This window comes from Arthrobacter sp. TJ-236 (genome assembly GCF_058269235.1).
Map to the genome: position 1 here is coordinate 55,350 of NZ_JBZCNI010000003.1, position 57,671 is coordinate 113,020.

Genomic DNA, 57,671 nt, shown 5'->3' on the forward strand with positions numbered 1-57,671 from the left:
CGAACAGTCCCGGGTCGTTGCAGTCCGCGAACCCGAGGGTGGGCAGACCCACCGCCGCTGCGTGGCCGGCCCAGCCGTGGTCCGCGACCACGAGGTCCGGCAGTGCCTGCCCGTCCGCGACGAGCGAGTCGAGGCTGAGGCGCATCGGCTCGGGGAAGTGCGTGTGCATGAGGCCGCCGTGCTGATGCCAGACCAGTACCCCGAAGATCTGCCGGATGTCCCCCTCGCGGAAGCGGCGTCCCTCCGGCACGCGGACCGCCTTCGCGCCCACCTGCGTCACCGACCGCGCGAAGGCGGCGCGGACGGGCAGCAGGCCGGCGGGATGACCGGTGGCGAAGAGGATGCGCTCCTGACGGTGCGCGGAGGCACCGAGGCGGTCGGCGAAGCGGTCGAGTGCCGCAACGCAGGTGGCCGCATCGATGGTGTCCTGGCCCTCCACGTGGTCGCGGTCGGGGCTGGTCCCCACGCGCTCGTGCATGAGGTCGAAGACGTCGTCGTACGTCCACGCGCGCGTGAGCTCCACGCCGAACTCGAGGTTCTCGTTGCCCTCGAGGAACTGCCGCATGTGCTGGAGGTTGTTCTCCCGCGGCGTCGCCACCTCACCGGTGATGTGGACGGAATCGAGGTACGCGGCGAGCTCGGTGGGGGTCACGCCTCCATCCTAGGCGGGGCGCCGTGCCGCCTCAGTGTGCAGCGGCCGTGGGAAAACGGTCGACGGCGGTCCGATAGCTCTGGGCGGTGAGCAGCGCGGTGCGCTGCCACCCGAAGGCGAGCGCGTGCGTCGCAGCGCCACGCCCCAGGGTGTTCCGAAGCAGGGTGTCGTCATGCAGCCGTTCCAGGGCCGACGCCCACGCCGCCGCTGTATGGCCCTCGACCAGGAGGCCGCTGCGTCCGTCGCTGATGGCCTGCGGGAGACCGCCGACGTTCGCCGCCAGGACGGGGGTTCCGCACGCCTGGGCCTCGAGGGCCACCAGTCCGAAGGATTCGCTGAAGGACGGCATGACGACGACGTCGGCCGCCCTGAACCAGTGCGCCAGGTGCGCCGGGGTGACCGGCGGGTACAGGCGGATCTCGTCGCACAGCCCCGCTTCCTCGATGAGCGGCTGGAGCGCGAGGGCCTTCGAGCCGCTGCCGGACCCGAGGATGCTCACGGCCAGCGGGATGTCGGGGCGGCGCCGCTTGAGTTCCGCCGCGGCGGCGACCAGCACCTGGGGGCCCTTGAGCTTCTGGATGCGCCCGGCGAAGACGACGTGGAACTGTCGGGGCGCCACGCCCAGCGCGGTGCGGGCGGCGCCCCGGTCTCCGGGGTTGAAGGTGGCGAGGTCCACGCCGGGCGCGACGACGTCGACCCGGTTGGGCTCGGCACCGTAGTGCGTCACGAGCTCGGACGCCTCGGTGCTCGTGTTCGCGATGAAGCGCGACGCACCGCGGACGATCTCCTGTTCGCCGATGACGCGCTCCTCCGGCTCGGGCGTCGTGATGGCTTTCATCCGGAGGTTCTTGACCCTCGCCATGGTGTGCATCGAGTGCACGAGCGGCAGGTTCATCTCACGGCTCAGCGTCAGGCCCACGGTCCCGGAGACCCAGTAGTGGGAGTGGAGCACGTCGAAGTGCCCGTTCGCGAGGAGATCGGCCACATCGGTGATCGCGTCGGTCAGCGTCTCCCGCAGGCCCGGGAGCGCTTCCTTCGGGATGGGGCGTGGCGGGCCGGCGTCGAGGTGGTGCACCACCACGCCGTCCGCGAGCACCTCGCGGTCCGGCCGGCCTGCGCCCGCCTCCCGCGTGAAGATCTCGACGTCGATCCCGACGCGCGCGAGCTCGAGGGCCGTGCTCCTGATGTAGACGTTCATGCCGCCGGCGTCGCCGGCTCCCGGCTGCTCGAGCGGGGAGGTGTGCAGGGACAGCATGGCCACGCGCTTGACGCCGGACACACTCGCTCCCTTCCGACCGGCTGCGGGGTGGGCCGGTCGAGTGACCACACGACCCTATAACGTGGCGCTCCCACGCCTCATTCCTCGGTGCCGCCTCCGCGATCGGCGGCGGACCGGCATCGAGGCACCGGCCCCGGAACGGCGGAAGCCCGCGCCGGGCGGCGCGGGCTTCGCACGGGGTGTCCTCAGGGACATCACGTCCTCCTGATGCAGGGCGGTCCGGACGTACCGGATGACCGTCGTCGCCGGGATCGCTGATCTGATCGCCGGTCTCGGGCAGCCGTGTGCGCTCGGGTGGTCACTTGATCTGGAGGGTGTGCTGCGGCAGCCTGAGGTCGGCCGGACGGCCGTCGCGCTGGGCCTCGGCCCTGGACAGGACGAGCCCCCAGAGGGCGACGCTCCGGCGCCACCTCGCGAGCATCCGCTGCACCTCCTTCCGATGCTGGAAGCCGGGCATGGGGCCGGCCGCAGGGTCGCGCAGCTCGTCCACGGCGCCCACGGGAGTGAGATTCCCACTCATGATGAATTCGCCGGTGGCGCGGAGATCGGGCGGCTGTGATTGGTCAGGAGGATTGATCTCCTGAAGGGGGGCGGAATTGACGTGCGAAGCGGGCATGACGAATCTTTCGAATGACGCGCGAAGAGGCGCAGAGAACAAGAAGCCGCTGAACGGCGGGAAAGGAGAAGGAAGTCGCGTAGGGGCGCGGGATGAGCGAGGAGCTAGCCGGCCGGTGCCGGTGCGCGGACTTCCTAGTGCGTACGGATGATGAAGGCGGGATTGGCGCCGCGGGCAAAGGCTCCGCTGAGCATGGTATTCACAATCTCCACCTCCAATTCATCGGGAACTCGCATAGTCCTGCGTGCCGGCGTCGACCTCATGTTGGGAAGCCCCAATGGCACAAGAACAAAGCTACCCCAGGAACGGGCGGTGCGTACACCCCTGCGCGGCCGAATTCCGGAATTGTTTCGGCGTCATTCGACGATTCTCGAAAAGAAGGCGTGTCAAAGATTCCAGTGGACGATCGCGGGAGTCCGCTTGTCCCACCCCAGGGCACAGACGGCCGCCGTGCCGAGCACGAACCTGCGACCCTCGATCCCACCGAACTGCAGCCACCGCGCTGCGACGATGCGGAGGAAGTGACCGTGGGCCACCAGCAGTGCGTTCTGCACGGGAGCGGCACCGGGGTCGCGGTCCTCGGGGGTGCCACAGCCCGCCTGCACCCGGGCGATCACGCGATCGGCCCGCTCCGACACCTGGCCGAGGGTCTCGCCGTTCGGCGCGCCGTCGTTCCAGATCAGGTACCCGGGATTGTCACGGCGTACGGCCGCGCTCTCCAGCCCTTCGTTGTCGCCGTAGTCCCACTCGTGGGCGAAGGGCAGCACCTCGGCCTCCGGGAAGCCCGCGAGTTCCGCCGTCCGCACGGCGCGCTGCAACGGCGAGGTGAGCACCAGGTCGAACGGCACGCCCGCGAGATGCTCCCGCGCGGCGAGCGCCTGCTCCTCGCCGTGCGGCGTCAGCGGCAGGTCGGTCAGGCCCGTGTAGCGGCCGTCCCTGGACCATTCGGTCTCGCCGTGCCTGAGGAGCCACAGCTTGGGCAGCGGAGTGCCCGCAGGGGTGGTGTCTGGCGCCGCGGCGCCGGTCATGGGTCTCATGGGGTCTCCTGCGCTTCGGGCTGCTCGGTCCACCATCGGCGGAGTTTCGCCTCCGCCTCGTCCGGTTCGTGTGGGCCGTGCTCCATGCGCTCCTCCAGCAGGAACCGGTAGGCGCGGCCCACGGCCGGGCCTGGGCGGATCCCGAGGAGCGCCATGATCTGCTCACCGTCGAGGTCCGGGCGGATCGACGCGAGTTCCTCCTGCTCCGCGAGCGCGGCGATCCGCTCCTCGAGGTCGTCGTACGCGAAGGCGAGGCGCTCGGCCTTCCGCCGGTTCCTCGTGGTGACGTCGGAGCGTGTCAGGCGGTGGAGCCGCTCGAGGAGGGGGCCGGCGTCGCTGACGTACCTGCGCACGGCGGAATCGGTCCACCCGGCCTCGCCGTACCCGTAGAACCGCATGTGCAGCTCCACGAGCCGGGCCACGGCCTTGATGGTGTCGTTGTCGAAACGTAGGGAGCGCAGGCGCTTGGTGGTGAGCTTCGCGCCCACCGCGTCATGGTGCCGGAAGCTGACGGCTCCGCCGGGCTCGAACCGGCGTGTGGCGGGCTTGCCGATGTCGTGCAGGAGGGCGGCGAGCCGCAGCACCACGTCGGGGCCCGGCACGGCGCCGTCGCCCCTCGTCTCCAGCGCGCAGGCCTGGCGCAGCACGGTGAGGGAATGCTGGTAGACGTCCTTGTGGCGGTGGTGCTCGTCGGACTCGAGCCGTAGGGCGGAGACCTCGGGCAGCACGTGGTCGGCGAGGCCCGTGGCGACCATCACGTCGATCCCGGCGTCGGGCGCCGCGCCCTCGATGAGCTTCACCAGCTCGTCCCGCACCCGCTCCGCCGAGATGATGCTGATCCGCTCGGCCATCGCCGTCATCGCCTCCGACACCTCGGGCGCCACCTCCACGCCCAGCTGCGAGACGAAACGCGCGGCGCGCATCATGCGCAGGGGGTCGTCGGAGAAGGACGACGACGGCGTACCGGGCGTGCGCAGCACACCCGCGTGCAGGTCGCGCACACCTCCGAACAGGTCCACGAGCTCCAGTGAGGGCAGGCGCAGCGCCATCGCGTTGATGGTGAAGTCGCGGCGGAGGAGGTCGTCCTCGAGGTTCGTGCCGAAGGAGACGGCGGGCTTCCGGGACTCCGGATCGTACGCCTCGGCTCGGTACGTCGTGATCTCGATCTGGTGCTCGCCCTTGCGCAGCCCGATGGTCCCGAAGGCCCTGCCGATCTCCCAGTGCGCGTCCGCCCACCCCTTGATCACGGCGAGCGTGCGGTCGGGGTCGGCGTCCGTGGTGAAGTCCAGATCCGGTGACACCCGGCCGAGGAAGAGGTCCCTCACGGGCCCGCCCACGAGGGACAGCTCGTGACCCGCCGCGGCGAAGAGCTGACCCACCTCGAGGACCACGGGGGGTAGGGGTGCGGTGAGGGTGGAGGTGTCCAGCAGGTGCGCCATAGTCCTCCAAGGGTGCCAGATCGGGCCCTGTTTCCCACACCGGACGTGTGCCCGGAGCGGGCCGTACAAGGCGTTGCGGGAGTGCCGTTCCGGGGTTCCGTACCGTTAAGGCGTCCCGGGAAAGATCGTTAGAGTGGTCTGCATGGACCGACCCGTTCCAAGTGCACCGAAACGCACCCCGTTGACAGTGTCAATGGGAACCACGGGTATGCCTGCCGTGCACCACCAGTTACCCACGGTGGAGGAGGTGTCGGCCGGCGGGATCGTCGTGGACACCGCCCGGGACACGCTCGACGTCGCCATCATCGCCCGGCTGAACCGTGGCGGTCGCCTCGAGTGGTGCCTCCCCAAGGGCCACCCGGAGGGCTCGGAGAACAGCGAGCAGGCGGCCGTCCGCGAGATCGCCGAGGAGACCGGCATCGAGGGCAGGATCGTCACCGCCCTCGGCAGCATCGACTACTGGTTCACGGTGAGTGGCCACCGCGTGCACAAGACGGTCCACCATTTCCTGCTCATCAGCACCGGCGGGTTCCTCACCATCGAGAACGATCCCGATCACGAGGCCGTGGACGTCGCCTGGGTGCCGCTGCACGAGCTCGGCCGCCGGTTGTCCTTCCCCAACGAGCGGCGTATCGCCGACCTCGCGCGCGAGGTCCTGCCCGAACACCTCTAGGCAGCGCGTCGGGGCGGTGTGTGCGGGCCCGGCTCGCGCCGTCGTCGCCCGCCGGGTGAGACGATGGGAACGATGTCTGACACGAACACCGCCTCCATCCCCTCGCAGGACGCCGGACGAGCCGCACCCTCACCGGCGGCATCCGCACCCGGTCCGACGACGAGCGGATCGACCGCACGCTCGAGTGCGATCATGGCCGCGGGCACGCTGGTCTCACGCATCCTCGGTCTCGTCCGCGTCGCCCTCCTCGCGACGGCCATCGGTGCCTCCGGGCAGGTGTCGGACCTCTTCACCTCGGCGAACACCCTGCCGAACTTCATCTACCTGATGCTCGCGGGCGGCGTGTTCAACGCCGTGCTCGTGCCGCAGATCATCAGGGCCAGCAGGCAGCAGGACCGCGGGGCGGACTACGTCAGCCGGCTGCTCACGCTCGCTGCCGCGGCCCTCCTCGTCCTCACCGTGCTCGCGACACTCGCCGCCCCGGTGATCGTGTCCCTGACGACGGGTTTCACGGGCGCCAACCTCACCTTGACCACGGTCTTCGCCTACTGGTGCCTCCCGCAGATCTTCTTCTACGGCATCTACGCCGTGATCGGACAGATCCTCAACGCCAACGGCTCCTTCGGTCCCTACATGTGGGCACCCGTGGTCAACAACATCGTGTCGATCGCCTTCCTGGTGCTCTTCATCGTGCTCATCGGGGGCGAGCAGGCGGAAAGGCACAGCCCGGACACCTGGACCCTGACCCAGACCCTGCTGCTGGCCGGTGGCACCACGCTCGGCATCGTGATGCAGGCGCTCGTCCTGATCGTCCCGCTCAAGCGCCTGAAGCTGGGCCTGCGCCCGAGATTCGGTGTGCGCGGAACGGGCCTCGGCCGGACGGGCCGACTCGCCTCGGTCACGATCGTCACCATGCTGATCGGCAACGGTCTCTACCTCGTGAACCTGCGTGTCGCCACCAGTGCCGCGGATGCGCGCCAGAGGTTCCTCGCACAGGACCCGCCCGTGGAGATCGCAGGATGGACCAACCTCGAGATCGGGGCGATGGTGTACCAACTGCCGCACGCCGTGATCGCCCTGTCCCTGGCCACGGTGATGTTCAACCAGCTCTCCTCCGCGCACGCGGACGGCGACCTGGCCGCCGTCCGGGCCACGCTCTCCGAGGGCCTGCGCATCATCGGCGTCGCCACCGTGTTCGGCGCGGCGGCCCTGCTCACGTTCGCGGGCCCCCTCGGCATGCTGTTCAGCGAGTCTCCCGAGATCGCGGCCATCAATGGTGTGGTCATCGCGATCCTCGCCGTGGGAGCGCCGTTCCTCAGCGCCAACTTCTTCCTCAATCGCGTCTTCTACGCCAGTGAGGACGTGAGGACGCCGCTGAAGATCCAGCTCATCCTGTCCGTCGTCGGCGTGGTGCTCGCACTGATCGCGGGCATGTTCGACCCCCGCCTGATCGTGCCGCTGCTCGCTGTCGCCTACTCCGTCGGGAATGCGATCGCCGTCGTCGTCAGTCATGTCTTCCTCACGCGCTCCATCGGTTCCTACGGCGCCGGGCACGTCTTCGACGTCCATGTGAAGCTGGCTCTCGCAGGGATCGTCGCCGCGATCGCGGGGAGCGCGCTGTGCTGGTCCTTCGGCGGGTACGAGATCGAGGGCTTCCTGTGGGAGTCGAAACTGAACGCCGTCGTCGTCCTCGCCCTCGGCGGAGTGGTCATGATGCTGGTGTACCTCCTGATGCTGAAGCTGCTCCGCGTGACCGAACTGGGCGAGTTCCTGCGGCCCTTCACCGCGAGATTCCGCCGGAGTGGCGCCTGACGCAGGCGCCCGGCATTGCGCCGACCGACCGGTAGCATGGGGAGAAATCAGCCAGGTGTCGCCGGGGAGGAACACGTGCCAGAAGCAGTAGACGTCGGTTCGGTGCTGGGCGGCCGTTACAAGGTGACCGCCTACGTGCTGGCATCTGCTGAGAAGGATCTCGTGCTCGACGGCGTGGATCAGGTGCTCAACCGGCCCGTCAGCATCCTCGTCGCGGCCGCCGGCAATGCCTCGCAAGTCGCCACGAGCGCGCGGGAGCTCGCCACGGGTGACCGCGACAGCAGAATCCAGGTCCTCGATCTCGGCATCACCGATAGCGGAACCTACCTCGTCACCAATCGCGCTCCCGCGGTGGACATGCTGGACCTCATCGTCCAGCAGGAGGCCCGCCGTGAGGATGCGCCGTACATCGAGCCGTTCTTCACCGACACCCTCGGCTCCGAGATCTTCGGCCGCCCGCGGTCCTCGGAGCCCGAGACGTACGACGACGACGAGGAGTACGAGGACCACGAGCGCCCCCGGCGGTCGCGCCTCGGTGGTCTCTCACGCCGGTTCGGGCGGCACTCGTCCTCGGCGGACGGGCGGGACGACGACCTGCAGGACGACGACACCTCGGGGCTGCCGCCGGTCGTCGCCGGTCCCGTGCCCCGATCTTCCTCCCACACGGTCCCACCGCCGCCCGCGCACAGGCCCGGCGGAGCGTCCGCAGCAGCGCCCGGCGGCGGGTCACCTGACGACCGGCAGAACCACGAGCGCCGCCGGCACGACGACGGTGACCGCCGCAGCGCTGCCGCCGTCGGTGCCGCCGGCGTCGCGGGTGCCGCGGCTGCCGCTTCGCACCAGCCCGAACGCGCCGCCGCCCGCTTCCCGCTCTCGGGCGGACGCGACAACGACACCCATCGCACGCCCGACGATGCCGACGTGTACGACGGCGACGAGTACGACGACAACGACAACCCGTCAGGGGGTCGCACGTTCACCCGTGTGCTCGTGGGGGTCGTCATGGCCATCGTGCTCGTCGTGGCCGTGTTCGCTGCGGCAACGCAACTGAGCACCATCTCCGGCGGCACACAGGTGGCCGATGGCGGGGGGGCCACCGAGCAGGTCACCACCGAAGCGCCCGAGGACACCGCTCCGCCCGCCGCGCCCACGGCCAGCGCTGAGCCGACCCCCGAGGCAGTCACACCCGTGGTCACAGGTATCTCGCGGCTCGTGCCGCAGAACCCCGGGCTCGATGCCGCCAATGACACCACACTGCCCCTGATCATCGACGGCAACCCGTCCACCTTCTGGGGTAATCAGGTCTATGCCAGTGAGACCTTCGGTGGACTCGCGACGAATCTCGCTCTCGTCCTGCAGCTCGAGGAGGAGTCCACCGTCTCATCGGTGAGCATCGCCCAGCTCAACGGATCCGGCGGCTCGTTCTCCGTGCTGGTCAATGACCAGCCGACGCTCGAGGGCGCAGAGCAGATCGCCCAGGGCGGCTTCACGGCGCCCACGGTCACCCTGCCCATCCCTGACGGCGCGGACGGGCCCCGGACGGGTCGGTACGTGATCGTCAACTTCACGCAGCTCCCACGCCTGTCCAACATCCAGGCGCAGTATCCCTTCGGCCTACGGATCGCGGAGATCACCGTCGAGTGATGCGGACACGCACCTCCGGGCAACCCTTGCCTTGAGGAGATGCAGGCGGAATAAGCATCTGCACGGCACCGTTGTGGGGAGTGTTCGCGGCTCCGCCCAGCATGGGCTGCGCAGCGTATGACAAGACAGAAAGGTCTTTCGAGAACGTGACAACGAACACCGAAGTCCCAGTCGAGGTCCCCACGACCGACGGGCCCGATGCCGGGACCACGATCCACGACGTGATCATCGTGGGTTCCGGTCCGTCCGGCTACACCGCAGCCGTGTACACGGCGCGCGCGAATCTGAAGCCCGTGATGATCGCCAGCTCGGTCAAGGCGGGCGGTGAGCTGATGAACACCACCGACGTCGAGAACTACCCGGGCTTCCCCGAGGGCGTACTCGGCCCCGATCTGATGGATCAGTTCGAGAAGCAGGCGCGGCGCTTCGGCACGGAGATCCTCTACGAGGACGTCGTCTCCGCGGACCTGTCCGGCGACATCAAGAAGCTGACCATCGCCACGGGCGAGGTGTTCCTGGCCCGCTCCGTGATCATCTCCACCGGCTCCGAGTACCGCGAGATCGGGCTCGACGACGAGAAGCGTCTATCAGGTCACGGTGTGAGCTGGTGTGCCACGTGCGACGGCTTCTTCTTCCGGGATCAGGACATCGCCGTGGTCGGCGGCGGCGATTCCGCGATGGAGGAGGCACTCTTCCTCACGAAGTTCGCGCGCTCCGTCACCGTCATCCACCGACGGGACTCCCTGCGCGCCTCGAAGATCATGCAGGACCGCGCATTCGCCCACGAGAAGATCCGATTCCTGTGGAACGCGGAGGTCGTGGGTATCCACGGCGCCGAGAAGGTCACCGGACTGACCGTGGCGAGCACCGTGGACGGCACCACGAGTGACATAGCGGTGACAGGCATTTTCGTTGCTATAGGCAACGATCCTCGCGTCGATCTCGTGAAGGACCAGCTCGAACTGACCAGTGAGGGCACGATCGCCGTTCAGGGGCGTACGTCGAAGACCTCGATTCCCGGCGTGTTCGCCGCGGGCGACGTCATCGACCCGACCTACCGGCAGGCGATCACCGCGTCGGGGAGCGGCTGTGTCGCAGCCCTCGACGTGGAGCACTACCTGGCTGACACCGTGCCCTCGTCCGAGACAGCTGCGCGCGTCCCCACCCCGCCCGCAGAAGCAGTCTCCGAAATAGCTTCCCTCTGATTCAGCAACCGCAAGGAGTAATGCCATGAGCAACGCAAAAGATGTGACCGACGCGTCCTTCGACGCCGATGTCCTGCAGGCACAGAAGCCGGTCATCGTCGATTTCTGGGCGGAGTGGTGTGGCCCCTGCCGCATGCTGTCCCCGATCCTCGATGACATCGCAGCCGAGCACGCGGAGAAGATCGACGTCGTGAAGGTCAACGTCGACGACAACCCCGCCATCGCCGCGAAGTACGGAATCACCTCGATTCCTGCGGTGTACGTCTTCAAGGGCGGCGAGGTCGCGGCGAAGTCCATCGGTGCCAAGCCCAAGCAGGTCCTCGAGCAGGAGTTCGCAGCCTTCATCGCTTGATTCAAACAGCTCGACCTGCGCGCGGGTCCCAGGAAGAGCCCGTCGGCCATGCCGACGGGCTCTTCCTGTAAGCCGAACCGCATGCATGATCGGCGTCGACGAGTGAGTCGACGCCTGAGAACGGCCGTGAGGTGAAGGCGCGGACGCCCCGCGTCGGGTCCGCGGCGGAACTAGCGCGATGGTTCGACCAGCGCGTCGGTTTCACGTGGAACAGCTCTGCGCCCAATCAAAACATTGCTCTCCCGCCGGTCACCGGAACCAAGCGCCATACAGTGGTCGTGTAGGGCACACCCCCAGAGCCCACTCGTGTTGAGAGACGCATCACGGAAAGCACGCCTAGCCGGACCACCGGTGAAGAGATCGTGACTCTGGGGGCGACCATAGAACAGCAGAAGCGACAAAGCCGGGCAAAGCCAGGAAATCTGCAAGGAATCTCCTGACTACGAGGGTTGCCGCTGGTATGACGTGCGCATCCGAGCTGGTACGTGGTGGGCATCCGACGAGTACAGAAGTCGGCTGCCGCTCTGAGGACGGAGCAAGCCGACCAACGAAACGGCCGGATCGCCGCCGCCAGAGAGACCGCATATCTGTCGCTACCTGCCACCCGCAAGAATTCGAAGGGCCGGTCCAATAATTGCCTTTACGCCTTCCTCTGCAGGACTGCACGGCATTGACGATGCCTCTCCGCTGACGGGCGCTGGCATCGTTCTCGCCAGAAGTACAGGACAACCGAAAAATAGTCGCCAGCGTACGGAGCAGTTTCACGTGAAACACAGCCCATGGCCAGCCGGTCATCAGCGTACGGCGACCTACCAGGACCGCGTAGCTGAGGAACACTCCTAGTTACCCAACTGCGTCCAGCCGGCGCGTGGGTAATCAGCAGGGCGAGACCACACCTACGCTCCTTGCTCATTTCACTCTTGGGACGTTCTAGTCGTGGTTTCCGTTCTCGTACTGATCTTCGTTCTCGCTCTGGTTCTCGTTCAGGTTCCGGATTCCGGTGACGACATGCAGCTCGGAAGGCCGCACCGATGAAGCCGTGCAACAGAGAATCGACCCCTTTACCGCCGTCAATGTGTTCAAGCCTGCACCCGACGTCCTTGACCCGCTGCCAGGCGGCATCTCCCGCCGCTAGTAAGGACGATCTGACAACATATGCATAGCAAGTTTCACGTGAAACCGTACGACGCTGCACGTGGTAGGCGAAACGGTCACTGACAAAAAAATGTCGCCCGCCGCCAGGATTAGACGTGGCGCGAGACGTGGCGCGCTACGTGACGGCGGACGATTCGGGTGCCTCCTCTGGCAAGCACCGGCGCTCATCACAGCTCGTCCGGCGCGCGACGGGAACCTCAACTCGCTCAACCGTTTAGATCTTTAGTGCCTACAACGGCCGCAGCGGGCCACGTCTAGCGCTCGCACCACGTGAGAAACTTCCAATCGGTGATCCGCCGCCGTCCGAGGAGTAGCAATCAGGGGTTTCACGTGAAACGGGAAGAAGGATCAACGCGTTCCTACGAGGCGCTGTGCGAAGGTGCCGTCGACAACTCAGCCAAGCTGGAACAATCTCAAGCCAGAACGTTGCCTGTACGTCCGGGCTCATTGAACGATCACCAGTTCAGTCTGAATCGCCGGCTGAACGCTGCGCTCAATCGATCCGTGATCTGCGCATCGTCCTCGCAGCTCCCTGTGGATCTACCACCACATTCGAGAAGCTCGGGTGCTCGCACGATTCGCCGCCGCACCCGTCTATCTCGCTCGCGGGCGAGAGTTGCGACCACTAAACTTCTGCGATGGCGCCGTGTTTCACGTGAAACCTCCTGACACGCTGGCTACAACTCTCGAGTGACCGGTCAGCCAAACCCTTCGGCTTCACTCGCTTGGAATTCTGACCTCAGGAGGCTGCCGCACCCTCTAATCACGCCGGTATCGTCGCCAATGGTAGGCGAGGGGTGCCAGCGGCGGTGCGAGTGCAACCAGTCGGCCGACGAAGCGTCCAACAGCTCCTCGGGATAGGCACCGGAAACCGGTCATAATTTGATCGGAGGCAACTAGGAAAGGTAGGAGTCGGTCGTCCCACCGGCTGCCGTGCACTTCTGAGCGCCTTCGAACGCCGGGCAATTACCCCGACCGCCGAAGACTAACACCTTGGCGACGACCTTCTCGCGTCAGAAAGGATGTTCGACCGGCCTGCCCTGTGGGAGGCATCTGTGCTTGTTTCACGTGACACAGATCGATTGTGTGCAGTTCTGTGGTGCATAACGGCCGCTCAGCAGGCCTTCACCGTCGATCCGAGGTCGACCCCGCAGCGCCACAGGAGTGGGCCCAAGGCATCCGCCCACTCGATCTGCCAACGGTTCCACGCGATCACGACAGCGCGATGTGGGGCACACCCGCGGTACCGGTGTACCAGCCACCAGCACCGATTGGGGTCCCATAGAACAGGGCGCTCCACGCTGACACTCATCGCTATGGCCCTCGATCGCGTCTCCGACTCGCAGATCCCTCCGACAGGGCGCACAACGTTCCACGTGAAACGGGGATCAATGCCAGTAAGACTCCAGACGTGCGCATCGACAAGCCGCGCGGTACAGAGCCCCCGGCGCGGGTCAGCTGTACCGTTGCGCACTGAGGGCGCAACCCGTTCAAGCTCTATTGATCGGGCGAAGGGGCGAGGACACCGACGATCCGGTTGAGGTCATCGACGCTTGCGAATTCGATACTGACCCGACCTTTTTTGGCGCCGAGAGTAATCTTGACGTTGGTATCAAGGCGGTCCGAGAGCGACGTGGCGAGATAATCCAACCTCTCGTGCCTGGCCCCATCACGCGGTGCGTTTGCCCTGGTCGCTCTCCGCAATCCGCCGCTCAGCGCAACGATCTCCTCGGTGGAGCGAACGGACAACCCCTCAGCGACGATTCGCTGGGCAAGCTTCTCCATCTCCGCCGCGCCCTCCAGACCGAGCAGGGCCCTGGCATGACCGGCTGAGAGTATGCCCGCGGCAAGCCGCCGCTGTACGAGCGGGGGGAGTTTCATGAGGCGCAGCGTGTTCGAGATCTGGGGGCGAGAGCGACCGAGCCGTCCTGCGAGCTCATCATGGGAGCACCCGAAATCATCGAGGAGCTGTTGGTAGGCAGCAGCCTCTTCGAGTGGATTCAGAGCGCTACGGTGGAGGTTCTCGAGAAGCGCATCGCGCAGGAGGTCGTCATCGAGCGTCGACCGGATGATCGCGGGAACGGTCTCCTTCCGGGCTTCACGCGATGCCCGCCACCGACGCTCACCCATGACCAGTTCATATGTTGCGTCGCCGCCTTCTTGGGAGGGTCGAACGACGATCGGCTGCAGGACACCGATCTCCCTGATGGAATGCACCAGTTCGGCGAGCTCATCCTCATCGAATTCCACTCGGGGCTGCTTGCGGTTCGGGTGGATGTCATCCAGGCGCAGATCGGCGAAGGTGACACCGGGTACCTCCACCAAACCCTCGTCGCTGCGTGACTGTACAGGATCGAGCACTTCCCCGGACGGCGCAAGGCCCTGATCGGCGGTTTCACGTGAAACGGTCCGGCCAAATTCCGCCGCTGCGACCTCTTCGCCGCTCTCCGTCCCGGCCGCTGATGACAGAGTCGAGTCGGCCGTCATCGAGCTCTCGGGCGATGAAGCACCTTCTGCACCGGACGTGACGACAGACGTCGACGCGTCGCTCTCACGATACTCACCATCGAGAGACACCGACGCTGATCGAGGGTGCTCGGTCGCCGACGAGTGGTCCTGCCGCTCGGCACCGCCCAACGTCGTCGACCCCGCAGCTGGTGCGACTTCCTCTGTCGTTTCCCGCCCTACCGACGGTCGCGAGGCCGTCGTCTTCCTACCCGATGTCTTCGCAACCCTTTTGGTTTGCGCGTCGAGGACGTTCTTGTTGATCCCACTCCGCAGGGCCGATGAATAGGACCGTGGCTGGTCGACCACATCCTCCTCCGTCACGCGCTCGAAGAAGAGGTCGGCCGGACGTCCCGACTGCTTCTTCTGAGTCGCGGATTCGCGTCCCGACGGGCGGTCGTCACGCCTGGGCGAAGCCTCCTCAACGGGTACTGCAGGCGCGGGGGCCTCGTGAGCAGCCTCCGCCGGTCCGCTGGGAATGAGAGCTCCCAGTCCCCGTCCGAGACCGCGTCGCTTCTCTACCATGTTGTTCCTTCCGGGGGCGGAACCCTGCTCCGTCCCTCTACTACTCTTCGCCCGGCTGACCGGATACGACGTTGGCCTAGGAGCGGGATGCGATTTCTGCGGCGGCTTCCTGGTAGGAGAGCGCCCCGCTCGACGACGGATCGTACGTCATCACGGTCTGCTGGTAACTGGGAGCCTCGGAGATCCTCACAGAACGGGGAACCACCGCCTTGAGCACCTGCTTCGGGAAGTGCTCGCGCACCTCCGCGGCAACCTGGGCCGCGAGGTTGGTCCTGCCGTCGTACATCGTCAGGAGGATCGTGGACACCGAGAGGTCGGCATTCAGATGCTTCTGGATCATCTCGATGTTCTTGAGGAGCTGGCTCAGGCCTTCCAGGGCGTAGTACTCGCACTGGATGGGTATGAGTACCTCTTGAGCAGCAACGAAAGCGTTGACGGTGAGGAGCCCGAGACTGGGTGGGCAGTCGATGAACACGTAATCGAGCCTCTGTTCGCCCCGCTGCTCCCTCTCCTTGGCGTAGACGTCGATCGCCCTGCGGAGTCGCTGTTCCCGAGCCACGAGGGACACGAGTTCGATCTCCGCGCCTGCGAGATGGATGGTGGCCGGCGCAACGATGAGGTTCGGCACATCGGGGCATGGGGCGACGACGTCGGCGAGGGGAACGTCGTCGATCAGCACGTCGTAGATCGAATCGACGTCGGCGTGGTGATCGATGTTGAGAGCCGTGGACGCGTTGCCCTGTGGGTCGATGTCGATGACCAGGACCTGCAGACCGGCCGTTGCCAGGGCGGCGGCGATGTTGACGGTGGTCGTCGTCTTCCCGACGCCACCCTTCTGGTTGCTGATCGTCATGATCCGGGTGTGCTGTGGCCTCGGTAGCTGCTTGCCCTGCAGCTTCTCACGGCGTCTGGTCTCGCTGGCGAGCTCCCTACCGAGGGGTGAGGATTCGTCCATCGCCTCCATGACGCTCTTTCCCTTGTTCGCGGGCCGCGCCACGGGTGTCTCAACTGCCACTACCCGTACCTCCGGCGCTGTGACGCCTGTATTGGCCGGATCGGTGAACACTCCGGGCTGAATCTCGCGAAGGCCGACGGCCAGTGAAGCAGCGTTACTCAGCCTCGAGCCGGCCGCCACGACGGATCCGTCCTTGATGGTCACTGTCGGAACTCACTCTCACATGCTGGTCGACGTTCGTCCTAAGCCTAGCCGCAGGACGTCGGGTCCTCGATCGCCGAACGGCCGAGCCGAACTGTCAGACACGACCGATCATCGTGCCCGGAGGGGGATACGGACCACCGTGGTCGGCTCCTCGAGAAGTGCGCCGCCGACCTGAAGGATCTCAGGCGTACCTCCACCGAGCTTCCTGATCTGCTTGCGAGCCTTCTCCACCTCGTCGGCCGCGCTCCGACCCTTGATTGCGAGTACCTCGCCGCCGGCCGTCGCGAGGGGAAGAGTCCATCCCGCGAGTGTCGAGAGAGCGGAAACGGCCCGAGCCGTCACGTACCGGCCGCTCACGGTACCGATGACCTGCTCTGCACGTGCACGATGCACGGTGACGTTCACCAACCCGAGCTCGGCGACCACCTCGTTCAACCAGGTCACCCGCCGCTCCAGGGGCTCCACGAGATGCAGTTCCAGATCAGGTCGCGCAATCGCGATGGCGAGCCCCGGGAGCCCGGCTCCACTCCCTACATCGACCACAGAGGAGTGCTGATCCATCAGCTCTCCGACGACGGCACAATTGAGCACGTGCCGCCCCCACAGACGCGGCACCTCGCGCGGACCGAGCAGCCCTCGCTCGATCCCGCTCGTGGCAAGGTGCTCGACGAAGCCATGGGCCAGTCCGACACGTTCGCCGAACACCGATGCCGCTGCATCGGTTTCGGACGCTGTCAGCGGGGGTACGACGACGTCAGGGCGCGTGACGTCGTCAGTCATCGCCCGGGGAGACGACGATGTGCCGGGCTTGACCCTCACCCTCGGACTCGCTGACGAATCCGAGATCAGCGACGACGTCGTGGACGATCTTCCGCTCGTAGGCGGACATCGGGGGAAGGGCGATCTCCTCGCCCGTCTCCTTGACCTTCGCGACGGCGTCCTCGGCCACCTTCGTCAATTCCTTGCCGCGCTGGTTCCGGTACCCGTCGACGTCGAGCACGAGCCGGGACCGCGTCTCCGTCGCCGTCAGGACACTCAGCCGTGTCAGTTCCTGCAGTGCCTCGAGGACTTCGCCGTCCTCTCCGACGAGGGCGTCGAGGCCTGTGTCGGGCCTACCCTCCGAGACGATGGAGATGTACGTCCGGCCGCTGCGCACCTCGATGTCGATGTCACCGTCGATGTCCGCGATGTCGAGGAGCTCCTCGAGGTAGTCGGCCGCGACGTCGCCCTCCTCATCCAGACGGGCAGCCTTGCCACTCCCGGTCGACTCCTGATCCGATGCGCCGCCCTCGGCGTCGTCGAGTAAGCCTTCGGGCGCATCGTCAGGTCCGCCGACCGTGGGCTCGACCTCGGTGTCGGGCGCCTCGGAAACCTGCTCTTCGTTGTCCACGGTCATCGCTTCTTCCTCTTCTTCCGCTGGGGCTGTACGCGCTGCACCCTGGGCTCGGGCACGGTCTCGACCACGGGCTCCGGCTTCCGCTCACCGAGCAGGGGCACCATGGGCAGTCCCTTCTTGGCGCGACGCTCGGCGAGGGCCTTCGCGGCGGGCGAACCCGGCGTGGGCATCCGACGGATCACGTAGAACTGCTGCACCATCGTCCAGACGTTCGTCGTCGTCCAGTACACGAGCACGCCGATCGGGAAGTTGATGCCACCGATGCCGAAAACCAGCGGGAGGATGTAGAGCATGATCTTCTGCTGACGCATGAAGGGGCTCTGCATGGCCTCCTCGGACATGTTCTTCGCCATGATCTGCTTCTGCGTGATGAACTGCGAAGCGGTCATGGCGATGATCATCACGACCGAGAGGATGATCACGCTGATGTTGCCGTTGGCGCCGAAGCTGCCGAGGAACGTCGAGGAGAGCGGGGCGCCGAAGATCGTGGCGGCATCGAACTGGCGCACCGACTCCGGCGAGAGCGCACCGATCTCGGTGCCCTCCTCGCTGGCCCGGGAGATCCCGTTGAGCACGGTGAAGAGCGCGAAGAAGAACGGCATCTGGATCAGGATGGGAAGGCACGCGGCGAAGGGGTTGGTCCCGTGCTTCTTGTACAGGGCCATTTGCTCCTGCGTCATGGCCTGGCGCGAGAGCTGGTCCGTCTTGCCCTTGTACTTCTGCTGCAGCTTCCGCAGATCCGGCTGCAGGGCCTGCATGCCGCGCTGCGCCTTGATCTGCTTGACGAAGACGGGGATCAGGGCGGCACGGATGACCACGACGAGACCGACGATCGACAGCACCCAGGTCCACCCCGATGCCGGATCCATGCCGAGGAAGGTGAACCCCTCGTGGAACATGAACATGATCCACGACACGAGCCACCTGAACGGCGCCAGGATCGTCTCAAAAAAACCCATAATCAGTTAGCTCCTCAAGCCGCCGGGCGGCTCTCGTCATCGGCGGGGATCACCGGGTGGTTCAACACAACAATCGACGGGACCTTCCCCTCCGGGAAGGTCCTGGAACCGGGCGGTACGTGATCCACGCCGCCGTCGTTCCAGGGGTGGCAGCGAGCCACCCTGCGCGAAGCCAGCCAGCTCCCGCGCGCGAAACCGTGCACGGTCACCGCCTCGAGGGCGTAGGCGGAGCAGCTCGGGTAGAACCGGCACACCTGCCCGTAGAGCGGCGAGACGACCTTCCGATACGAGACCAGGAGACCGATCACGAGGAGGCGAGGCAACCCGACAAGGAACATCAGCGCGCCCACGACCACCCTCCTCACGATACTCTGCCCGGTTGCTGGGGAGCGGGCGCCCGCTCGAGCTTCCGCAGGACCGCTTCGGCTCCCGCACCGACATCGCGGTGGAGCGCCTCGTAGTCACTGTCCGCCGCTGCCGGCAGAGCCCGCACGACGACGTCGAACCCGGTGGGGTGGGCCGCGACCCATTCGGCGGCGATATGACGCAGCCTCCGTTTAACGAGGTTCCGCATCACCGCGTTCCCCACGTTCTTCCCCACGATGAACCCGACGCGTGAGGCGCCCGGCCCCGAGGTCCTGACCCCGTATAGCACGACGTTCCGGCGCCCAGACCGGGCACCGGAACGTACGGTTCGTGCAAACTCCGCTGCTGTCCGTACCCGATGATCCTTGGGGAGCACGATCACTCACCGTCGATTCATGAGGGGGACCCGGGGCCACCGCGTGGCTGCACGGAGCGGTGGAGGGGATTACGCCGAGAGTTCGGTGCGGCCCTTGCCCCGTCGCGCTGACAGGATGGCACGGCCGGCACGGGTGCGCATGCGAAGACGGAAACCGTGCTTCTTAGCGCGACGGCGGTTATTCGGCTGAAAAGTCCGCTTGCTCACTGTAGTTACTCCAGAACGATCTTGAGATGCGTCCGGCCCATTGCAACAAGGGGGAAGAACAGACTGACGCGATGAAGGTGTACATCCGACATTCGCTGAAGTAGCTGTCACCTCCCGAGGCCTCTTAGTACCCGGGAAACCAGTGATGGCATGCGAAATGCAGACATGTTGGACTACATCACGTTAGGGGACACAGCCGAGGAGCGTCAAACCAGCCGTCGACGCGAGCGGCGCGCCGTGCTGTCTACAGCCTGTGGACAACTCGTCCAGCAGACACAGTACAGGTACCCCGGAACGCTGTTCCCGAACACTCCGATCGGCGCCTCGGAGGCGCGCCAGCGCGGTATCTTCTGCCATCTGCATCCTCTACTCTTGGCTCTGGTCCGCTTATCCACGACATGTGTACAAGTCTGTGGATGGTGGGCCTTTTCCGAGTGCGGCCTGAACGGCAAAAGGGGTTTTCGTGGGAACAGATGAGGTCAACGACGTCGGGAGCTCCTGGCGCAAGGTCATCAGGACCCTCGAACAGGACGAACGCGTGACGCCGCGGCAGCGGGGCTTCATGGTCCTCGCGCAGGCCCAGGGACTGATCGGCACCACCATGCTCATCGCGGTACCCAACGAGCTCACGCGTGAGGTACTGCAGACACAGTTGAAAGGTGTGCTCGACGAGGCGTTGAGGGACGTCTTCCGCCAGGACATCCAGTGTGCCTTCGTCATCGATCCGGATCTGACGCCGGTCGTCGAGGAGGTTCCGGACCAGGAACCGATCGCGGTGGTGACCGAGCCGAGGGGTGAGACGAAACCCTCACCCACGCCTCCGAGCAACTCCCACGAGTTCGGGCGCCTCAATCCGAAGTACATCTTCGACACCTTCGTCATCGGCTCCTCGAACCGCTTCGCCCACGCGGCCGCCGTCGCCGTCGCCGAGGCCCCCGCGAAGGCCTACAACCCCCTCTTCATCTACGGCGACTCCGGTCTCGGCAAGACGCACCTCCTCCACGCCATCGGACACTATGCACGGCACCTCTACACGGGTATCCGGGTGCGCTACGTGAACTCCGAGGAGTTCACCAACGACTTCATCAACTCGATCCGCGACGACGAGGGGTCGAGCTTCAAGCAGACCTACCGCAACGTCGACATCCTGCTGATCGACGACATCCAGTTCCTCTCCGGCAAGGACAGGACGATGGAGGAGTTCTTCCACACCTTCAACGCGCTGCACAACCACAACAAGCAGGTGGTCATCACCTCCGACATGCCGCCCAAGCAGCTCATCGGGTTCGAGGAGCGGATGCGGTCGCGCTTCGAGTGGGGTCTGCTGACGGACATCCAGCCCCCGGAGCTCGAGACGCGCATCGCGATCCTCCGGAAGAAGGCGATCAGCGACAGCCTGAGCGCTCCCGACGACGTCCTCGAGTACATCGCCTCGAAGATCGCCACCAACATCCGCGAGCTCGAGGGCGCCCTCATCCGCGTGACCGCCTTCGCGAGCCTCAACCGGCAGACGGTCGACGTGAACCTGGCCGAGATCGTCCTGAAGGACCTCATCTCCGACGACGGCGCACAGGAGATCACCTCGACCGTGATCATGGCGCAGACCGCCGACTACTTCCAGATCAGCATGGAGGAGCTCTGCAGCAAGTCACGCACGCGCACGCTCGTGACGGCTCGTCAGATCGCCATGTACCTCTGCCGGGAACTGACGGACATGTCGCTGCCGAAGATCGGACAGGAACTGGGAGGTCGCGACCACACCACGGTGATCCACGCGGACCGGAAGATCCGGGAGCTGATGGCGGAGCGCAGGGCGATCTTCAACCAGGTGACGGAACTGACCAACCGCATCAAACACAAGCAGCGCGAAGGCTGAACCGGACCGTGACCGCCGGACGCCCCTGGAGTTCAATTAACAGGTGTGGACAGAGGTGTGGATAACCAGGGCCCCTAGGCGGGTCAACCTGAGGACAACTACCCATCGGGCTGTGGATCCCCGGAATCACAAGGATTTGATGCACAGGACGGTCCGTCGGCCGGTCGTCCGGACCCACACCTTCTCCACAGGGCAGATCGCCGTCGATCCGTGAACGAGGAGGGTTATCCACAGAATCCACAGGGGTTATTAACACTACGAACCTTAAATTCAAAAGGTTCTTCACATAACACTTCGCGTTCCGTTCGACCCTCGCCCGGCGCCCTCCAGGCCCTCCGGCCCTCGCGCTACCGGGCCGGGCCAGCACCCAGTAGGGTGGGAGCTCCCGGGGCCTGTGAGCCTCTTGACCCCACGCACCGAATCATCCGCCGGCCTCTCGTCGGTGGCTGTTTTTTTGAAAGGCGGCACTCTTCCGTGAAATTCAGAGTCGAACGGGATGTCCTGGCCGAGGCTGTCTCCTGGACTGCTCGGTCACTGTCGCCGCGTCCGCCGGTGCCGGTTCTCGCGGGACTGCTCATCAAGGCCGAGGCAGGGATGCTGAGTCTCGCGAGTTTCGACTACGAGATCTCCGCACGTCTCGAGATCGCCGCCGATGTCGCCGAGGAAGGCACCATCCTCGTCTCGGGGCGTCTGCTCGCCGACATCTGCAGGAGCCTCCCGTCCGCACCCGTCGAGGTGGTCACCGACGGCTCGAAGGTCACACTCACCTGCCGCAACAGCCGCTTCAACCTCGCCACGATGCCCGAGGGCGAGTACCCGGAGTTGCCGAAGCTTCCCGCTGTCAGTGGAGTCGTCGACGGTGACGCCTTCGCCCAGGCGGTCTCGCAGGTGATCATCGCCGCCAGCAGGGACGACACCCTCCCGATCCTCACGGGCGTGCGGATGGAGATCGAGGACGATCTCATCACCCTCCTCGCGACGGACCGGTACCGGCTCGCGCTCCGCGAGGTCAGCTGGAAGCCCACGACGCCGGGGATCTCCACCAGTGCACTCGTCAAGGCCAAGACCCTCAACGAGGTCGCCAAGACCCTCGGCGGCGCAGGGGACCTGAACATCGCGTTCTCCGACGATTCGGAACTGATCGGCTTCGAATCGGGTGGACGTCGCACCACGTCGTTGCTCGTCGACGGCGACTACCCCAAGATCCGGTCCCTGTTCCCCGAGAAGACCCCGATCCACGCGACGGTGCAGACGAGCACCCTCGTGGAAGCCGTGCGGCGTGTGTCCCTGGTCGCGGAGCGGAACACCCCCGTGCGGCTGGCATTCGCCGAGGGGCAGTTGACCCTCGACGCCGGTACCGGCGAGGACGCACAGGCCTCCGAGGCCATCGAGGCCACGCTCGACGGCGACGACATCACGGTCGCCTTCAACCCGCACTACCTCAGCGAGGGCCTCGGCGCCTTCAGCAGCCCGTTCGTGCGCTTCTCGTTCACGTCCCCGCCGAAGCCCGCCGTCATGTCCGCGCAGCAGGAAGCGGCCGGCGAGGATTCCGAGGACTACCGGTACCTGCTGATGCCGGTCCGGCTGCCAAACCAGTAATCGCCCAGCACCACCCACGCAGTACCCGGTACACCGCCCACGACGTCAGGAAGAAGATCCCCATGCACATCGGCCTCATCGGACTCGGCAAGATGGGTTTCAACATGAGGGAACGGCTCCGGGAAAGCGGCATCGAGGTCACGGGCTTCGATCGCAATCCGGAGCGGACGGACGTCCCCGACCTCGCAGGGCTCGTGGCAGCACTTCCCGCCCCGCGCATCATCTGGGTCATGGTGCCTGCCGGGCAGGTCACCGATGCCGTGATCAAGGATCTCGCCGGGTTGCTCACGGAGGGCGACCTCGTGATCGACGGTGGTAATTCTAAGTTCACGGACGACCAGATCCACGCGACCCTGCTGGCACAGAAGGGCGTCCGGTTCCTCGACTGCGGCGTCTCGGGTGGCGTGTGGGGGCTCGAGAACGGCTACGGGTTGATGGCTGGCGGGAGCGCGGAGGACGTGGAACGCGCCATGCCGATCTTCGACGCCCTGCGTCCGGAGGGCGAGCGCGCCGAGAGCTTCGTCCACGTGGGCGACATCGGTGCCGGTCACTACGCCAAGATGGTCCACAACGGCATCGAGTACGGACTCATGCAGTCCTACGCGGAAGGCTACGAGCTCCTCGAGGCGAAGGACATCGTCAAGGACGTCCATGGGACGTTCGCCGCCTGGCAGAAGGGCACGGTGGTGCGGTCCTGGCTGCTCGACCTCCTCGTGAAGGCACTCCAGGAGGATCCCGGCCTGTCGAAGATCGCCGGATACGTCGAGGACTCCGGTGAAGGCCGGTGGACCGTCGAGGAAGCGATCGCCAACAGCGTCCCGGCACCGGCGATCACCGCAGCGCTCTTCGCCCGGTTCACATCGCGCCAGGACGATGCGCCTGCCATGAAGATGGTCGCCGCCCTTCGCAACCAGTTCGGTGGGCACGCGGTCAAGCCGGCCCAGTCGGCACCGCCGACGCCGGAGTGAGTGGGGTGTCGTGTACGTCGAACACCTGTCCCTGACGGGGTTCAGGAGCTACGGACACCTCGACACCGAGCTGCACCCCGGCATCACGGTCTTCATCGGCCCCAACGGTGTGGGGAAGACCAACATCGTCGAGGCCATCGGCTACCTGGCCACGTTGACCTCCCACCGTGTGTCCACGGACCGCCCGCTCATCTCCTTCGACGCCGAAACGGCAATCATCAGGGGAAAGTTGGTGCGCGGCACCCAGCGCACGAGCGTCGAGGTGGAGATCAACGCCGACGCCGCGAACCGCGCCAGGATCAATCGGGCGAACCCGGTACGAGCCCGCGACGCCGCGGGCATCCTGAAGACGGTGCTCTTCGCGCCCGAGGACCTCGCGCTGGTCAAGGGTGATCCCTCCGGGCGCCGCCGCTACCTCGACGACGTCCTCGTGTCACTGCTGCCCCACCAGTCGGCGCTCCGTGCCGACTACGAACGCGTTCTGAAGCAGCGCAACGCCCTCCTGAAGTCGGCGCGCGCAGCAGGACGATTCTCGACGGCGCACGAGGCGACGCTCGACGTCTGGGATCAGCATTTGGCCGAGGCCGGCTCGCGCCTGCTGTTCGCGCGGCTCGAGCTCGTGGACCACCTCAGCCCGCTGGTGGCTCGCGCGTACGCGGAGCTGACCGACGGATCCAAGAAGGCGGGGCTCACCTACGTCTCCTCGGTCTCCGCCGGTGTGGACCCGTCAGCGGAGGACGACGGCGTGGTCAACAGCATGGTCGGTTCGACGGTCGCGACCCAGGATGTCCTCCGCGGAGCGGACGTCGGGGCCCTCACCGAGCTGTTCCTGCAGGCGCTGCTGCGCCACCGCAAGAAGGAGCTGGAACGCGGGATCTCCCTCGTGGGGCCCCACCGCGACGAACTCGCACTCCTGCTCGGGCAGGCTCCCGCCAAGGGCTACGCCTCCCACGGTGAGACGTGGTCCATGGCGCTGGCCCTCCGCCTCGCCTCGTACTACCTGCTCGTGGAGGAGGACCGCACACCCGGTGGGGATCCCGTGCTGATCCTCGACGACGTGTTCGCCGAGCTCGACACGCAGCGCCGCGCGCGGCTGGCAGGGATCGTGGCCTCGGCAGAGCAGGTGCTGGTCACCGCGGCCGTCGCGGACGACATCCCTGCTGCGCTCCAGGGGCGACACCTGCGTGTGGTCCCCGGAGGGATCGAGGTGTCGTCGGAGGCCGCCGACGGTACGGTGCCGCTTCCTGTCGTCGAGGATGCGCATGGCTGACCGGCAGGGCGGGGACATACCGCGGCCGGACGGCCGGAAGGAGACGTTCGAGACCGGCGTTGTGGACGGGACAGGTGAAACGGAGGCGGACGGTGAGCCCGACGAGCCGGAGCGGGACGGGCCACAGGCGCTCCTGAACCGTCTGCGCAGCGCGTCCCAGGCGAGGGGGACGCCGCGCGAGAAGGGGCCGAAGCGGCCCTCCGGCCCGGCACGACGACGGCACACCCCCGACCCCGTGTACGGCGGGCGCGATCCCGAGGGTGTGGGGAACGTCTTCACACGGATGCTCGCGGAGCGCGGGTGGAAGTCGCCGGTGGCCATCGGGTCGGTGCTGACGCGCTGGCACGAGATCGTCGGGGCCGACATCGCGGCGCACTGCGTCCCGGAGAGCTTCGACGCCGACACCGTTCTGGTGCGCTGCGACTCGACGGCCTGGGCCACGCAGCTGCGGCTCATTGCGCCTCAGGTGCTGCAGCGTTTCGAGGCGGAACTGGGTCCGGGCGTCGTGAAGAAGCTGTCCGTGATCGGTCCCGCAGCGCCCAGCTGGCGGAAGGGTGGCCGAACAGTGAAAGGGCGCGGCCCGCGCGACACCTACGGGTGAGCCGAGGCCCGGTCCCAAGACCGGGGGACGGACCGCGGCGGGATCACCGCTGCAGCCGAGGACCGATCGCCGCTGGGAGCCCGTCAGCGCCGTCGAGGGGTAGCTCGGCGTATCGGTCCCTATGGGAGGACCCTCCATGGGCTCAGGAGGCGCATTCTTGGCGAATGAGGGGCTGTCAGTGCGTTTATGTGGGCCTCCACGGGGTAGAATGGAGAAGCTTTGTTGTGGTCCACCCAGTTGAGGAGCCGTCTACGCCCGTGACACACGAGAACGAATTGAACGCAGAAGACGTGTTGATCGGCGAAGGTGAGTCCCCGATTCTGGAGGCAGCGACCGAGCACGCCTACGGCGCCAGTGAGATCACAGTCCTCGAAGGACTGGAAGCGGTCCGGAAGCGTCCCGGCATGTACATCGGTTCCACCGGCCCGCGCGGACTCCACCACCTCGTCTACGAAGTCGTCGACAACTCGGTGGACGAGGCTCTCGCCGGGTACTGCGACCACATCGAGATCACGCTCCAGACCGACGGCGGCGTGAAGGTCGTCGACAACGGGCGCGGTATCCCCGTGGACATGCACCCCACCGAGGGGCGTCCCACCGTCGAGGTGGTCATGACCATCCTCCACGCCGGCGGCAAGTTCGGTGGTGGCGGCTACGCGGTATCGGGCGGTCTGCACGGCGTCGGTATCTCCGTCGTCAACGCCCTGTCCAAGCGCGTCGAGACCGAGGTACGCCGCCAGGGCCATGTCTGGCACCAGTCCTTCGCGGACGGCGGCAAGCCGGTGGGTGAGTTGCGCATGGGCGAGGAGACCTCCGAGACAGGGACCACCCAGACGTTCTACCCGGACGACACGATCTTCGAGACCACTGAGTTCGATTTCGAGACCCTGCGGGCGCGTTTCCAGCAGATGGCCTTCCTCAACAAGGGCCTCCGCATCACCCTGACCGACGAGCACGTCGACGAGGTCGAGGACGAGGTCGCGGCGGAGACCGGCGAGGATTCCACGCCGAAGCACCGCGAGGTCGTCTACCTCTACGAGAACGGACTGCTCGACTACGTCCACCACCTGAACTCCTCGAAGCGCGTCGAGGTGGTCCACCCCGACGTCATCGCCTTCGAGACGGAGACGCCGGACCGGACGATGTCGGTGGAGATCGCGCTCCAGTGGACCTCCGCCTACTCGGAGAGCGTCCACACGTACGCCAACACGATCAACACGCACGAGGGTGGCACCCACGAAGAGGGATTCCGTGCCGCCATGACGACCTTGATCAATCGATATGCGCGCGAGAAGAACATCATCAAGGAGAAGGACGACAACCTCACGGGTGACGACATCCGCGAGGGCCTGACCGCCGTCATCTCCGTGAAGCTCTCCGAGCCGCAGTTCGAGGGCCAGACGAAGACCAAGCTCGGCAACTCCGAGGTCAAGGGATTCGTGCAGCGCGTGGTCACCGACCAGCTGGGCGATTGGCTCGAGCGGAACCCCGGACCGGCCCGCGACGTCATCCGCAAGTCGATCCAGGCCTCGCAGGCACGCCTCGCCGCCCGTAAGGCGCGCGAGTCCACGCGTCGCAAGGGACTCCTCGAGTCCGGTGGCATGCCCGGCAAGCTCAAGGACTGCCAGTCCAAGGACCCGGCGCGCTCCGAGATCTACATCGTCGAGGGTGACTCCGCCGGCGGCTCGGCCGTACGCGGCCGCAACCCGGAGACGCAGGCCATCCTGCCCCTGCGCGGGAAGATCCTCAACGTCGAACGCGCGCGGCTGGACCGGGCGCTCAGCAACAGCGAGGTCCAGGCCATGATCACCGCGTTCGGCGCGGGGATCGGCGAGGACTTCAACGTCGAGAAGGCCCGGTACCACAAGATCGTGCTCATGGCCGATGCCGACGTCGACGGCCAGCACATCACCACGCTGCTGCTCACGCTCCTGTTCCGCTACATGCGGCCGCTCATCGAGAACGGGTTCGTGTACCTGGCGCAACCGCCGCTTTACCGGATCAAGTGGTCCAACGCGAAGCACGACTACGTGTTCAGCGATCGGGAGCGCGACGAGGTCATCAAGATGGGGCTCGCGCGGAACCAGCGGCTGCCCAAGGACAACGGGATCCAGCGCTACAAGGGTCTCGGTGAGATGGACTACACCGAGCTCTGGGACACGACCATGGACCCCGACCACCGGACGCTGCTGCAAGTGACCATGGACGACGCCGCCGCGGCCGACCAGGTGTTCTCGGTGCTCATGGGCGAGGACGTCGAATCCCGACGCAACTTCATCCAGCAGAACGCGAAAGATGTGCGTTTTCTCGATATTTGACGGCTCGCCCCGGCATTCTGCCGGCGCAACGAAATTTGCTCGTTCCTCGCAAATACTAAAGCGCCTACACAGAACGCAGGGGCAACCCTTGCTCAGCTTCGGCAGCACTGCGCGCACGACAGACGAACGGATTGATTGATGAGTGACGACAGCATGGGTAATGGGCCGGACGAGGTCCTCGAGGGTGAGGTGCTGACCGACCGCGTCGAGCAGGTGGATCTGCAGACCGAGATGCAGCGGTCCTACCTGGATTACGCGATGGCGGTCATCGTGGGGCGCGCCCTCCCGGACGTGCGGGACGGGCTCAAGCCCGTGCACCGCCGCGTGCTCTACGCCATGTTCGACGGCGGCTACCGCCCGGATCGCTCGTTCAACAAGTGTGCCCGCGTCGTCGGCGAGGTCATGGGGCAGTACCACCCGCACGGTGACACAGCGATTTACGACGCCCTGGTGCGCCTGATCCAGGACTGGACCATGCGGTACCCGCTCGCGCTCGGGCAGGGCAACTTCGGCTCGCCGGGCAACGACGGCGCAGCGGCTCCCCGGTACACCGAGACCAAGATGGCGCCCCTGGCCATGGAGATGGTCCGCGACATCGACGAGGAGACCGTCGACTTCCAGGACAACTACGACGGCAAGAACCAGGAGCCGACGATCCTCCCGTCGCGCTTTCCGAACCTGCTCGTCAACGGCTCCTCGGGCATCGCCGTCGGCATGGCCACCAACATCCCGCCCCACAACCTGCGCGAGGTCGCGGAGGGTGTGCAGTGGTACCTCGAGAATCCGACCGCCACGAAGGAGGAGCTCCTCGAGGCCCTGATCGCACGGATCAAGGGACCGGACTTCCCGACCGGCGCCCAGATCCTCGGGCACAAGGGCATCGAGGACGCGTACCGGACGGGCCGCGGGTCGATCACCATGCGCGCGGTGGTCAACGTCGAGGAGATCCAGAACCGGACCTGCCTCGTGGTCACCGAGCTGCCGTACCAGGCGAACCCGGACAACCTGGCGATCAAGATCGCCGAACTCGTGAAGGACGGCAAGATCAGCGGGATCGCCGACCTCCGCGACGAGACCTCGGGTCGCACCGGCCAGCGCCTGGTGATCGTGCTCAAGCGCGACGCCGTCGCCAAGGTGGTGCTGAACAACCTTTACAAGCACACGCAGCTGCAGGACAACTTCAGCGCGAACATGCTCGCGATCGTCGACGACGTCCCTCGCACCCTGAGTCTCGACGCCTTCATCCGCCACTGGGTGACGCACCAGCTCGAGGTCATCGTGCGCCGCACCCGCTACCGGCTGCGCAAGGCGGAGGAGGAGGCTCACATCCTCCGCGGGCTCCTCAAGGCGCTCGACGCGCTGGATGAGGTCATCGCCCTGATCCGAGCATCGGCGACCAGCGAGGAAGCCCGTATCGGCCTGATGGGCCTGCTCTCCATCGACGAGCTGCAGGCGAGGGCCATCCTCGACATGCAGTTGCGGCGCCTCGCGGCCTTGGAACGGCAGAAGATCCAGGACCGGCACGCAGAACTCGAGCAGATGATCACCGAGTTCAACCGCATCCTCGCGTCCGAGGACGTGCAGCGCGGGATCGTGAGCACCGAGCTCGGCGAGATCGTGGCCAAGTTCGGCGACGACCGACGCACCGAGATCCTCATGGGCTACGACGGTGACATGAGCATGGAGGACCTGATCCCCGAGGAGGAGATGGTCGTCACCATCACCCGCGGCGGGTACGTCAAGCGCACCCGAAGCGACAACTACCGCCAGCAGGCGCGTGGCGGCAAGGGAATCAAGGGCGCGCAGCTGCGCGGCGACGACGTCGTCGAGCACTTCTTCGTCACCACCACCCACCACTGGCTCCTGTTCTTCACGAACCTGGGACGCGTGTACCGGGCGAAGGCGTACGAGCTCGTGGAGGCAGCACGGGACGCCAAGGGCCAGCACGTCGCGAACCTGCTCGCCTTCCAGCCCGACGAGACCATCGCGCAGGTCCTGGATCTCCGGGACTACCAGCAGTCCCCGTTCCTCGTCCTCGCGACGAAGCGCGGACTGGTCAAGAAGACCCGGCTCGAGGACTACGACACCAACCGCACGGCGGGTGTCATCGCGATCAACCTGCGCGACAACGACGAGCTGGTCTCCGCACAGCTCGTCTCGAGCGAGGACGACATCATGCTCGTCTCGCGCAAGGGTCAGTCCCTCCGCTTCACCGCCGACGATGACGCCCTGCGTCCCATGGGCCGCGCGACCTCGGGTGTCACGGGCATGAAATTCCGCGACGACGACGAGCTGCTGGCCGCGAACGTGGTCACGGACGACTCCTACGTGTTCATCGTGACCGAGGGTGGGTTCGCCAAGCGGACCAGGGTGCAGGACTACCGGGTCCAGGGCCGTGGCGGCCTCGGGATCAAGGTGGCCAAACTCGCGGAGGAGCGCGGGGATCTCGTGGGAGCCCTCGTGGTGCAGGAGGAGGACGAGGTCCTGGTCGTGATGGGTGGCGGCAAGGTGGTCCGATCCGCGGTGAGCGGCGTGCCGGCCAAGGGTCGCGACACCATGGGCGTCATCTTCGCCAAGCCGGACAAGACCGACCGCATCATCGCCGTCGCGCGTAACAGCGAACGCAGTGTCGCCGTGGAGGAGGGCCTGATCGACGACCCCTCCGAGGCGAGCCCGGAGGTGGATGTTATCGATACGATCACGCCACAGGACGATCCTGCGGAGTTCACAACCGATGAAGTACGGTTGTCGACAGAGGAAACGGCTGAGCCAGACGCTGAGTCGCCCGACCACGGAGGTAGCGAGTGAGCTCGGCCAACAGCAACCCGCGATCGTCCGGCGGGCAGGTTCGGACAACCGGGACGGCCCCCCGAGTGAACGCACCGGCCCGCCCGGCGCAGCGCCCGGCCTCCGCGAACGGCCAGGCTCCGCGTCCCGGTCAGCAGCGCACGGGTCAGCAGCGCCCCGGCCTCGTCAAGCCACCGCCCAAGGCGAAAGCCCGTAAGGCGCGGTTGCTCGTCAGCAAGGTGGACCCCTGGTCCGTCCTGAAGATGTCCTTCCTGCTGTCGGTGGCGCTGGGTGTGGTGACCGTCGTCGCCTCCTTCGTGATCTGGACCGTCCTCGATCTCACCGGCATCTTCGACGGGGTCAACGAGCTACTGCGGGAGATCGCGGGCTCGGAGAGTGGCGGGTTCGACCTCCGCCAGTTCGCATCCCTGACGCAGGTCCTTTCCTTCGCGACCATCATCGCGGTGGTGAACGTGGTGCTGTTGACGGCCCTGGCCATGCTTTCGGCCGTGCTGTACAACATCTCCTCCACCCTTGTAGGTGGTATCGGGGTCACGCTGACGGACGACTGATCCGACGACCGCTTCGAGCCGGCAGCGGCCCCGCGAGGATTTGGGGATCGCTGAAGCACTACTGTAAAGTCGTGTCTCGGCCCGAAGAGGTATCGGGGCGTATAGCTCAGGCGGTTAGAGCGCTTCGCTGATAACGAAGAGGTCCCAGGTTCAAGTCCTGGTACGCCCACGGATCCATCACACGCAGGTCGCGCTAGGAGACGCTCATGAAAAGGTTGCTCATCGCAGCAGCGGTTTCAGCAGGTGTCCTCGTGTACAAGCGGTGGCAGGATTCAGAGAAGAGCAAGAGCGTCTGGAGCAACGCGACGGACGACATAGCTCGCTAGGGCCCATCCGGTGAGAAAGCCGGAAGCGGTCCGTTCGGGGGCATGGCGCAATTGGTAGCGCACCTGCTTTGCAAGCAGGGGGTTCGGGGTTCGAGTCCCCGTGCCTCCACCGAAGGGGAAAGCCCCGGCCACAGGCCGGGGCTTTCGTCGTCTCCGGGACCACCTGATTCCTCCGGGCCGCCGTCCCGGGGTGCACTACTGTTGCCCGGGTGATCATCTTCCTGTCGGTCCTCGGCGTCATCGGGGTGTCCGCCTCGGGTCCCATCATGGCCGCCACCGCGGCGCCGGTGCTGGCCATCGCGTTCTGGCGCAACCTGCTCGGGGCGGTGCTCATGGGCGTCCCCGCCGCGGTATCGAAGAGGGCTGAGTTCGCTGCTCTCGGCCGCGCGGATCTGCGCCGGCTCGCTGTTGCCGCAGTGGCGCTCGCCCTGCATTTCGCCTGCTTCATCACGGCGCTCAAGCTCACGTCCGTCGCCGCCGCGACGGCACTCGTCTGCCTGCAGGTCGCCTGGATAGCGTTGTTCGACGCCCTTCTCGGCTCGCGCCCGCACCGCGCGGTGGTGGTGGGTCTCGGGGTGGCCTTCGTCGGCGTCGTGGTGATCACCGGGTTCGATCTCTCGCTGTCCCGGGACGCGCTCCTCGGGGATGTCCTCGCTCTAGCGGGCGGGGCGCTGGCCGCCGTCTACCAGATGGCCGGCGCCGCTGCTCGACGCACGCTCTCCACCGGGACCTACACCACGCTCTGCTACGGTGCATGCGCGGTGATCCTGCTCGGATTCTGTGCGGTGGCGGGTCAGCCTCTCGTGGGCTTCACGCCCGCGGCGTGGCTCGGCATCGTCGCCGTGACGCTCATGGCGCAGATCATGGGCCACTCGGTGTTCAACCACCTCCTCGCGGTGATGAGCCCGCTCGTCGTGTCCATGATCATCCTCCTCGAGATCCCGGGCGCGGCGATTCTTGCGGCGGTCTTCCTCGACGAGAAGCTCCCGGCCGCCACCTATGCCGGGCTCGCTCTGATCCTCGTCGGCCTGGCCGTCGTCATCCGTGGTCAGCAGCGACGGCGGAGCCGCGCGCTGCGCGACGAACCGGGGGTCGCTGCGACCCCGCCACTCGGCGCCGACTGAGGCCGGAACGGACGAAGACCCCCGGCAGGAGCCGGGGGTCTTCGTCCGTGTCTATCCGTACTGCCGGTTCACGACGGATTCCGCGAGCCCGGAGGCGTCAACGGGGTGCCGCGGCGGGGTCTCAGGCGGTGTCGCCGGGCTTGGCTGCGTGCTTCGCCGAATCGGTGACGTCCTTCGCCTTGTCGGCGACGCTCTGGGTCGCTTCCGCAGCCGGGGTCGTCGACGCGGTCTCGTCGCTCTTGGCCGCGCGGTCGGCGGCCTCCTTGATCGACGCCACCACCTCCTTGGCTTCCTGCGACTTCTGGCTCGAGACCGGTGCAGGGTTCGCCTTGATCGGTGCGGGGGTCTTCCAGGGATCCTCGACGGGCTTGGACGCCCGCCAGGCGGCGACGACGGCGACGACGGCCGCGGCGATGACACCGAAGACCAGCCACCCCTTGCCGGAGGACCGCTTCTTGCTCTTGCCGAGGTCCTTGGAGGCCTGCTGCGCGACGGCGACGAGGTGCTTCCGGGCCTTCTTCACGGCTTTCTTGTCGCCCGTCACCTTCGTGACCGCCTTCTCGACCGTGGGGTGGACGGTCGCGGAGGCCAGGGAACGGGATGCGCTGTCAGCGGCTTCGCCGAGCTTGGACGACAGTGCGGGCAGGTAATCGTCCACGACCTTCGCCTTCGCCGAGGTGATCGCGGGCGCCGCCTTGTCGAGGGTGCCCTGGATCTTCGGGGTGGTCTCGTCGATGACCTGCGTGATCTTCGGCCCCACCTTGTCGATTCCGTTCTGGATCTTCGGCGTGACGACGGCGATGCCGCCCGAGATACCCTCGGATGCCTTGCGGACGGTGTCCTGAAGCGCGGGCATGGCCGTCTCGAGCCCCTTCTCGAGGCGCGGCTTGGCCCAGCCGTAGGCCGAATCCACGTGGGGCTGCGCCCAGGTCTGCGCGGCACTCATGTGAGGCTGCGCCCAGGTATGCGCGGCACTCACGTGAGGCTGTGCCCACGTCTGCGCGGCCGCGACATTGGTGGACAGTCCGGCGGCCAGTCCGGCGGCGAACCCTTCCTCGAGCTCGTGCGTCATGCGATCGTTCTTCTTCACAAAAACCTCCAGGGGATGGTTGCTCGTCCTCATCAGCCTACGTGGCAAGTGCAGACCGTGCTATTGCGAGCAGGGGCCGGAACACCTCCTCTGCACCCGGTTTCACTGTGCGCGGAATGGCTGCGGTCCAGCGGATTGTCAGGAGCACCGTGGAACAATGGCCCCATGACTGCTATCCCAACCGCACACGCGACCATCACGACGAGCCAGGGCACCATCAAGGTGAACCTGTTCGGGAACCACGCCCCGAAGACGGTCAACAACTTCGTGGGCCTCGCCACGGGCGAGATCACCTGGACACACCCGCAGACCGGTGAGGAGACGGACGCACCCCTGTACAACGGGACCATCTTCCACCGCATCATCAAGGACTTCATGATCCAGGGCGGCGATCCCCTCGGCCAGGGCATCGGTGGCCCCGGCTACAAGTTCGACGACGAGATCAACCCCGACCTCACGTTCAACGAGCCCTACAAGCTCGCCATGGCCAATGCTGGCCTGCAGGGCGGCCGCGGCACCAACGGCTCGCAGTTCTTCATCACCTCCGTGCCCACCACCTGGCTCCAGGGCAAGCACACCATCTTCGGTGACGTGACCGACGAGGAATCACGCGCCGTCGTCGACAAGCTCAACTCCATCCCCACGGACGGAAGGGACAAGCCCCTCGAGGACGTCGTCATCGAGAGCATCACCGTGGAACAGCTCTAACCGAATGTCCTACGGAGTCCCCGCGCCCGACGCCGGCAGTGAGCAGGCGCCGGTCTGCCCGCGGCACCCCGACCGCGTCAGCTACGTGCGGTGCCAGCGGTGTGGCAGGCCGGCGTGCGCCGACTGCCAGCGTCCTGCCGCCGTCGGCTTCCAGTGCGTGGACTGCGTCCGCGAGCAGGCCGCCAACGCGCCGGTCCGGAAGAACGCGTTCGGCGGAGTCGCGCGCGGGGGCACACCGATCGTCACGTACACCCTGATCGGGCTGTGCGTCGTCGTCTTCCTGCTCCAGATGGTGATCCCCGGGTTCATCCAGGTGTTCGCCTACCGGCCCGTCGACACCGCGGGGGTCGCCTCCGCCGGGCTCCCCGCGGAGCCCTGGCGCATGCTGACGGCGGCGTTCCTCCACTCGCCGGGCTCGATCGTGCACATCGGCTTCAACATGTACGCCCTGTTCATCCTGGGGCGTGAGCTCGAGCCGGCCATGGGACGGGCTCGCTTCCTGACGCTCTACCTCCTGTCCGCGCTCGGCGGGTCCATCGGGGTGCTGTTGCTCAGCAACCCCGGACAGTACGTGGTCGGAGCATCGGGCGCGGTGTTCGGGCTCTTCGGGGCGCTGTTCATCATCCAGCGCAAGCGGGGTGGGGACGTACGGCAGATCGTGGTGCTGATCGCGATCAACGCGGTGCTCGGCTTCATCGTGCCGAACGTCGCGTGGCAGGCCCACCTCGGCGGTCTCGTCGCCGGCGCTGCGTGTGCCACCGCGATCGCCTACGCCCCTCGCGGTGCCCGACAGGCGCGCACCCAGTGGTTCGGGATCGGCGGCGTCGGGGTGGGGCTCGTGGCGCTGACGGCGCTCGGAGTGGCGCTCCTGCCGTTCTGACCGCGTTCTGACCCCTGGTCAACCCCATCACGAGGGCCGGTACACATGTACCGGCCCTCGTGCTGTGTGGACCGGGCGCTGGTGGCGGTTGTCCACAGGGTTTATCCACATCGGGGACAACTTACACACATGTAATTCCACAGATGTGGATAACGTAGGCGCGGAATCGCCCGGTTTCGCATGAAGCATCAACAATCATGTGCACAGCTGTGGATAACTTCGTGCACACGCTGTGCACATCGCCGACAGGCCGCTTCGTCTGTCAGAAGCCGAAGAGCGACCTGCGGAGCGGCTCGGCCAGGGACAACGCGTAGGTGTCGCTGATGTGGTTGTCGCGGTAGACGAGCAGATTACCGATCACGTAGGGGCAGGCCCCGTCACGGCAGAAGGACGACGAGAGGTCGACGACGGTCACGCCCTCGAGGCCGCCCGCCGCCTCGAGCATCGGGTCCTGGGACGCGACCTCCTCCGAGCGGTCGACACACTCCGCGGCGACGTCGTCCGCGGATGCCACGCACTCGGGCGCGGGCCGGGAGGGCAGGGGCGAGTCCGTGATGACGCGGACGTCGATCCCGGCGTCGACGAGGGGCTGCCACAGGGCACGGTAGCCCTCGATCGTGGCCTCCCGATCCTGCCAGGACCACGACAGCTCACGTTCGTACCCCGCAGGCCGCAGGTTGCTGGTGATCACCATGTCGGGAGGATCGGCGAGGAGTCCCTCGAGCGTCAGCTGGTTCCGCTCGATGCAGTCCTGGAAGTAGGCCCCATTGCTCCCGAGGGGCTCCGCATTGAACGGACAACCGTTCCTCACCTGGACGTCGAGGGCGAAGCCCTCCTGCCCGAGAACGGCGTCCAGCGGGGTCATGAACTGCGCCGCGTGCGAGTCCCCGACCAGCACGGCGCGTGATCCGCCGTCGGCGGCTCCGAAGCGGCACTCGTCCGCCGCCATCTCCTCGGGATCCCAGAGCAGGCATCCGTTCCCCGCGAGGACGTTCTGGTCCTCGAACGCCACGGCAGCATCGGGCCGGATCGGCGCGTCCGGTCCCGGTTCCTGGTCCCATGCCGCCGCTCCGGGATACAGGACGGGATCGAGGGTGCCGATGATCTCGCGACTGCTCTTCAGCGTGATCAGACCCCAGGGCAGGGCGGCCGCGGTGAGCGAGAGCACGAGCATGCCCGCCCCGAGGACGTACGAGTACCGCTTCAGTTCGCGGCCCGGAGAGCCTGAACCGAGGGTTCGCCGGCCCGAGGTCCGTGCGCGATTCAGGGGCAGTTCCACGTAGCGCGTGCTCACCCACGCCAGACCCACCGAGAGCAGCAGGATCACGACCGCGTCGATGTGTCCCGCTGCGCGGTCGGCGACGAACAGGTACAGCACGATGACCGGCCAGTGCCACAGGTAGAGGGAGTACGAGATGTCGCCGACGAAGACGACGGGCCGGAGGGCGAGGAGCCGCCCCGGACCCCCCGCGGGGACGGACCCGGCCCAGAGCACGAGCAGAGCACCCGCGACCGGTACGGCGGCCACCCATCCCGGGAAGGCCAGGGCGGTCGTGTAGGTGGCCGCGCTCCACCCGATGAGGAGGCCGCCGGCCACGACGGCGAGGCCGGCCCCGCGCGCCCACCCGCGGGGCGAGGATGGCGAGGATGCCGCCGGCGAGGAGCTCCCAGAGCCTGGTGGTGGTGGCGAAGTAGGCGATGTCCGGTGCTGTCGCCGACCACACGACGGAGTGAATCAGGGAGGCCACGGCCACGAGGGTGAGGGTGGTGAGGATGAGGCGGCGTCGCCGTCGGAGGTCACCGCCGCGGCCGGACCGGATGGTCACCACCACGAGGAGGATGAGCAGTGGCATCACGAGGTAGAACTGTTCCTCCACCGCGAGCGACCAGAAGTGCTGGAAGATCGACACCGGACCGCCGGCCTGTTCGTAACTCGTGGAGCCGAGGGCGAGATTCCAGTTCTGCACCTGCAGCGCCGAGGCTGCTGCGTCCCGCGCGAGCTGCGCCCACCTGTTCGCGGGCAGGACGGCGAGGCTCACCAGCGTGGTGAGCGAGAGGACAACAGTGGCGGCCGGGATGAGGCGCCTGATGCGCCGGCGGTAGAAGGCGGCGAGGTCGATCCGGCCGGACGTGATCGCCTCCTTCGCCAGGGAGCCGATGATCAGGTAACCCGAGATGACGAAGAAGACGTCGACGCCGACGAAGCCACCGGGCAGGAGTTCGGGCACGAGGTGGTAGACGACCACCAGGAGGACGGCGACAGCTCGCAGGCCCTGGATGTCCCGGCGTCGGTGGCCGTGCCCGGTCGGGAGGAGGGACGGGCGCGCAGACCCTCGGGAACGGTTGGCGGATCCGCTGTCCTCATCGGCAGCGTCGGCCTCAACGACTATCGTCACCGCGCCATTGTGCCGGAGGAACCAAGGTGGGGGCGCGAAGCGCGCCCTACTGGTGGCTCGGTCAGCGCCAGCGCGTGGTCATGAGGAAGCCGACGATCGCGATGCCGAAGCCGACGAGGATGTTCCACGACCCCCAGGCGGCCACGGGTAGCAGTGACTCCGAGATGTAGAACGTGATGATCCACAGCAGTCCGATGATCATCAGACCGAACATCACCGGTTTGTACCAGACGGGGTTCGGCTTGGGCTGCGAGGACTTCACGGCGGGAGCCGCGGACGCTGCTTTCTTGCGGGGCTTCGACTCGGGCACGATTTCTCCTCGACAGGGCACCGCTGGGAGTCAGCGGCGCCGATGGTCAGACGGGCCGCTCGGGGCGTTGCCCTCCCCGCAGGTATCCTGAGGGGAACATCGCCCGACGGCCCGGTTCTCCCCTCGATTCTAGCCAGGAACGCCCCGCCGTCGGCGCAGGCCCGGCGGACAGGAGTGGCAGTGGGATCCTCGGCACTCGACACCGCTCCGCGCACCCCCGGTGTCCGTCCTCCCCGCACCCGCCGCCGTCGTACTCCCTTGCAGGTCATCAGTCAGGTGGTGGGTGAGCTGCTGATCACCGTCGGGGTGGTGCTGCTGCTCTTCGTCGGCTGGGAGCTGTGGTGGACGAACATCGATTCGGACATCAAGCAGGGCCAGGCCCTCGAGGAGTTCTTCGCGGACGTTCCGCCGGTGGTGCCTGCCCCTGCACCGGAGACGACCGACGGCGCCGCGACCGCCCCCGAGGACTTCGGCGATCCCCCGGTGCTCGCACAGTCAGACCTCACGGGGACCTTCGGCGTCGTGTACATCCCCCGCTTCGGCGAGAACTACTCGCGACCGGTCACGGCGGGAGTCGGCGCGGACGTGTTGGACAACCTGGGGCTCGGCCACTACCCGGGGACCGGCGCTCCTGGTGAGGTGGGCAACTTCGCGCTCGCCGGGCACAGGCAGACCCACGGGCAGGTCCTCGACCAGATCCACACGCTGGTCCCCGGGGACCGCGTGTACGTTCAGACGCGCGACGGCTACTACACGTACGTGTTCCGGAACACCGAGATCGTGCTGCCCGACCGCGTGGACGTGATCGCCCCCGTACCCACACAGCCCGCGGCCGAGCCGGTGGACAGGATCCTGACCCTCACGAGCTGCAACCCGCGCTTCGGGGCGCAGGAGCGCATCATCGCGTACTCGGTGCTGGAGTCGTGGCGGCCGATCGACGCCGGACCGCCGGCGGAGATCGCCGACCAGGTGGCGCGCGCCGCCGGGCAGGCGTAGGCACGATGTACGGCTGGATCTTCCGTGCCCTGCCCGGGCCCCTCTGGGTGCGCATCATCCTCTCGGTGATGCTCGTCCTCGTGGCCGTCACCCTGTTGATGGTCTTCGTGTTCCCCTGGATCTCCCAGTTCAACCCCCTGACGGATTCGACGATTGGTTCTTCCTGACTCATGACTGACAGCACGCGCATACTCGTCGTGGACAACTACGACAGCTTCGTCTACACCCTGGTGGGATACCTGCAGGAACTCGGCGCCGAGACGACGGTGGTGAGGAACGACGACCTCACCCTCGCGGAGGCCGAGGAGATGGCGGCATCGCGCGACGGCGTCCTCATCTCCCCCGGTCCGGGCACGCCCGCCGAGGCCGGGGTCTGCGTGGACCTCATCCGCTGGTGCGGGCAGGAGAGCAAGCCCATGCTCGGGGTCTGCCTCGGGCACCAGGCCCTCGCCGAGGCGTTCGGGGGTACGGTCACGCATGCCCCGGAACTCATGCACGGCAAGACGTCCCTCGTGGAGCACGACGGGACGAGCGTCTTCGCAGGCCTACCCTCCCCCGTCACAGCCACGAGGTACCACTCGCTCGCCGCCGTGAGCGACGACATCCCCGCCGACCTCACGGTCACCGCCCGGACAGCGAGCGGCATCATCATGGGGCTCGAGCACCGCACCGCGCCTCTCACCGGCGTGCAGTTCCATCCGGAGTCCGTGCTGACCGAGGGGGGCTACCAGATGCTCGGCACCTGGCTCGAGTCCCTGGGACTCGTCGGCGCCGCCGAGAAGGCCGCCGGGCTGAGCCCGCTCATCGCCCGCTAATCGTCCCCTTCGGTGGGGCGCGGGTTGGATCCGTTGCCGTTGCCGTTGCCGTTGCCGTTGCCGTTGCCGTTGCCGTTGCCGTTCCCGCCGCCGTTGCCGCCGCCGTTCCCCGGCTCGGGGTCCTCCGGGGTCTCGGGGTTCTCGGGGTCCGGCGTAGGGCTGGGAGGTGNTGCCGTTGCCGTTGCCGTTGCCGTTGCCGTTGCCGTTGCCGTTCCCGCCGCCGTTGCCGCCGCCGTTCCCCGGCTCGGGGTCCTCCGGGGTCTCGGGGTTCTCGGGGTCCGGCGTAGGGCTGGGAGGTGCGATGGGCTGCTCCGGCGCAACCGCGATCGTCAGGACGATCTCCGTGCCCTGGTCCACGGAGGACTGGGCGGGCCGTGACTGATTGGTGATGGTCCCCGGCGTGACGACGCTGTTCTCCTCCTCGTCGATCCGGTAGGGAAGCTGCACCGCGGGATCGTTCAGGAGCAGCTCCGCCTGGGGGACCGTGAGGTCGGTGAGCAGCGGGACCGTCACCTGGCCCGTGGAGAGCACCAGGTTCACGGTACTGCCGGACGGCGCTGAGCCGCCCACCTGGGGATCCGTGCTGATGACCCGGCCCTCCTCGACCGTCGCGCTGTTCTCCTCCTCCACGGTTCCACCGCGGAGGTTCAGGCCCTCGAGGGCGTCGCGGGCCGAGGATTCGGTCATGCCGATGAGGCTTTCCGGAACCTGCACGTTCGCCGGACCGAGCGACAGCACGAGGTTCACGCGGGTACCGGGAGCCACGGACGCTCCGGCCGCCGGGTCCGAGCTGATGACGTTCCCCTCCTCGACGGTGCTGTTGAAGGCCTCGTCGGTCGACGAGTTCAGTCCGGCGTCCTCGATGAGGTCGATCGCGTCCGCCTCCGTGAGGTTCGTGAGCTCGGGGACGGTGACGTCCGTGACCTCCTGCGCTGTTTCGTTGTCGCCGAGACTCGTGAGGACCACGTACCCGCCGCCGAGGACGGCGAGGACGATGATGAAGAACACGGTGATCCAGGCGGCGCGCGACGACGAACGCCGCTTCTCGTCGCGGCGGTCGCGGTCGTCGCCCCGTGCGCCGCCGAGGACGTCGTAGTCCTCCTCGTGGTGATCGGTGTCCGGGAGCGGCGCGACCGGGAGGGCGCGCTCGGCCGCCACCCTGTCCATGGCCCGGGTCCGCGGATCCCCGTCCGCGAACGCCGCGGCACCGACGGCGGCTCCCGCTCCTGCGGCTCCCAGCACCGCTCCGCGCGTCATCGATCGGGTGCGGGGATCCTGGAGGTCCATCGCCTCGGTGGGTGCGGCGGCTCCCGGCAGGGCGATGCCCCGACCGGCGTCGAGCAGTGCCGACCGGAAGGCCGCGGCGGTCTGGAAGCGGTCCTCACGGTCCTTCCGCAACGCCTTCGAGATCACGGAGTCCACTGCCGGGGTCACGGCGGGGTTGAGGCTGCTGGCCAGTGGCGGTTCCTCCCGCACGTGCTGATAGGCCACGGACACCGGGCTGTCACCGATGAACGGCGGCCTGCCCGTCAGGAGCTCGAACAGGAGGCAGCCGGCCGAGTAGAGGTCGCTGCGGGTGTCCACCGTCTCGCCGCGTGCCTGCTCGGGTGAGAGGTACTGCGCGGTGCCGAGCACGGCCTGGGTCTGGGTCATGGTGGCTTGCGAGTCGGCCATGGCACGGGCGATGCCGAAGTCCATCACCTTGACCATGCCCTCGGGCGTGATCATGACGTTGGCCGGTTTGATGTCCCGGTGGACTATCCCTGCCTTGTGGCTGTAGTCGAGTGCTCCGAGGACACCGACGAGGTGGGCGATGCTCGCTTCGGGCGTGAGGTCGCCCGCACGGACGTGGTCGCGCAGCGTGCGGCCCTGGACGTATTCCATCACGATGAAGGGGACGCGCATCTCGTGCTGGTGGCGGTCGCTGACCTCCTCCTCGCCCGTGTCGTACACCGCGACGATGTTCGGGTTGTTGAGCCCGGCGACAGCCTGCGCCTCCCGACGGAACCGGGACTGGAACAGCGGATCGCGGGCCATGTCCTGGCGGAGCACCTTGATGGCGACCGAGCGCCCGAGCCTCAGATCACGGCCCAGGTGCACGTCGGCCATGCCGCCGCGCCCGATCAGTTCGAGGACCTCGTAGCGTCCATCGAGGACGCGCTCGGCGGACATCAGCTGGCCTCCTCGGACGGACCGGTTGCCCGAAGCGCGGAGTGATCCATGACGTACCTCATGGGCCGGTGGTCGCCGAGGGGGAGGCCGACGGCGTCGTCGGTGCCGGCGTGGGCGTCGGCGTGATGGGGGCCTGGGTGGGCTGAGGACCACTGGAGACGACGTAGTAGACCTCGGTGCCGACCGGGATCACCGCTCCGGCTCCCGGGTCGACGCGGATCACGGTGCCGGCCGGCTGCTGGGACGGTTCGGGTCCGGCGTTCACCGGCTGCAGGCCGAGTTCTGTCAGTTGCCGCTCCACGTCGGTGGTTGTGAGTCCCGTCAGACCCGGAACAGTCACGACCTGGCGAGAATACGTCACGTTGATCGTCGTACCGGCAGGCAGCGGACCGACGGGGTTGACGGCGATCACCGTTCCGTCGGATTCGGACGAATCCTGCTGGATGGCGTTCACGCCGAAGCCCAGCGCGACCAGGTCCTGTGTCACGTCATTGAGCTGCCGACCCTGATAGCTCGCCTGCGAGACGTTCTCCAGGTTGTCCTCCGCGTCGGTGGTGCTCGGACTCGATGACGGAGTGGCCGATGAAGGCGAGGAGGACGGCGACGCCGTGCGGGACGTCGTCGGCGTCGGACTGGCGGACGTGGTGTCGGCAGGCCCGGGCGAGGGGTCGCCGTCGTCGCCTGCGAGCAGCGGCTGGAGGATCAGGAAGGCGATGGCAGCGAGGGCCAGCAGGAGCAGGACGATCAGCGGGATCAGCCAGGGGCTTCGCCGGTTCTCCTCCTCGCGCCGGTAGGGCTGCGCTGCGGGCTCCGGGTCGGCATCGTCGGGGGACCAGGTGCGTGACGCCGCGATGCCCGCGGCGCCCACCGCGGCCGGGGCCGCGACCGTGGGGAGCGCCGACGTCGTGGTCGGCGGGACCGCCGTCGTCGCCTGGGTGTCCTGCCGGGGCACTGCCGCCGTGGGGATGTCCGCACCCGCGGAGAACGCGAGCATGCCGGGTACGGCCGCCTCGGCGGCCCGGATGTCCCCGGCACGGATGGCCTCGACCGCGCGGGCGAGTGCCTCGGCGTCACGGGGCCGGTCAGCCGGATCCTTCGCGAGCATCGAGCCGATGAGTGCGCGAACCGGTAGGGGAATGGACTCGGGCAGGGGCGGTGGGGCGTCGTTGACCTGGGCGAGTGCGATGGCGATCTGCGACTCACCCGAGAACGGACGACGTCCGGCGAGGAGCTCGTAGCCGATCACGCCGAGGGCGTAGATGTCCGAGGAACCGGTGGCCTGCTGACCCGTGGCCTGTTCGGGCGCGAGGTACTGCGCCGTTCCCATCACCTGTCCGGTGGCAGTCAGCGGCACCTGATCGGCGAGACGGGCGATCCCGAAGTCGGTGATCTTCACGCGGTCGTCCGGCATCACGAGGATGTTGCCCGGCTTCACATCGCGGTGCACGAGCCCCTGGCGGTGCGCGACCGCCAGAGCCGTGGCGGTCTGTCCCACGATCGACAGCGTGCGGTCCGGCGAGAGGACCTGCTCCTTCTCGATCACGGCGGACAGGGGCTGCCCCGGCACGAGTTCCATGACGAGGTAGGCCGAGCCGCCCTCCTCGCCGTAGTCGAACACGTTGGCGATCCCCTCGTGGTTGAGGAGCGCCGTGTGGCGCGCCTCCGCCCGGAAGCGGTTGAGGAACGCGGGATCGCCCGAGTACTCCTCCTTGAGGATCTTGATCGCGACGATGCGACCGAGGATCTGGTCGCGTGCCTTCCACACCTCGCCCATGCCGCCGATGGCGATGCGCTCGGTCAGTTCGAACCTTCCGCCCAGGGTGATGCCTGACGTTGGCCTCATCTGCTCAACACCGCTTCCATGAGTCTTTTGGCACTGGGTGAGGTCAATTGCTGACCGGTGGGGATGTCCACGTCCTGCATCACGATCGAGACGGCGACCTGGGGCTCGTCCGCGGGAGCGAATCCGGTGAACCAGGCGTTGTCGCCGGAGCCCGGCACCTCGGCGGTGCCGGTCTTCCCGGCCACGTCCACGCCGGGGATCCGTGCCCCCTGGCCCGTGCCGTTCTCGACCACGTTGACCATCCAGTCCGTGAGCTGGTTCGCGGTCTCCTCGCTGACGGACTCCCGCAGCGTCTCGGGTTGCGGGGAATCGATCAGTTCGAGATCCGCTGCCCGAACCGACCTGATGAGCTGGGGCTTCATCTGCTCGCCGTCGTTCGCGATCGCGGCCACCACCATCGCCATCTGCAGCGGCGTCACGCGGGTGTCGAACTGACCGATCGCGGACTGTGCGAGCTCGGGCTCGTCGAGATCCGTGGGGAAGATGCTCGCGGACACACCCGTGGGGATGTCGAGGGGCTCGCCGAAACCGAACCGCTGCGCTTGGTCGCGAAGCGCCTCCTCACCGAGGTCCAGTGCGATCTGCGCGAAGGGCGTGTTGCAGGATTGCTCGAGCGCGAACTCGAGGTCCGCCGTCGTCCGAGTGGCGCACTGGCCTGTAACGAAGTTCGGCAGCGTGTAGTTGATGCCCGGGAACTCGAGCGCGGGAGGGTTCGCAATCTCGGAGTCGGCGTCGTAGTCGCCGGATTCGAGTGCGGCTGCCGCGTCGATCAGCTTGAACACCGATCCGGGCGCGATGAGTGACTGCGTGGCGGGGTTCTCGTAGATGGAGAGGCCCGGCTGTTCCGTGAGGGTCGCGACGTTCTGTTCGATGATCGCGGTGTCGTGGCCCGAGAGCAGGTTGGGATCGAAACTCGGCTTCGACACCATCGCGAGGATGTTGCCGGTCGCCGGTTCCATCACCACGATCGAGCCACGCTGACCTTCCGGGATGAGATCGAAGGCGAGCCGCTGTATCTCCGGGTCGATGGTGAGTTCCACCGACGCGCCCTGCGGTTCCACACCCGAGAACAGCTGCACCACGCGATCGTAGAAGAGTGAACTGCTGGTACCGGCCAGCTCTTTGCCCTGAGCATTCTCCAGCTGCGTGGAACCGAGCGACAGCGAGTAGTAGCCGGTCAGGTGCGCGTACAGTTCCGGCTCCTCGTACACACGCTGGAAGTTGAACTCGTCGTTCGAGGGCACGGACTCGGCGATCGCGCGGCCGTCCACGAGGATGGCACCGCGCTGACGGTCGAAGTCCGCGAAGATCTGGCGGCTGTTCCAGGGGTTGCCGTTGAGTTCCGAGGCGGCGAAGTATTGGACGTACGTGAGGGAACCGAGCACCAGCGCGAACATGGTCATCGCCACGATCCACGCGCTCCGGATGGCCTGGTTCACAGCTCGGCCCCCTTCGTGGCTTTCTTTTTGACGGGCTTGCCGCTGACCCCGAGCGCCTCCGGGAAGGAGTCCTTCATGGGTGCCGTCGGCGCGGGCCGCCGCGCGGTCTCCGAGATGAGGAGGAGCAGACCCACAATGAGCCAGTTTGCCAGCAGTGAGGACCCACCCGCGGACATGAACGGCGTGGTGAGCCCGGTCAGCGGGATGAGGCGCGTAATGCCGCCGATCACCACGAAACACTGCAGTGCGATCGTGAAGGACAACCCGCAGGCGAGCAGCTTCCCGAACCCGTCCTTGGTACCCAGCGCGGCCCTGATCCCCCGGGACACGAGGAGGACGTAGAGCATCACGATGGCGACGACCCCGATGAGTCCGAGCTCCTCGCCGAGAGCGGCGATGATCATGTCGCTGTTGGAATATGTCACGAGATCCGGCCGGCCCTCGCCGAAGCCCGTGCCGAGCAGGCCACCGTTCGCCAGGCCGAACAGGCCCTGGACCACCTGGCGGCTGCCTCCCGGTGCCCGCTCGTAGATGTCCGGCGAGAACGCGTTCAGCCACGAGTCGAAGCGCAGGGCGACGTGGCTGAAGAGCTCGAGGGCCACGAAGACGCCGACGCCGATCATGGCGAGACCGATCAACACCCAGCTCACGCGACTCGTCGCCACGTAGATCATGACCATGAACAAGCCGAAGAAGAGGATGGAGGAGCCGAGATCGCGCTGGAAGATGAGCACGCCGATGCTCACCAGCCACGCGGCCGCCATGGGCGCGAGGTCCCGGAACCGGGGCAGCTGGAGCGGCCCGATCTTCTTGCCCGCCAGCAGGATCAGGTCCCGATTGGTGGACAGGTAGCCGGCGAAGAAGATCGCGAGGGTGATCTTCGCGATCTCGCCCGGTTGGAACGTCCCGAAGCCCACGGAGATCCAGATGCGAGCGCCGTTGATCTCCAGACCCAGCGGAGTGAGTGGAAGCAGGAGTAGCACGGCGCTGACGATCAGCGAGATGTAGGTGAAGCGGCGCAGGATGCGGTGGTCCCGCAGGACGATCAGACCGACCGCCGCTGAACCCATGGCCACCGCCGTCCACAGCACCTGCTGGGGAGCCACCGGTGCGAACTCGGGATTGATCAGGGCGGCCGAGAGGTCCAGGCGATGGATCATCGCGAGCCCGATCCCGTTCAACGCGACGACGATGGGAAGGATCACCGGATCGGCATACTTCGCCTTCACCCGCAGGATCACGTGGATGAACAGGCTCATCAGTCCGAGCGTGAGGGCCTGCGCCCAGAAGTAATCGTTGAACGCCTCCTCGCGGCCGATCCCCGCGAGGTAGTTGGCGCCGACGGCCACGGCGAGGGCGATCACCAGCAGGAAGAGTTCCACGGTCCGCCGGGACCTCGGCACGGTCAGGACGTCACTCATTGGCTGCACCTCCGCAGTCGAGGGCGGATGCGGCGGCGTCGGGCTCCTGCGAGGCCGACGCGGAAGGAGCCGGCTCTGCCGCGGCCGGGGTCGGCGAGACGGACGCGGTGGCGTCCGGCGTCGGCGTTCCGGCGGTTCCCGAGGGGGCGGGTGACGCGGGCGGTTGTGTGCCGGATGGGCTGGCGGACGGAGTGCCGTCCGGGCCGGCCGTCGCGGTGCCCGTGGCTGCAGGGTCACAGGCGACGGCGCGCAGCTCGCTCCGGAGATCGCCGACGATCCGCTCGGCCTCGTCGAGGCTCGCCGCGGGAAGGGTGTTGGCGACCCTCGACCGCTGGTACTCGGGCAGGTTCGACACGGGGATGTCCGTCATCTCGTAGAGCTCACTGAGGACGAGCGGCCCCACCCGCTGCGGGACACCCGTGTAGATCGCCACACGGTTCTCCGCCTCCGCAACGTAGTAGCGGGTCTGGGTCCAGGTGTACCCCAACCCCAGCACCGTGATGAGGATCAGGGTCATGAGGGTCAGGAACGCGGGCACCAGCCAGCGTCGCTTGCTCGCCCCGGTCTCCTCGTCGACGTCGTCCGGCTCGTCGTCGGCCCGGTGGGTGAGCATCATGGCGGCGCGGCGCTCGGTGGAGCGCTGCGTGACGATGGGGATCTGACCGGTCTCGGTGGCGAGGGCGGCGGATCCCACGAGCACGTGCGGACGGGACATGAGATCACGCCGGATGACGTCCGCGCGGATGGCCGTGCTCGGGAGGTCGCCGTTCCCGTCGATCTCCGCGGGCGGCGCAGGATCCCGCGTCGCCGGGGCGGCGTTCTTCCCGGTGGTCTTCCCGGGCCTGCGCTCGCCCGTTCCCCGGTCCGCCGGTGGCGCCGGAGCCGCGTCGGCGTCCTCCATCTCGACGACCTCCACCACGGCGATCGTGATGTTGTCCGGGGACCCGCCCGCGAGCGTCAGCTCCACCAGGGTGTCCACGCAGTCACGGAGGTCCGGCGTCTCGCGCATGACCTGCTCCACCACGCGGTCCTGGAGTACGGCGTTCAGCCCGTCCGAGCAGAGCAGCCACCGCTCCCCGACCTCGGCGTCGAACTGCTCGAGGTCCAGCTCGGGGCTCGCGTCGACATCACCCAGGACCCGCATCAGCACGTTCTTGTGCGGGTGGATCTCCGCTTCCTCGGGCTTCAGTCGCCCCTCGTCGATGAGCCGCTGCACGAAGGTGTGGTCGCGGGAGATCTGCTCGAACGTCCCGTTCTTCAGCCGGTACGCCCGGGAGTCGCCGATGTGCGCCAGCTGCAGCGTGCCGTCCTCGAGCAGCAGCGCGGTGACGGTGGTGCCCATGCCCGCGAGCTGAGGGTTCGTGGACACGAGCTCGGACAGCAGGGAGTTGGCGGTCTGGATCTCGTCGGCGAGGTGAGTGGCCGCCTCGCCCCCGTGATCGGCGTGGTCGAGGTGCACGAGGTCCAGCACGGTGGACGCGGACGCCACGTTGCCACCCGCATGCCCTCCCATACCGTCGGCCACGACGGCGAGGTAGCGCCCCACATAGGCCGAATCGTCGTTCTTGGAGCGCACCATGCCGACGTCGGAGCGCGCGGCGAACCTCAGCGCGAGCCGCACGCTCATGGCCTCAATTCGATGACCGTCTTACCGATCCTGATGGGTACCCCGGGCTCCACGGGCAGGGCGCGGGTGAGCTGCGCCCCTCCGAGATAGGTGCCGTTCGTCGACCCGAGGTCCTCGATGAACCACCGGCTGCCCTGGGGGAACAGCCGTGCGTGCCGACCCGAGGCGTAGTCGTCCTCGAGCACGAGCGTGGCCTCCTGCGCGCGGCCGAGCAGAATGGGACTGGCCGCGAGATCGAGCGAGGTTCCCGCGAGGGGTCCTTCGGTGACGACGAGCCGGTGGGCTGCGGCGCGGGCCGGCGGCGGCGTCTCCTCGAGCTCCGGGTTCCGTCGGATCTCCCGGGCCGTCGGGGTTCCCACCTTGTTGCGGCGGCCGACCACGAGATCACGCCGGAGGGCCCCGACGGTACTGAGCACGAGGACCCAGAGCAGGATCAGGAACCCGAAGCGCAGGAGCGTCACGGTGAGTTCTCCGGCTTCGCTCATCGGTCCGCCCCTCCGCCCTGCGTGGTCACGAGGTGGAACGTCATGCGGGAGCGGCCCATCGTGATGGTGGAGCCGTCCGTGAGTTCGGAGCGGCCGTCCACGCGCTGCCCGTTGACGTAGCTGCCATTGGTCGAGCCGAGGTCGACGGCGAAGAAGCGGCCGTCGGTCGCGCGGATCTCGAGGTGTCGGCGTGAGACACCGGTGTCATCCACCATGATGTCCGCCTCGGACGAGCGACCGAGGACGATGGACGAGGAGTTCATGGAGTACCGCCGGCCGTCGAGGTCGAGCACCGGCTGGTACCGGGTGGGCTGGCGTCGTGGCGCGGCAGGAGCGGACGGCGTGGCAGGGCGCCGGGGAGTGGCTTGCTTCTCGATGGACGAGTCGATCTCGAACACGCCCGCACGGAGCTCGGGATCGTGCTCGAAGGACACCCGCACGGGCCCCTGCAGGCTGTACTGCTGGCTGTTGACGTGAGCGATGACCACATCGCACAGCTCCTCCGCCAGCGCCGAACCCCACTGCTGCGCGAGATCGAAGTCGGAGTCCGAGAGCCGGGCCGTGAAGACGTTCGGCGCGAGGGTGCGTCCCTGGGAGAGGACGAGCGAGCGGTTGTCGAGCTCCTTACGCAGCGCGCTGGCGATCTCCAGCGGCTGTACCTGCGACTTCGAGCCCGTGCTGAAGGCACCACGGACGAGCTTCTCGAGTCCGCGCTCCACATTGTCGAGGATGCCCACCGTCTGCCTCCTTCCGCTGGTGCCCTATGCCGTTCGGCCCCGCAGCAGAGCTGCCGCAGTGCGTCCCCCGGTCCTGCAAACGGCGTGCTGCAGCCGGGCATGTCCTGTCCGATACTACTGGGACGACCCGGCGCCGAGGCCAGGTCGGCCGGGCGGAGGGTCACTGTGTCACAACGATCCCGTACGCGGCGCGTTCCGCCGACCGCCGTCGTCGTGCCCCGGTTTAGGCGAACGCCGCAGCATTCGGCTATGCTTGACTCTGCTGTTCACACCGCGGGCGTCAGGCGCCCGTGCGTGGAATCTCGAATTGCGCGAGTGGCGGAACGGCAGACGCGCTGGCTTCAGGTGCCAGTATCCGAAAGGGTGTGGGGGTTCAAATCCCCCCTCGCGCACAGTGAAGAACGGTCAAGGGCTCCCGCTCGGCGGGGGCCCTTTTCTCATGCCCGGATACGCGCGCCCAGACCGTCGACGATTCCGAAACTGGTTGACACAAGCAAGGGGTGGCGTTTCACTGTCTGCACCGCGTCCGTGCGGTACTCGCATCGAACCATCCCCGGACCCTGCGCACCACTGTCGCAGCACCTTTTCGCACCCCTGAGGAGAACGAGCATGAGAACATCCAGGACGATCACCGCCCTGTCGTTGGCAGCCCTGCTGGCATCGGGCGCCGCAGCAGCACCCGCCGTCGCCGTCGGTGAGGGCCCGAACTACGGCGGGAACGAGACGATCAACACCTCGATCCTCCGCACCTACGACGAGGTGGTCGCCGAACTGCAGAAGCAGGACGCACGCCAGCCCGCGATGGAGCTCGAGGTGATCGGGCAGTCGGTCAAGGGCCGTGACCTCTACCTCGCGAAGTACATCTCCGACCCCAGCAACCCGACCATCCTGTACTTGACGCAGCAGCACGGGAACGAGCAGCTGACCACGGAGGGTGCCCTCGAGTACATCAAGCACCTCGGGACGGGCAAGACGAAGGGTGTGCTCGACGGCGTGAACATCCTGATCGTCCCCATGCTCAACCCCGACGGCGCCATGGGCGACGTCGACTTCCCCCTCGACGGTTACATCGCCGACGGCGGACGCACGCTGACGCGTGCCAACGCGACCGGCACGGACCTCAACCGTGACCACGTGGCGAAGATCCAGCCGGAGACGCAGGCCCTCCATCAGAACGTGATGCGTGCGTACGACATCGACTACATGATCGACCTGCACCACCAGGGCACGCAGAGCGAGCGTGACGGCGAGCTCGTCTCCGGCTCCATCCTGTTCCCGACCACCGAGAATGCGACGGCGGACGTCGTCGAGGGGTCCAAGCGCCTCGGGGCCGTGGTGTTCGACGCCGTCGATTCGACCGGCTGGGGCCACCTCGGCCGGTACGTGGGCGGCTCCGCGGAGACGATCAGCCGTAACGGGATCGCCGTCGAGTACGGAATCTCCACCCTGCTGTTCGAGATGCGCGGCATGTCCGACAACACCGCCGAGTCCGCGGTGCTGGGACAGAAGAGCAACGGCTACCTGATCAAGCAGACGGTGACGACGCTCGACGCCACGGCACGTGCCATCGCCGACGGTTCCATCGACACCGCCGACACCTCCTTCTGGGACACGCTCGCGGAGCAGACCACGCGCGACACCGAGTAGGGACCACGAAGTACGACGGTCCTCGCGGCTCCTGCTGACCGGCTCCCCGCCGGTCAGCGGAAGTCGCGGGACTTCGTGGTCGCCTTGAGTTGCAGCACCTCGATGCGGTCGGCGACCACATTGACGATCCCCTCGGCTGAGCGTTCCAGGATCCCGCGCACGATCACGCTGCTCGCCTCGCGGGCCACGCGGCGGTGCCGCTGCCACACTCCGACCGAGCAGATGACGTTGACCAGCCCGGTCTCGTCCTCGAGGTTCATGAACGTGATGCCGCTCGCCGTCGCCGGTCGCTGCCGGTGCGTCACCACCCCCGCCACCTCGACCCGCCTCCCGGATTCAGCCGACTTCAGTTCGACGGCGCTCAGGGCACCCCTGCGCCTCAACCTGGCGCGGACGTGCCGCACCGGGTGGTCGTCCGGGGTGATGCCGGTGGACCACAGGTCCGAACCCACCTTGTCGATGTCCGAGAGCTCCGGCAGCAGCGGCGGCTGGATGTAGACGGCCGTCCCCTTGATCTGGCCCTCCCGCTCCGTGGAGGCCGGCCCTGCGTTCCACAGGGCCTCGCGGCGGCTCAGACCCATCGAGTCGAACGCCCCGGACGCCGAGAGGGCTTCGAGCTGACCCGCGTTGACCCCCGTGCGGCGGGCGAGGTCCGGCATGTCCTCGTACGGCCCGTTCTCCTCCCGTTCGGCGACGATCCTCTCGGCGAGCTTCAGCCCGAGACTCTCCACGCTCGCGAGGCCGAGCCGCACCGCGTAGTTACCGTCGCGCCGATGGGGCGTGGAATCGAACGGGGTGTCGCGATCGAAGTACCCCACGGGCGGCTGCTCGTCCTCCAGGCAGCACGCCATGCCGGTGGCCCGCTCGCGGGGATCCTCCGGCGGCTCGAAGCCCTCGAGGGGTTCGAGGTCCGCGTGGACGCCCGAGTGGAGGATGTCTGGCCGGAGGACGACGGCCCCGTGCCGCCGGGCGTCCGCCACGAGGGTCTGCGGCGAGTAGAAACCCATGGGCTGCGCGCGCAGCAGGGCCGCGAGGAACGCACCCGGGTAATGGAGCCGCAACCACGCGCTGACGTACACGAGGAGCGCGAAGCTGATCGAGTGGCTCTCGGCGAACCCGAAGTTCGCGAACGCGTGGATCTTGTTGTAAATGGTGTCCGCGACCTCACCGGTGATCCCGTTCGACTCCATGCCCTCGTAGAGCTTCGCCTTGAGGGAGTCGATCCGCTCCTCGCCCCGCTTGGACCCCATGGCCCGGCGCAGCACATCGGCGTCCGCCCCCGAGCAGCCGCCCACCACCATGGCCATCTGCATCAGCTGTTCCTGGAACAGGGGAACGCCGAGCGTCCGCTCGAGGACGGGCTTGAGGTCGGGGTGGATGTACCGGACCTCCTCCTCCCCGGTCTTCCTCTTGACGTAGGGGTGCACGGCGCCGCCCTGGATGGGCCCCGGCCGCACGAGGGCCACCTCGATCACGAGGTCGTAGAACTGACGGGGCAGCAGGCGGGGCAGCATGCCCATCTGCGCGCGGCTCTCCACCTGGAAGACGCCCACGGAGTCCGCGAAGCACAGCATGTCGTAGACCCCCTGCTCCTCCTTCGGGATGGAGTGCAGTTCCCACCGCTCCCCGAAGTGCCGTTCCACGAGGTCGAAGTTGTACTGGATGGCGGCGAGGATCCCGAGGCCCAGGAGGTCGAACTTCACGAGGCCCATCCACGCGCAGTCGTCCTTGTCCCACTGCAGGACCGTCCGGCCGTCCATGCGCCCGTGCTCGATCGGGCACACCTCGCCGACCGGGCGGTCCGTGAGCACCATGCCCCCGGAGTGGATGCCCATGTGTCTCGGGAACTTCAGGACCTCCTGCGCCAGGCCCACCACGGATTCCGGGATGTCGTGGTCGTCGCTGGAGACCAGCCCGCCCCACCGCTCGATCTGCTTGGACCAGGCGTCCTGCTGGCCGGGGCTGTGGCCGAGGGCCTTCGCCATGTCCCGGACGGCGAACTTGGGCCGGTAGGTGATCACGTTGGCCACCTGCGCGGCGTTGAAGCGCCCGTACTTCCGGTAGACGTACTGGATGACCTCCTCGCGGCGGTCCGAGTCGAAGTCGACGTCGATGTCCGGTTCCTCGTCGCGCATGCTCGAGAGGAACCGCTCGAAGGGGAGCTGGTACTTGATGGAATCGACGGCGGTGATCTCCAGGAGGTAGCAGACCGCCGAATTGGCCGCCGAGCCCCGCCCCTGGCACAGGATGCCGTTGCGACGCGCATAGTGCACGAGGTCGTGGACGATCAGGAAGTAGCCCGGGAAGTTCTTGTCCTCGATGACGTCGAGCTCCCGCTCGATCCTCTCCCGTACGTCCTCCCGCCCACCGTAGAGCTTGTCCGCCCCCCGCCAGACGAGCTCGCGGAGGTAGCTCATCTGCGTGTGGCCCTCCGGCAGGTCGATGTTCGGCAGCCCGGGTTTCACGCTACGCAGGGTGAAGGAGAGATCGGCGGCGATGTCCACCGTGCGCTCCACGGCCCCGGGGTAGTCCCTGAACCGCCGTGCCATCTCGGCGCCGCTGCGCAGGTGCGCAGACCCTGCGGCGGGGAGCCAGCCGTCCATCTGATCGAGGCTCCGGCGGGCCCGCACCGCGGCGAGTGCGGAAGCGAGCCGGTGCTGTTTCGGGGTGGCGTAGTGCACGTTGTTGGTGGCCACGGTGGGCAGCTTCAGGCGCAGCGCGACGGCGGTCAGGGCGTCGTTGTGCGCGGAGTCCAGCGGGTTGCCCTGATCGATGAGCTCGACGGCGACCGAGTCCCTGCCGAACAGCTCGACGAGCGCACGGACCTCCGCCTCGGCCGCGGCGTCACCTTCGGCCGCGAGCGCCGAGCGGACGGCGCCCTTCCGGCAGCCCGTGAGCACCATCCACCGGCCGTCGGCGTGGGCGGCGAGGCTCTCGAGGTCGTAGCGGGGCTTCCCCTTCTCGGCGTCGACGGCGAGCTGGGCCTCGGTGATGGCCGTGGACAGGCGGTGGTACCCCTCGGATCCGCGCGCGATGACGAGGAGGTGCCGCCCCTCGGGATCCGCCTCACCGTTCTGGGGTTTCGTCAGTTCGAGGGAGAGCTCCGTGCCGTACATGGTGGAGAAGCCCGGGTACTTCTCGGCCGCCTCGGCGAAGTGCACTGCGCCGTACAGGCCGTCGTGATCGGTGAGGGCCATGCCCGAGAGGCCCAGCCGCTGGGCCTCCTCGGCGAGGTGCTCGGGGCTCGAGGCGCCGTCGAGGAAGCTGAAGTTCGAGTGGACGTGCAGTTCCGCGTACGGCACCACCGGGCCCTCGGGCGCGGATGCCTCAGGCGGTGCCGTGTACGGCTGCCGCTTCCGCGACCACGCGGGGCTGTCCCCGCCGTCCGCCCCGAGAGGAGGGGAGCCGGGGCGGGTGTCGGACAGGCTCCGCTCGAAGTCCGACCACGGAATGGGTGGGTTGTTCCAGCCCATGGTGCCTCCCCGTTCGGATCTCGTGTGTGCGTGCGTGTGTGCGGTGTCGTCTGTGCTCCGGTGCTCCGGTGCTCCGAGTCAGCCGTCGGGTCAGTCGTAGCCGGCCTCGACCCACCATGCATGGTCCTCGAGCAGGAGCAGCCAGGCGGAGCCCGACCGGTCCACCACCTGGAAGCGGTTGAGGACACGGCCCTTCGGGTCCCACCAGCGTTCGTTGATGGGCCAGGGTCCGGTCCAGGAGTGCACGGTCCGGCGGTCGTCGTCGGGCCCCGCACTGAAGAACGCAGGGTCGGCGCTGAGGACGCCGCGGGGGTCCACGTCCACAGGGTTGCCGCGGGAATCCACGACGACGGCGGGCACGGGATGCGCGAACACCGTGGCGGGTGCCGGTCCGGGCACCCGCCCGGGCCAGGGCTGCTCCCGGTTCCTGACCGAGGCCTTCCCGGACTGCTGCGGGTCCGACGGCGTGTCCCCCCACGGGATGAACACCCGGCGGTCAGCGAGCAACCGCCCGCCGGCGATGATCGCGGTGAGCACGGCGCCGTGCCCGAGCATGCTCTGCACGCGGGCGAGCCCGTGGTGGATTCCCTCGTCCGGTCCCGTGCCCCACAGGCCGTCGGCGTGGTCGGCGAGGTCCTCGACGATGTCCGGGACCACGTGGACACGGCTGATGCCGGAGGTCAGGCCGTGATCGGACGCGTTGGTGCCCTGGAGCTGCCAGCGCACGCGGTCCACGACGTCGTCGGCGTCGAACCAGCGCGGATGCTGCCAGCGGCGCTCGGAGACCTCCCCCGATTCCGTGTGCAGCGAGACGTGCAGGGCGCTGCACACCAGCCCCGCGTCACGGAGCGCCCCCACGAACTCCTCGGCCTTCGTGCGGAACGCGAAGGCGAGCTGGTCGATACGGGCGAGCGGGGGCTCGAAATCGGCCTGGGTGTCCAGGTCCGGTGGCGGTTTCCGCGCCACGACGTTCCGGTGGTCGAGGCCGCTCGCCTGGCGGTGCGCGATCGCCCCCTCGATCCCGAAGCGGTTCCGGACGTCCGAGGCCTTGAGCGCCGCGAAGTCGCCGAGGGAACGGATACCCAGGCGCTTCAGCAGGACGGCGAGTTTCGGTACCTCGAGGATCTCCAGGGGGTAGCTGCTGAGGAACAGGGGCGAGCGTCCGGGCGGGATGACGACGAGGCGCTCGGTGTCCAGCTCCTCCACCTGGTCCGTGGCCTTGGCGGCCTGCTCGGCGGCGAACGGACCGTCCGCGATGCCGATCCGCACGTCCGTGAGCCCCATGGCCTCGAGTGTCGCGAAGACCACGTCCGCCGCCTTGTCCTCGCCGCCGTAGTAGCGCGAGGGCCCCTTGACCCTGATGGCGCACAGTCCGGGCCGGATCACCTGGACGCCGGGCATGATGGTCTCCACCGCGGCGGTCACCGGTTCGAAGGTGCGGTCGTCCAGGGAGGGATCGTAGGGCAGGCACACCAGTCCGGTGCTGCGTGCCTGTGCTTCGCGGATACGCAGACCCCTCTTCACGCCGTCCTGGCGAGCGGCGGGAGAGCAGGCGAAGACCTCACCCCGCTCCACGAGCGCGAGTGCAGCGTCGGTGGGCAGGGCGTGCTCGCGGAGCGCTGCGGTGATGGGCCAGTCGGGGCACCAGAGCATCATGATCCGGGTGGCCGTGGGTGCGGCAGGCGTCAGGGACGGAACCGACGGGGACGCGGTCACGAGGACTTCACCAGTAGCGGCTCGAACAGGCCGGGTGCGGCGTCACCCATGGGAAGGCCGGCGGGAAGGCCTGCGGGGACCCCGGCGGGGACCCCTGCGGGGATTCCGACGGGCGTACCCGCCGGGTGCGACGCCGCCGGTTCCACCGCGGCCACGCCCTGCAGATCCGTGAGCCCCACGTAGGCGTGACGGAGCCTGCCCGAGGGTTGGGTCGCGGTGATCTTCATCCGGCGTCCCCGCAGGTGTCCGGTGCCTGCGCCGAGGCCCTCCCAGGCGCTCTCGGCGACGCCGAGCGTCGAGTCGCTCTGCTTCCAGGCACCCAGCGTGATCAGCGCTGCTCCCCGTTGGCGGAGCCTGGCCTTGAGCCGGGCCCATTCCGTGGGGGCGAGGTGTTCCGGGGCGCGGGTGAGGACGATCGAGACGACGTCCACGAGTGCTGCGGTGACCGTGAGCCACTGGCTTCCGGGATCGGGGATCAGGATGAGGCGTTCGAGATTGATGCCGAACCCCTGTGCTGCCTCCACGCTGAAGTCCGGGATGCCGATGACGCTGCACCAGGAGCCCGTGGACGACGGGCCCGCGAGCAGGGCCATGGCGAGGGTGGTGGAGTTGCGGACGGCGTAGGAGCCACCCGATTGCAGTCCGCCGCCGGGCAGGATCCGCGCCAGGGCCGGAACAGTGGGCAGTCTCCGTGAATCGAGGGTGGGAGCCTGCATGCTGTTGATGCGGGACTGGAGATCCTGTGCGACATCCCCGCGGCCACGGGTCGCGGAGGTGCCGGGGGCGTCGGGACGTGGCGCTTCAGCGTCGGGGTACGGCTCATCCCACTCGAGGGCATGGCCGGCAGCTGAGGGCGTCACCCACCAATATTCGAATACGTGTTCGATTAAGTCAATCGGCGCGCCTTCGCAGGAATTCGGCACTTCCATGGTAGGCGTGCGCCCGGATCACGAACGCGCACAGGGCTTTCTCAGAGCCTGCGCGGCGTGAGGCGACGGGCCATGACGTCCTCCGGAGACACGGCACACAGGACACAGGACACGAGACACGCCGGGCACGGGGACGTGCCGACATACAGGGGCACAGGGATGTCGCCGATACGGACACACGGAGACCCG

At 67.4% G+C, this 57,671-nt stretch carries 46 protein-coding genes, 3 tRNA genes and 2 pseudogenes (1 of these 51 only partly in view); 24 read left to right on the forward strand and 27 right to left on the reverse strand.

Translation table 11 applies throughout. The annotated features are described in order from the left end of the window. The 5 genes from AC4D16_RS12470 to AC4D16_RS12490 form a co-directional block, all read right to left on the reverse strand. Positions 1 to 652 carry the 5' portion of a phosphatase gene (locus tag AC4D16_RS12470; protein WP_490955242.1) on the reverse strand. Its footprint begins 119 nt before the window's first position, so 652 of the gene's 771 nt are visible here — the first part of the coding sequence; the start codon lies at positions 650 to 652; the stop codon falls past the left edge of the window. Between the two features lie 31 nt (positions 653 to 683). Then, positions 684 to 1,931 carry a D-inositol-3-phosphate glycosyltransferase gene (gene mshA, locus AC4D16_RS12475; protein WP_490955243.1) on the reverse strand — a complete coding sequence of 416 codons (1,248 nt, stop codon included), beginning with the start codon at positions 1,929 to 1,931 and terminating at the stop codon, positions 684 to 686. A 298-nt stretch (positions 1,932 to 2,229) separates the two neighbouring features. Next, positions 2,230 to 2,451, reverse strand: coding sequence for a hypothetical protein (locus AC4D16_RS12480; protein WP_490955244.1), 222 nt, complete (start codon positions 2,449 to 2,451; stop codon positions 2,230 to 2,232). Positions 2,452 to 2,933: 482 nt separating this feature from the next. Next, positions 2,934 to 3,584: a histidine phosphatase family protein gene (locus tag AC4D16_RS12485; protein WP_490949901.1), complete on the reverse strand. Its 651-nt coding sequence runs from the start codon at positions 3,582 to 3,584 to the stop codon at positions 2,934 to 2,936. After that, positions 3,581 to 5,023, reverse strand: a complete 1,443-nt coding sequence (locus AC4D16_RS12490; protein ID WP_490955245.1) for a CCA tRNA nucleotidyltransferase — start codon at positions 5,021 to 5,023, stop codon at positions 3,581 to 3,583. Before AC4D16_RS12490 ends, AC4D16_RS12485 begins: the two co-directional genes overlap by 4 nt. Positions 5,024 to 5,165: 142 nt before the next feature. Here AC4D16_RS12490 and AC4D16_RS12495 point away from each other — a divergent pair, with 142 nt between their 5' ends. The 5 genes from AC4D16_RS12495 (at position 5,166) to trxA (ending at position 10,709) form a co-directional block, all read left to right on the forward strand. After that, the gene (locus AC4D16_RS12495; RefSeq protein WP_490949899.1) at positions 5,166 to 5,696 is read left to right on the forward strand and encodes an NUDIX hydrolase; all 531 of its coding nucleotides are present in this window, start codon (positions 5,166 to 5,168) and stop codon (positions 5,694 to 5,696) included. Positions 5,697 to 5,768: 72 nt separating this feature from the next. Then, the gene (gene murJ / locus AC4D16_RS12500; protein WP_490955246.1) at positions 5,769 to 7,508 is read left to right on the forward strand and encodes a murein biosynthesis integral membrane protein MurJ; all 1,740 of its coding nucleotides are present in this window, start codon (positions 5,769 to 5,771) and stop codon (positions 7,506 to 7,508) included. Between the two features lie 75 nt (positions 7,509 to 7,583). Next, the gene (locus tag AC4D16_RS12505) at positions 7,584 to 9,152 is read left to right on the forward strand and encodes an ABC transporter substrate-binding protein (RefSeq protein WP_490955247.1); all 1,569 of its coding nucleotides are present in this window, start codon (positions 7,584 to 7,586) and stop codon (positions 9,150 to 9,152) included. A 212-nt stretch (positions 9,153 to 9,364) separates the two neighbouring features. Further along, positions 9,365 to 10,357 (forward strand): thioredoxin-disulfide reductase, encoded by a 993-nt coding sequence (gene trxB / locus AC4D16_RS12510; RefSeq protein WP_490955488.1) that lies wholly within the window; start codon positions 9,365 to 9,367, stop codon positions 10,355 to 10,357. Between the two features lie 25 nt (positions 10,358 to 10,382). Continuing rightward, a complete protein-coding gene (gene trxA, locus AC4D16_RS12515; RefSeq protein WP_490949896.1) occupies positions 10,383 to 10,709 on the forward strand; it encodes a thioredoxin in 327 nt (108 codons plus the stop codon). A 2,652-nt stretch (positions 10,710 to 13,361) separates the two neighbouring features. Here the strand turns inward: trxA and AC4D16_RS12520 are convergent. From AC4D16_RS12520 to rpmH, 8 genes are all read right to left on the reverse strand, one after another. After that, positions 13,362 to 14,441: a ParB/RepB/Spo0J family partition protein gene (locus AC4D16_RS12520; RefSeq protein WP_490955489.1), complete on the reverse strand. Its 1,080-nt coding sequence runs from the start codon at positions 14,439 to 14,441 to the stop codon at positions 13,362 to 13,364. A 529-nt stretch (positions 14,442 to 14,970) separates the two neighbouring features. Continuing rightward, positions 14,971 to 15,858 carry a ParA family protein gene (locus AC4D16_RS12525; RefSeq protein WP_490950129.1) on the reverse strand — a complete coding sequence of 296 codons (888 nt, stop codon included), beginning with the start codon at positions 15,856 to 15,858 and terminating at the stop codon, positions 14,971 to 14,973. 303 nt (positions 15,859 to 16,161) lie between these two features. After that, a complete protein-coding gene (rsmG, locus tag AC4D16_RS12530) occupies positions 16,162 to 16,833 on the reverse strand; it encodes a 16S rRNA (guanine(527)-N(7))-methyltransferase RsmG (protein WP_490949894.1) in 672 nt (223 codons plus the stop codon). Beyond that, positions 16,826 to 17,449 carry a Jag family protein gene (locus AC4D16_RS12535; protein WP_490955248.1) on the reverse strand — a complete coding sequence of 208 codons (624 nt, stop codon included), beginning with the start codon at positions 17,447 to 17,449 and terminating at the stop codon, positions 16,826 to 16,828. Before AC4D16_RS12535 ends, rsmG begins: the two co-directional genes overlap by 8 nt. Then, positions 17,446 to 18,408, reverse strand: a complete 963-nt coding sequence (gene yidC / locus AC4D16_RS12540; protein WP_490949892.1) for a membrane protein insertase YidC — start codon at positions 18,406 to 18,408, stop codon at positions 17,446 to 17,448. Before yidC ends, AC4D16_RS12535 begins: the two co-directional genes overlap by 4 nt. 14 nt (positions 18,409 to 18,422) lie before the next feature. Beyond that, entirely contained in the window at positions 18,423 to 18,746 is a 324-nt protein-coding gene (yidD, locus tag AC4D16_RS12545) for a membrane protein insertion efficiency factor YidD (protein WP_490950128.1), read from the reverse strand. 23 nt (positions 18,747 to 18,769) lie between these two features. Next, a complete protein-coding gene (gene rnpA, locus AC4D16_RS12550) occupies positions 18,770 to 19,156 on the reverse strand; it encodes a ribonuclease P protein component (protein ID WP_490955249.1) in 387 nt (128 codons plus the stop codon). A gap of 63 nt (positions 19,157 to 19,219) precedes the next feature. Then, on the reverse strand, positions 19,220 to 19,357 hold the full coding sequence (gene rpmH / locus AC4D16_RS12555; RefSeq protein WP_022892375.1) for a 50S ribosomal protein L34: 138 nt from the start codon (positions 19,355 to 19,357) through the stop codon (positions 19,220 to 19,222). Between the two features lie 463 nt (positions 19,358 to 19,820). Between rpmH and dnaA the strand changes: the two genes are divergently transcribed. The 12 genes from dnaA (at position 19,821) to AC4D16_RS12615 (ending at position 32,798) form a co-directional block, all read left to right on the forward strand. Further along, positions 19,821 to 21,233, forward strand: coding sequence for a chromosomal replication initiator protein DnaA (gene dnaA, locus AC4D16_RS12560; protein WP_490949890.1), 1,413 nt, complete (start codon positions 19,821 to 19,823; stop codon positions 21,231 to 21,233). 474 nt (positions 21,234 to 21,707) lie between these two features. Continuing rightward, positions 21,708 to 22,832, forward strand: a complete 1,125-nt coding sequence (gene dnaN / locus AC4D16_RS12565) for a DNA polymerase III subunit beta (protein ID WP_490949889.1) — start codon at positions 21,708 to 21,710, stop codon at positions 22,830 to 22,832. 62 nt (positions 22,833 to 22,894) lie between these two features. Beyond that, complete coding sequence (gene gnd / locus AC4D16_RS12570) at positions 22,895 to 23,800, forward strand: phosphogluconate dehydrogenase (NAD(+)-dependent, decarboxylating) (protein ID WP_490955250.1); 906 nt, start codon at positions 22,895 to 22,897, stop codon at positions 23,798 to 23,800. A 10-nt stretch (positions 23,801 to 23,810) separates the two neighbouring features. After that, complete coding sequence (gene recF, locus AC4D16_RS12575; RefSeq protein WP_490955251.1) at positions 23,811 to 25,070, forward strand: DNA replication/repair protein RecF; 1,260 nt, start codon at positions 23,811 to 23,813, stop codon at positions 25,068 to 25,070. Further along, positions 25,063 to 25,671 carry a DciA family protein gene (locus AC4D16_RS12580; RefSeq protein WP_490949886.1) on the forward strand — a complete coding sequence of 203 codons (609 nt, stop codon included), beginning with the start codon at positions 25,063 to 25,065 and terminating at the stop codon, positions 25,669 to 25,671. Before recF ends, AC4D16_RS12580 begins: the two co-directional genes overlap by 8 nt. A gap of 290 nt (positions 25,672 to 25,961) precedes the next feature. Continuing rightward, a complete protein-coding gene (gyrB, locus tag AC4D16_RS12585) occupies positions 25,962 to 27,989 on the forward strand; it encodes a DNA topoisomerase (ATP-hydrolyzing) subunit B (RefSeq protein WP_490955490.1) in 2,028 nt (675 codons plus the stop codon). Between the two features lie 138 nt (positions 27,990 to 28,127). After that, positions 28,128 to 30,797: a DNA gyrase subunit A gene (gene gyrA / locus AC4D16_RS12590; protein WP_490949885.1), complete on the forward strand. Its 2,670-nt coding sequence runs from the start codon at positions 28,128 to 28,130 to the stop codon at positions 30,795 to 30,797. Continuing rightward, positions 30,794 to 31,348 (forward strand): DUF3566 domain-containing protein, encoded by a 555-nt coding sequence (locus AC4D16_RS12595; RefSeq protein WP_490949884.1) that lies wholly within the window; start codon positions 30,794 to 30,796, stop codon positions 31,346 to 31,348. The genes gyrA and AC4D16_RS12595 overlap by 4 nt, the downstream gene beginning before the upstream one ends. Before the next feature lie 95 nt (positions 31,349 to 31,443). Further along, positions 31,444 to 31,517, forward strand: a tRNA-Ile gene (locus AC4D16_RS12600). A gap of 37 nt (positions 31,518 to 31,554) precedes the next feature. Beyond that, positions 31,555 to 31,674 (forward strand): DLW-39 family protein, encoded by a 120-nt coding sequence (locus tag AC4D16_RS12605; RefSeq protein WP_490955252.1) that lies wholly within the window; start codon positions 31,555 to 31,557, stop codon positions 31,672 to 31,674. Between the two features lie 36 nt (positions 31,675 to 31,710). Further along, positions 31,711 to 31,783: transfer RNA gene (locus tag AC4D16_RS12610), tRNA-Ala, on the forward strand. A gap of 100 nt (positions 31,784 to 31,883) precedes the next feature. Continuing rightward, entirely contained in the window at positions 31,884 to 32,798 is a 915-nt protein-coding gene (locus AC4D16_RS12615) for a DMT family transporter (protein ID WP_490955253.1), read from the forward strand. Between the two features lie 121 nt (positions 32,799 to 32,919). On the opposite strand, the gene AC4D16_RS12620 is transcribed toward AC4D16_RS12615, so the two are convergent. Next, positions 32,920 to 33,888, reverse strand: coding sequence for a hypothetical protein (locus AC4D16_RS12620; RefSeq protein WP_490955254.1), 969 nt, complete (start codon positions 33,886 to 33,888; stop codon positions 32,920 to 32,922). A gap of 165 nt (positions 33,889 to 34,053) precedes the next feature. Here AC4D16_RS12620 and AC4D16_RS12625 point away from each other — a divergent pair, with 165 nt between their 5' ends. Beyond that, positions 34,054 to 34,596, forward strand: a complete 543-nt coding sequence (locus AC4D16_RS12625; RefSeq protein WP_490949880.1) for a peptidylprolyl isomerase — start codon at positions 34,054 to 34,056, stop codon at positions 34,594 to 34,596. Between the two features lie 4 nt (positions 34,597 to 34,600). Continuing rightward, entirely contained in the window at positions 34,601 to 35,476 is an 876-nt protein-coding gene (locus AC4D16_RS12630) for a rhomboid family intramembrane serine protease (protein ID WP_490955255.1), read from the forward strand. 262 nt (positions 35,477 to 35,738) lie between these two features. Here AC4D16_RS12630 and AC4D16_RS12635 read toward each other — a convergent pair whose 3' ends face one another. The 3 genes and pseudogenes from AC4D16_RS12635 to AC4D16_RS12645 all read right to left on the reverse strand — a co-directional run bounded on the left by AC4D16_RS12635 (position 35,739) and on the right by AC4D16_RS12645 (position 38,182). Then, entirely contained in the window at positions 35,739 to 37,073 is a 1,335-nt protein-coding gene (locus tag AC4D16_RS12635) for an acyltransferase family protein (RefSeq protein WP_490955256.1), read from the reverse strand. Between the two features lie 70 nt (positions 37,074 to 37,143). Then, positions 37,144 to 37,872 (reverse strand): annotated as a pseudogene (locus AC4D16_RS12640) (acyltransferase family protein); the annotation flags it as partial. Between the two features lie 61 nt (positions 37,873 to 37,933). Beyond that, positions 37,934 to 38,182, reverse strand: coding sequence for a cell division protein CrgA (locus tag AC4D16_RS12645; protein ID WP_490949877.1), 249 nt, complete (start codon positions 38,180 to 38,182; stop codon positions 37,934 to 37,936). A gap of 174 nt (positions 38,183 to 38,356) precedes the next feature. On the opposite strand from AC4D16_RS12645, the gene AC4D16_RS12650 reads away from it, so the two are divergent. Genes AC4D16_RS12650 through AC4D16_RS12660 form a run of 3 tightly spaced genes read left to right on the forward strand, consistent with a single transcriptional unit; the run spans position 38,357 to position 39,993 of the window. Continuing rightward, positions 38,357 to 39,178, forward strand: a complete 822-nt coding sequence (locus AC4D16_RS12650; protein ID WP_490949876.1) for a class E sortase — start codon at positions 38,357 to 38,359, stop codon at positions 39,176 to 39,178. 5 nt (positions 39,179 to 39,183) lie between these two features. After that, on the forward strand, positions 39,184 to 39,345 hold the full coding sequence (locus tag AC4D16_RS12655; protein WP_490955257.1) for a hypothetical protein: 162 nt from the start codon (positions 39,184 to 39,186) through the stop codon (positions 39,343 to 39,345). A 3-nt stretch (positions 39,346 to 39,348) separates the two neighbouring features. Further along, positions 39,349 to 39,993, forward strand: a complete 645-nt coding sequence (locus AC4D16_RS12660; RefSeq protein WP_490955258.1) for an aminodeoxychorismate/anthranilate synthase component II — start codon at positions 39,349 to 39,351, stop codon at positions 39,991 to 39,993. A 249-nt stretch (positions 39,994 to 40,242) separates the two neighbouring features. On the opposite strand, the pseudogene pknB reads toward AC4D16_RS12660, so the two are convergent. From pknB to AC4D16_RS12695, 7 genes and pseudogenes are all read right to left on the reverse strand, one after another. Continuing rightward, a pseudogene (gene pknB / locus AC4D16_RS12665) lies at positions 40,243 to 42,165 on the reverse strand (Stk1 family PASTA domain-containing Ser/Thr kinase); the annotation flags it as partial. A gap of 58 nt (positions 42,166 to 42,223) precedes the next feature. Beyond that, positions 42,224 to 44,008, reverse strand: a complete 1,785-nt coding sequence (locus tag AC4D16_RS12670; RefSeq protein WP_490955259.1) for a protein kinase domain-containing protein — start codon at positions 44,006 to 44,008, stop codon at positions 42,224 to 42,226. Continuing rightward, positions 44,005 to 45,447, reverse strand: coding sequence for a peptidoglycan D,D-transpeptidase FtsI family protein (locus AC4D16_RS12675; RefSeq protein ID WP_490955260.1), 1,443 nt, complete (start codon positions 45,445 to 45,447; stop codon positions 44,005 to 44,007). The genes AC4D16_RS12670 and AC4D16_RS12675 overlap by 4 nt, the downstream gene beginning before the upstream one ends. Continuing rightward, positions 45,444 to 46,868: an FtsW/RodA/SpoVE family cell cycle protein gene (locus AC4D16_RS12680; RefSeq protein WP_490949870.1), complete on the reverse strand. Its 1,425-nt coding sequence runs from the start codon at positions 46,866 to 46,868 to the stop codon at positions 45,444 to 45,446. The genes AC4D16_RS12675 and AC4D16_RS12680 overlap by 4 nt, the downstream gene beginning before the upstream one ends. Next, positions 46,861 to 48,495, reverse strand: a complete 1,635-nt coding sequence (locus AC4D16_RS12685) for a PP2C family protein-serine/threonine phosphatase (RefSeq protein WP_490955261.1) — start codon at positions 48,493 to 48,495, stop codon at positions 46,861 to 46,863. The genes AC4D16_RS12680 and AC4D16_RS12685 overlap by 8 nt, the downstream gene beginning before the upstream one ends. Beyond that, positions 48,492 to 48,980, reverse strand: a complete 489-nt coding sequence (locus AC4D16_RS12690) for an FHA domain-containing protein FhaB/FipA (protein ID WP_490949868.1) — start codon at positions 48,978 to 48,980, stop codon at positions 48,492 to 48,494. The genes AC4D16_RS12685 and AC4D16_RS12690 overlap by 4 nt, the downstream gene beginning before the upstream one ends. Continuing rightward, positions 48,977 to 49,717 (reverse strand): FHA domain-containing protein, encoded by a 741-nt coding sequence (locus tag AC4D16_RS12695; RefSeq protein ID WP_490949867.1) that lies wholly within the window; start codon positions 49,715 to 49,717, stop codon positions 48,977 to 48,979. Before AC4D16_RS12695 ends, AC4D16_RS12690 begins: the two co-directional genes overlap by 4 nt. Positions 49,718 to 50,026: 309 nt before the next feature. On the opposite strand from AC4D16_RS12695, the gene AC4D16_RS12700 reads away from it, so the two are divergent. Together AC4D16_RS12700 and AC4D16_RS12705 are read left to right on the forward strand one after the other, a co-directional pair. Then, positions 50,027 to 50,109: transfer RNA gene (locus AC4D16_RS12700), tRNA-Leu, on the forward strand. Between the two features lie 217 nt (positions 50,110 to 50,326). After that, the gene (locus AC4D16_RS12705) at positions 50,327 to 51,364 is read left to right on the forward strand and encodes a M14 family zinc carboxypeptidase (protein ID WP_490949866.1); all 1,038 of its coding nucleotides are present in this window, start codon (positions 50,327 to 50,329) and stop codon (positions 51,362 to 51,364) included. Between the two features lie 53 nt (positions 51,365 to 51,417). Here the strand turns inward: AC4D16_RS12705 and AC4D16_RS12710 are convergent, their stop codons facing one another. The 3 genes from AC4D16_RS12710 to imuA' all read right to left on the reverse strand — a co-directional run bounded on the left by AC4D16_RS12710 (position 51,418) and on the right by imuA' (position 57,413). Next, positions 51,418 to 54,837: an error-prone DNA polymerase gene (locus AC4D16_RS12710; RefSeq protein ID WP_490955262.1), complete on the reverse strand. Its 3,420-nt coding sequence runs from the start codon at positions 54,835 to 54,837 to the stop codon at positions 51,418 to 51,420. Between the two features lie 90 nt (positions 54,838 to 54,927). Next, positions 54,928 to 56,553 (reverse strand): DNA polymerase Y family protein, encoded by a 1,626-nt coding sequence (locus AC4D16_RS12715; protein WP_490949864.1) that lies wholly within the window; start codon positions 56,551 to 56,553, stop codon positions 54,928 to 54,930. Next, complete coding sequence (gene imuA', locus AC4D16_RS12720; protein WP_490949863.1) at positions 56,550 to 57,413, reverse strand: DnaE2-dependent mutagenesis accessory factor ImuA'; 864 nt, start codon at positions 57,411 to 57,413, stop codon at positions 56,550 to 56,552. The genes AC4D16_RS12715 and imuA' overlap by 4 nt, the downstream gene beginning before the upstream one ends. Positions 57,414 to 57,671: the final 258 nt, after the last annotated feature.

Coding starts and splice junctions, on each gene's coding strand:
- AC4D16_RS12480 (WP_490955244.1), bottom strand. CDS start 2,451: ATGAGTGGGAATCTCACTCCCGTGGGCGCCGTGGACGAGCTGCGCGAC.
- AC4D16_RS12485 (WP_490949901.1), bottom strand. CDS start 3,584: ATGAGACCCATGACCGGCGCCGCGGCGCCAGACACCACCCCTGCGGGC.
- AC4D16_RS12490 (WP_490955245.1), bottom strand. CDS start 5,023: ATGGCGCACCTGCTGGACACCTCCACCCTCACCGCACCCCTACCCCCC.
- AC4D16_RS12495 (WP_490949899.1), top strand. CDS start 5,166: ATGGACCGACCCGTTCCAAGTGCACCGAAACGCACCCCGTTGACAGTG.
- murJ (WP_490955246.1), top strand. CDS start 5,769: ATGTCTGACACGAACACCGCCTCCATCCCCTCGCAGGACGCCGGACGA.
- trxA (WP_490949896.1), top strand. CDS start 10,383: ATGAGCAACGCAAAAGATGTGACCGACGCGTCCTTCGACGCCGATGTC.
- AC4D16_RS12525 (WP_490950129.1), bottom strand. CDS start 15,858: ATGGAGGCGATGGACGAATCCTCACCCCTCGGTAGGGAGCTCGCCAGC.
- rsmG (WP_490949894.1), bottom strand. CDS start 16,833: ATGACTGACGACGTCACGCGCCCTGACGTCGTCGTACCCCCGCTGACA.
- AC4D16_RS12535 (WP_490955248.1), bottom strand. CDS start 17,449: ATGACCGTGGACAACGAAGAGCAGGTTTCCGAGGCGCCCGACACCGAG.
- yidC (WP_490949892.1), bottom strand. CDS start 18,408: ATGGGTTTTTTTGAGACGATCCTGGCGCCGTTCAGGTGGCTCGTGTCG.
- yidD (WP_490950128.1), bottom strand. CDS start 18,746: ATGTTCCTTGTCGGGTTGCCTCGCCTCCTCGTGATCGGTCTCCTGGTC.
- gnd (WP_490955250.1), top strand. CDS start 22,895: ATGCACATCGGCCTCATCGGACTCGGCAAGATGGGTTTCAACATGAGG.
- AC4D16_RS12580 (WP_490949886.1), top strand. CDS start 25,063: ATGGCTGACCGGCAGGGCGGGGACATACCGCGGCCGGACGGCCGGAAG.
- gyrA (WP_490949885.1), top strand. CDS start 28,128: ATGAGTGACGACAGCATGGGTAATGGGCCGGACGAGGTCCTCGAGGGT.
- AC4D16_RS12605 (WP_490955252.1), top strand. CDS start 31,555: ATGAAAAGGTTGCTCATCGCAGCAGCGGTTTCAGCAGGTGTCCTCGTG.
- AC4D16_RS12625 (WP_490949880.1), top strand. CDS start 34,054: ATGACTGCTATCCCAACCGCACACGCGACCATCACGACGAGCCAGGGC.
- AC4D16_RS12630 (WP_490955255.1), top strand. CDS start 34,601: ATGTCCTACGGAGTCCCCGCGCCCGACGCCGGCAGTGAGCAGGCGCCG.
- AC4D16_RS12655 (WP_490955257.1), top strand. CDS start 39,184: ATGTACGGCTGGATCTTCCGTGCCCTGCCCGGGCCCCTCTGGGTGCGC.
- AC4D16_RS12660 (WP_490955258.1), top strand. CDS start 39,349: ATGACTGACAGCACGCGCATACTCGTCGTGGACAACTACGACAGCTTC.
- AC4D16_RS12670 (WP_490955259.1), bottom strand. CDS start 44,008: ATGAGGCCAACGTCAGGCATCACCCTGGGCGGAAGGTTCGAACTGACC.
- AC4D16_RS12680 (WP_490949870.1), bottom strand. CDS start 46,868: ATGAGTGACGTCCTGACCGTGCCGAGGTCCCGGCGGACCGTGGAACTC.
- AC4D16_RS12685 (WP_490955261.1), bottom strand. CDS start 48,495: ATGAGCGTGCGGCTCGCGCTGAGGTTCGCCGCGCGCTCCGACGTCGGC.
- AC4D16_RS12690 (WP_490949868.1), bottom strand. CDS start 48,980: ATGAGCGAAGCCGGAGAACTCACCGTGACGCTCCTGCGCTTCGGGTTC.
- AC4D16_RS12705 (WP_490949866.1), top strand. CDS start 50,327: ATGAGAACATCCAGGACGATCACCGCCCTGTCGTTGGCAGCCCTGCTG.
- AC4D16_RS12710 (WP_490955262.1), bottom strand. CDS start 54,837: ATGGGCTGGAACAACCCACCCATTCCGTGGTCGGACTTCGAGCGGAGC.